At 69.4% G+C, this 56216-nt stretch carries 57 protein-coding genes, 1 pseudogene and 1 riboswitch (2 of these 59 only partly in view); of the genes and pseudogenes, 33 read left to right on the forward strand and 25 right to left on the reverse strand.

The window, feature by feature from the left end; all coding sequences use genetic code 11:
* Together QE388_RS13600 and QE388_RS13605 are read right to left on the reverse strand one after the other, a co-directional pair.
* Positions 1 to 672, reverse strand: the 5' end (the start) of a protein-coding gene (locus tag QE388_RS13600; RefSeq protein WP_307387147.1) for a DNA recombination protein RmuC. The gene continues 675 nt to the left of window position 1, outside the view; the window shows 672 of its 1347 coding nt (coding positions 1-672); it begins with the start codon at positions 670 to 672; the stop codon falls past the left edge of the window.
* Between the two features lie 53 nt (positions 673 to 725).
* Positions 726 to 1322 (reverse strand): 3'-5' exonuclease, encoded by a 597-nt coding sequence (locus tag QE388_RS13605; RefSeq protein WP_307387149.1) that lies wholly within the window; start codon positions 1320 to 1322, stop codon positions 726 to 728.
* A 213-nt stretch (positions 1323 to 1535) separates the two neighbouring features.
* Between QE388_RS13605 and QE388_RS13610 the strand changes: the two genes are divergently transcribed.
* From QE388_RS13610 to QE388_RS13640, 7 genes are all read left to right on the forward strand, one after another.
* Positions 1536 to 2285 carry a class I SAM-dependent methyltransferase gene (locus QE388_RS13610; RefSeq protein WP_307385782.1) on the forward strand — a complete coding sequence of 250 codons (750 nt, stop codon included), beginning with the start codon at positions 1536 to 1538 and terminating at the stop codon, positions 2283 to 2285.
* 40 nt (positions 2286 to 2325) lie between these two features.
* The gene (gene ychF / locus QE388_RS13615; protein WP_307385783.1) at positions 2326 to 3399 is read left to right on the forward strand and encodes a redox-regulated ATPase YchF; all 1074 of its coding nucleotides are present in this window, start codon (positions 2326 to 2328) and stop codon (positions 3397 to 3399) included.
* 162 nt (positions 3400 to 3561) lie between these two features.
* Positions 3562 to 3954, forward strand: coding sequence for a hypothetical protein (locus QE388_RS13620; protein WP_307385785.1), 393 nt, complete (start codon positions 3562 to 3564; stop codon positions 3952 to 3954).
* A gap of 49 nt (positions 3955 to 4003) precedes the next feature.
* Positions 4004 to 4285, forward strand: a complete 282-nt coding sequence (locus QE388_RS13625; RefSeq protein ID WP_275797085.1) for a type II toxin-antitoxin system RelE/ParE family toxin — start codon at positions 4004 to 4006, stop codon at positions 4283 to 4285.
* Positions 4272 to 4574, forward strand: coding sequence for a HigA family addiction module antitoxin (locus QE388_RS13630; RefSeq protein WP_275797087.1), 303 nt, complete (start codon positions 4272 to 4274; stop codon positions 4572 to 4574). Before QE388_RS13625 ends, QE388_RS13630 begins: the two co-directional genes overlap by 14 nt.
* Positions 4575 to 4669: 95 nt before the next feature.
* Complete coding sequence (locus tag QE388_RS13635) at positions 4670 to 5536, forward strand: hypothetical protein (protein ID WP_307385787.1); 867 nt, start codon at positions 4670 to 4672, stop codon at positions 5534 to 5536.
* A gap of 156 nt (positions 5537 to 5692) precedes the next feature.
* Positions 5693 to 6052 (forward strand): hypothetical protein, encoded by a 360-nt coding sequence (locus QE388_RS13640; protein WP_307385789.1) that lies wholly within the window; start codon positions 5693 to 5695, stop codon positions 6050 to 6052.
* A gap of 84 nt (positions 6053 to 6136) precedes the next feature.
* Here the strand turns inward: QE388_RS13640 and QE388_RS13645 are convergent, their stop codons facing one another.
* From QE388_RS13645 to QE388_RS13655, 3 genes are all read right to left on the reverse strand, one after another.
* Positions 6137 to 6403 carry a Txe/YoeB family addiction module toxin gene (locus QE388_RS13645; RefSeq protein WP_307385791.1) on the reverse strand — a complete coding sequence of 89 codons (267 nt, stop codon included), beginning with the start codon at positions 6401 to 6403 and terminating at the stop codon, positions 6137 to 6139.
* A complete protein-coding gene (locus QE388_RS13650; protein WP_058597805.1) occupies positions 6400 to 6648 on the reverse strand; it encodes a type II toxin-antitoxin system Phd/YefM family antitoxin in 249 nt (82 codons plus the stop codon). Before QE388_RS13650 ends, QE388_RS13645 begins: the two co-directional genes overlap by 4 nt.
* A gap of 85 nt (positions 6649 to 6733) precedes the next feature.
* The gene (locus QE388_RS13655) at positions 6734 to 7693 is read right to left on the reverse strand and encodes an ADP-ribosylglycohydrolase family protein (RefSeq protein WP_275797093.1); all 960 of its coding nucleotides are present in this window, start codon (positions 7691 to 7693) and stop codon (positions 6734 to 6736) included.
* A 100-nt stretch (positions 7694 to 7793) separates the two neighbouring features.
* On the opposite strand from QE388_RS13655, the gene QE388_RS13660 reads away from it, so the two are divergent.
* Positions 7794 to 8534 carry a hypothetical protein gene (locus QE388_RS13660; RefSeq protein ID WP_307385793.1) on the forward strand — a complete coding sequence of 247 codons (741 nt, stop codon included), beginning with the start codon at positions 7794 to 7796 and terminating at the stop codon, positions 8532 to 8534.
* 9 nt (positions 8535 to 8543) lie between these two features.
* On the opposite strand, the gene QE388_RS13665 is transcribed toward QE388_RS13660, so the two are convergent.
* The 3 genes from QE388_RS13665 to QE388_RS13675 are packed head-to-tail and all read right to left on the reverse strand — an operon-like array spanning position 8544 to position 10490.
* Positions 8544 to 8849 carry a hypothetical protein gene (locus QE388_RS13665; RefSeq protein WP_307385794.1) on the reverse strand — a complete coding sequence of 102 codons (306 nt, stop codon included), beginning with the start codon at positions 8847 to 8849 and terminating at the stop codon, positions 8544 to 8546.
* Positions 8800 to 9858, reverse strand: coding sequence for a D-alanyl-D-alanine carboxypeptidase family protein (locus QE388_RS13670; protein WP_307385796.1), 1059 nt, complete (start codon positions 9856 to 9858; stop codon positions 8800 to 8802). The genes QE388_RS13665 and QE388_RS13670 overlap by 50 nt, the downstream gene beginning before the upstream one ends.
* Positions 9855 to 10490, reverse strand: a complete 636-nt coding sequence (locus QE388_RS13675; RefSeq protein WP_307385797.1) for a hypothetical protein — start codon at positions 10488 to 10490, stop codon at positions 9855 to 9857. The genes QE388_RS13670 and QE388_RS13675 overlap by 4 nt, the downstream gene beginning before the upstream one ends.
* Before the next feature lie 134 nt (positions 10491 to 10624).
* Here QE388_RS13675 and QE388_RS13680 point away from each other — a divergent pair, with 134 nt between their 5' ends.
* Both QE388_RS13680 and QE388_RS13685 read left to right on the forward strand, forming a co-directional pair.
* Positions 10625 to 10795 (forward strand): CsbD family protein, encoded by a 171-nt coding sequence (locus tag QE388_RS13680; RefSeq protein ID WP_013586135.1) that lies wholly within the window; start codon positions 10625 to 10627, stop codon positions 10793 to 10795.
* 85 nt (positions 10796 to 10880) lie between these two features.
* A complete protein-coding gene (locus QE388_RS13685; protein WP_307385800.1) occupies positions 10881 to 11849 on the forward strand; it encodes an aldose 1-epimerase family protein in 969 nt (322 codons plus the stop codon).
* 60 nt (positions 11850 to 11909) lie between these two features.
* Here QE388_RS13685 and QE388_RS13690 read toward each other — a convergent pair whose 3' ends face one another.
* Positions 11910 to 12317 carry a glucose-6-phosphate dehydrogenase gene (locus QE388_RS13690; RefSeq protein ID WP_275796941.1) on the reverse strand — a complete coding sequence of 136 codons (408 nt, stop codon included), beginning with the start codon at positions 12315 to 12317 and terminating at the stop codon, positions 11910 to 11912.
* Positions 12318 to 12491: 174 nt separating this feature from the next.
* Here QE388_RS13690 and QE388_RS13695 point away from each other — a divergent pair, with 174 nt between their 5' ends.
* The gene (locus QE388_RS13695) at positions 12492 to 13922 is read left to right on the forward strand and encodes a flotillin family protein (protein ID WP_307385802.1); all 1431 of its coding nucleotides are present in this window, start codon (positions 12492 to 12494) and stop codon (positions 13920 to 13922) included.
* 11 nt (positions 13923 to 13933) lie between these two features.
* Positions 13934 to 14758 (forward strand): DNA-formamidopyrimidine glycosylase family protein, encoded by an 825-nt coding sequence (locus QE388_RS13700; protein WP_307385804.1) that lies wholly within the window; start codon positions 13934 to 13936, stop codon positions 14756 to 14758.
* A gap of 73 nt (positions 14759 to 14831) precedes the next feature.
* Here the strand turns inward: QE388_RS13700 and QE388_RS13705 are convergent, their stop codons facing one another.
* Complete coding sequence (locus QE388_RS13705; protein WP_058628171.1) at positions 14832 to 15380, reverse strand: type 1 glutamine amidotransferase domain-containing protein; 549 nt, start codon at positions 15378 to 15380, stop codon at positions 14832 to 14834.
* Between the two features lie 188 nt (positions 15381 to 15568).
* Between QE388_RS13705 and QE388_RS13710 the strand changes: the two genes are divergently transcribed.
* Positions 15569 to 15706 carry a hypothetical protein gene (locus QE388_RS13710; protein WP_193752701.1) on the forward strand — a complete coding sequence of 46 codons (138 nt, stop codon included), beginning with the start codon at positions 15569 to 15571 and terminating at the stop codon, positions 15704 to 15706.
* 21 nt (positions 15707 to 15727) lie between these two features.
* Here the strand turns inward: QE388_RS13710 and QE388_RS13715 are convergent, their stop codons facing one another.
* Positions 15728 to 17206: an MDR family MFS transporter gene (locus QE388_RS13715; protein WP_307385807.1), complete on the reverse strand. Its 1479-nt coding sequence runs from the start codon at positions 17204 to 17206 to the stop codon at positions 15728 to 15730.
* A 197-nt stretch (positions 17207 to 17403) separates the two neighbouring features.
* Between QE388_RS13715 and QE388_RS13720 the strand changes: the two genes are divergently transcribed.
* A complete protein-coding gene (locus QE388_RS13720; protein WP_307385808.1) occupies positions 17404 to 19521 on the forward strand; it encodes an ABC transporter ATP-binding protein in 2118 nt (705 codons plus the stop codon).
* Between the two features lie 62 nt (positions 19522 to 19583).
* Here the strand turns inward: QE388_RS13720 and QE388_RS13725 are convergent, their stop codons facing one another.
* From QE388_RS13725 to QE388_RS13750, 6 genes are read right to left on the reverse strand one after another with little or no spacing between them, the layout of a single operon-like run.
* Complete coding sequence (locus QE388_RS13725; protein WP_307385810.1) at positions 19584 to 20480, reverse strand: glycosyltransferase family 2 protein; 897 nt, start codon at positions 20478 to 20480, stop codon at positions 19584 to 19586.
* Positions 20477 to 21607, reverse strand: coding sequence for a cysteine desulfurase family protein (locus QE388_RS13730; protein WP_307385811.1), 1131 nt, complete (start codon positions 21605 to 21607; stop codon positions 20477 to 20479). Before QE388_RS13730 ends, QE388_RS13725 begins: the two co-directional genes overlap by 4 nt.
* Entirely contained in the window at positions 21604 to 22461 is an 858-nt protein-coding gene (gene nadC, locus QE388_RS13735) for a carboxylating nicotinate-nucleotide diphosphorylase (protein ID WP_307385812.1), read from the reverse strand. The genes QE388_RS13730 and nadC overlap by 4 nt, the downstream gene beginning before the upstream one ends.
* Positions 22455 to 23945, reverse strand: a complete 1491-nt coding sequence (nadB, locus tag QE388_RS13740; RefSeq protein ID WP_307385814.1) for an L-aspartate oxidase — start codon at positions 23943 to 23945, stop codon at positions 22455 to 22457. The genes nadC and nadB overlap by 7 nt, the downstream gene beginning before the upstream one ends.
* Entirely contained in the window at positions 23942 to 25273 is a 1332-nt protein-coding gene (gene nadA, locus QE388_RS13745) for a quinolinate synthase NadA (RefSeq protein WP_307385816.1), read from the reverse strand. The genes nadB and nadA overlap by 4 nt, the downstream gene beginning before the upstream one ends.
* Before the next feature lie 11 nt (positions 25274 to 25284).
* On the reverse strand, positions 25285 to 26010 hold the full coding sequence (locus tag QE388_RS13750) for an NUDIX domain-containing protein (RefSeq protein ID WP_307385818.1): 726 nt from the start codon (positions 26008 to 26010) through the stop codon (positions 25285 to 25287).
* Positions 26011 to 26127: 117 nt separating this feature from the next.
* Between QE388_RS13750 and QE388_RS13755 the strand changes: the two genes are divergently transcribed.
* The 8 genes and pseudogenes from QE388_RS13755 (at position 26128) to gcvP (ending at position 35007) form a co-directional block, all read left to right on the forward strand.
* Entirely contained in the window at positions 26128 to 27303 is a 1176-nt protein-coding gene (locus tag QE388_RS13755; RefSeq protein ID WP_307385820.1) for a MarP family serine protease, read from the forward strand.
* Between the two features lie 86 nt (positions 27304 to 27389).
* Positions 27390 to 27728: a hypothetical protein gene (locus QE388_RS13760; protein WP_307385822.1), complete on the forward strand. Its 339-nt coding sequence runs from the start codon at positions 27390 to 27392 to the stop codon at positions 27726 to 27728.
* On the forward strand, positions 27725 to 29449 hold the full coding sequence (locus tag QE388_RS13765) for a hypothetical protein (RefSeq protein WP_307385824.1): 1725 nt from the start codon (positions 27725 to 27727) through the stop codon (positions 29447 to 29449). The genes QE388_RS13760 and QE388_RS13765 overlap by 4 nt, the downstream gene beginning before the upstream one ends.
* The gene (locus QE388_RS13770; protein ID WP_307385826.1) at positions 29446 to 29946 is read left to right on the forward strand and encodes a hypothetical protein; all 501 of its coding nucleotides are present in this window, start codon (positions 29446 to 29448) and stop codon (positions 29944 to 29946) included. The genes QE388_RS13765 and QE388_RS13770 overlap by 4 nt, the downstream gene beginning before the upstream one ends.
* Positions 29947 to 30017: 71 nt before the next feature.
* Positions 30018 to 30112, forward strand: a riboswitch (glycine riboswitch).
* 160 nt (positions 30113 to 30272) lie between these two features.
* A pseudogene (locus QE388_RS18585) lies at positions 30273 to 30662 on the forward strand (glycine cleavage system protein T); the annotation flags it as partial.
* Complete coding sequence (locus QE388_RS13775; protein WP_373426648.1) at positions 30648 to 31760, forward strand: aminomethyltransferase family protein; 1113 nt, start codon at positions 30648 to 30650, stop codon at positions 31758 to 31760. The pseudogene QE388_RS18585 and the gene QE388_RS13775, both read left to right, overlap by 15 nt.
* The gene (gcvH, locus tag QE388_RS13780) at positions 31757 to 32131 is read left to right on the forward strand and encodes a glycine cleavage system protein GcvH (RefSeq protein WP_275797839.1); all 375 of its coding nucleotides are present in this window, start codon (positions 31757 to 31759) and stop codon (positions 32129 to 32131) included. The genes QE388_RS13775 and gcvH overlap by 4 nt, the downstream gene beginning before the upstream one ends.
* Positions 32128 to 35007 (forward strand): aminomethyl-transferring glycine dehydrogenase, encoded by a 2880-nt coding sequence (gene gcvP, locus QE388_RS13785; RefSeq protein ID WP_307385828.1) that lies wholly within the window; start codon positions 32128 to 32130, stop codon positions 35005 to 35007. The genes gcvH and gcvP overlap by 4 nt, the downstream gene beginning before the upstream one ends.
* A 146-nt stretch (positions 35008 to 35153) precedes the next feature.
* Here the strand turns inward: gcvP and QE388_RS13790 are convergent, their stop codons facing one another.
* Positions 35154 to 36191, reverse strand: coding sequence for a hypothetical protein (locus QE388_RS13790; RefSeq protein WP_307385830.1), 1038 nt, complete (start codon positions 36189 to 36191; stop codon positions 35154 to 35156).
* Positions 36192 to 36424: 233 nt separating this feature from the next.
* Between QE388_RS13790 and QE388_RS13795 the strand changes: the two genes are divergently transcribed.
* Entirely contained in the window at positions 36425 to 38137 is a 1713-nt protein-coding gene (locus tag QE388_RS13795; protein ID WP_307385832.1) for an ABC transporter substrate-binding protein, read from the forward strand.
* Positions 38138 to 38176: 39 nt separating this feature from the next.
* On the opposite strand, the gene QE388_RS13800 is transcribed toward QE388_RS13795, so the two are convergent.
* Entirely contained in the window at positions 38177 to 39010 is an 834-nt protein-coding gene (locus QE388_RS13800) for a CPBP family intramembrane glutamic endopeptidase (RefSeq protein WP_307385833.1), read from the reverse strand.
* A 163-nt stretch (positions 39011 to 39173) separates the two neighbouring features.
* Between QE388_RS13800 and QE388_RS13805 the strand changes: the two genes are divergently transcribed.
* The 3 genes from QE388_RS13805 to QE388_RS13815 all read left to right on the forward strand — a co-directional run bounded on the left by QE388_RS13805 (position 39174) and on the right by QE388_RS13815 (position 43745).
* A complete protein-coding gene (locus tag QE388_RS13805) occupies positions 39174 to 40967 on the forward strand; it encodes an ABC transporter family substrate-binding protein (protein ID WP_307385835.1) in 1794 nt (597 codons plus the stop codon).
* Between the two features lie 152 nt (positions 40968 to 41119).
* Positions 41120 to 42664 carry an ABC transporter permease gene (locus tag QE388_RS13810; protein WP_058597989.1) on the forward strand — a complete coding sequence of 515 codons (1545 nt, stop codon included), beginning with the start codon at positions 41120 to 41122 and terminating at the stop codon, positions 42662 to 42664.
* Positions 42665 to 42695: 31 nt separating this feature from the next.
* Positions 42696 to 43745, forward strand: a complete 1050-nt coding sequence (locus QE388_RS13815) for an ABC transporter permease (protein ID WP_307385837.1) — start codon at positions 42696 to 42698, stop codon at positions 43743 to 43745.
* A 20-nt stretch (positions 43746 to 43765) separates the two neighbouring features.
* Here QE388_RS13815 and QE388_RS13820 read toward each other — a convergent pair whose 3' ends face one another.
* Entirely contained in the window at positions 43766 to 44368 is a 603-nt protein-coding gene (locus QE388_RS13820) for a PH domain-containing protein (RefSeq protein ID WP_307385839.1), read from the reverse strand.
* A gap of 62 nt (positions 44369 to 44430) precedes the next feature.
* Between QE388_RS13820 and QE388_RS13825 the strand changes: the two genes are divergently transcribed.
* On the forward strand, positions 44431 to 46185 hold the full coding sequence (locus QE388_RS13825; protein ID WP_275799411.1) for an ABC transporter ATP-binding protein: 1755 nt from the start codon (positions 44431 to 44433) through the stop codon (positions 46183 to 46185).
* Between the two features lie 135 nt (positions 46186 to 46320).
* Positions 46321 to 48234, forward strand: a complete 1914-nt coding sequence (gene typA / locus QE388_RS13830; protein WP_058597994.1) for a translational GTPase TypA — start codon at positions 46321 to 46323, stop codon at positions 48232 to 48234.
* A 246-nt stretch (positions 48235 to 48480) separates the two neighbouring features.
* On the opposite strand, the gene QE388_RS13835 is transcribed toward typA, so the two are convergent.
* Both QE388_RS13835 and QE388_RS13840 read right to left on the reverse strand, forming a co-directional pair.
* Positions 48481 to 48843, reverse strand: coding sequence for a DUF2200 domain-containing protein (locus QE388_RS13835; RefSeq protein ID WP_307385841.1), 363 nt, complete (start codon positions 48841 to 48843; stop codon positions 48481 to 48483).
* 126 nt (positions 48844 to 48969) lie between these two features.
* Positions 48970 to 49521: a helix-turn-helix domain-containing protein gene (locus tag QE388_RS13840; RefSeq protein ID WP_275797662.1), complete on the reverse strand. Its 552-nt coding sequence runs from the start codon at positions 49519 to 49521 to the stop codon at positions 48970 to 48972.
* 65 nt (positions 49522 to 49586) lie between these two features.
* On the opposite strand from QE388_RS13840, the gene QE388_RS13845 reads away from it, so the two are divergent.
* The 5 genes from QE388_RS13845 to dapC all read left to right on the forward strand — a co-directional run bounded on the left by QE388_RS13845 (position 49587) and on the right by dapC (position 52591).
* The gene (locus tag QE388_RS13845; protein ID WP_307385843.1) at positions 49587 to 50315 is read left to right on the forward strand and encodes an AzlC family ABC transporter permease; all 729 of its coding nucleotides are present in this window, start codon (positions 49587 to 49589) and stop codon (positions 50313 to 50315) included.
* Positions 50312 to 50626 (forward strand): AzlD domain-containing protein, encoded by a 315-nt coding sequence (locus QE388_RS13850; protein ID WP_275797658.1) that lies wholly within the window; start codon positions 50312 to 50314, stop codon positions 50624 to 50626. Before QE388_RS13845 ends, QE388_RS13850 begins: the two co-directional genes overlap by 4 nt.
* A gap of 47 nt (positions 50627 to 50673) precedes the next feature.
* Positions 50674 to 51096 carry a DUF6113 family protein gene (locus QE388_RS13855; protein WP_307385846.1) on the forward strand — a complete coding sequence of 141 codons (423 nt, stop codon included), beginning with the start codon at positions 50674 to 50676 and terminating at the stop codon, positions 51094 to 51096.
* Positions 51097 to 51163: 67 nt separating this feature from the next.
* Positions 51164 to 51484: a ferredoxin gene (gene fdxA, locus QE388_RS13860; protein ID WP_013586172.1), complete on the forward strand. Its 321-nt coding sequence runs from the start codon at positions 51164 to 51166 to the stop codon at positions 51482 to 51484.
* Positions 51485 to 51487: 3 nt separating this feature from the next.
* A complete protein-coding gene (dapC, locus tag QE388_RS13865) occupies positions 51488 to 52591 on the forward strand; it encodes a succinyldiaminopimelate transaminase (protein WP_307385850.1) in 1104 nt (367 codons plus the stop codon).
* 1 nt (position 52592) lies between these two features.
* On the opposite strand, the gene QE388_RS13870 is transcribed toward dapC, so the two are convergent.
* The 3 genes in view from QE388_RS13870 to QE388_RS13880 are tightly spaced (at most 2 nt apart) and all read right to left on the reverse strand, a layout consistent with a single transcriptional unit that may run on beyond the window.
* Entirely contained in the window at positions 52593 to 54347 is a 1755-nt protein-coding gene (locus QE388_RS13870; protein WP_307385851.1) for an ABC transporter ATP-binding protein, read from the reverse strand.
* Entirely contained in the window at positions 54344 to 55903 is a 1560-nt protein-coding gene (locus QE388_RS13875; protein ID WP_307387150.1) for an ABC transporter ATP-binding protein, read from the reverse strand. Before QE388_RS13875 ends, QE388_RS13870 begins: the two co-directional genes overlap by 4 nt.
* Positions 55904 to 55905: 2 nt before the next feature.
* On the reverse strand, positions 55906 to 56216 hold the end of the coding sequence (locus QE388_RS13880) for an ABC transporter ATP-binding protein (protein ID WP_307385853.1). The gene runs 493 nt beyond the window's last position; the window shows 311 of its 804 coding nt (coding positions 494-804); its start codon lies off the right edge, out of view; it ends in the stop codon at positions 55906 to 55908.

The raw sequence follows: 56216 nt of genomic DNA on the forward strand, positions 1-56216 counted from the left end.
GCCCTGCGCGGTCACCGGGATCGCGCTGGCCTGAAGATACGCGTCGAGGGGGACCTTGGCATCCACCGCCAAAGCCTTGCCACCCGGGAGCCGGACGACCATGTCGGGTCGACCCGCACCCGCGTCGGAGGTGATGGAGGCCTGCAGATCGAAATCGACGTATCGCGTGAGTCCGGCGGCCTCGACGACCCGACGCAGCTGCGTCTCTCCCCAGACGCCGCGCGTGCTCCCGGACCGCATCGCCGAAGCGAGGGCTTCTGTGGTGGCCCGCAGTGCCTCGTCGGCCTCGCGCGACATCCGCAGCTGCTCGCCGAGCGCGGAGTACTGCTCGACGCGGTCGCGCTCGAGTCCGTCGACCTTGCGCTGCATCGCCTCGAGGGTCTCGCGCACGGGGTCGAGGGCGCGCAGCACCGTCTGATCGCGACGTTCGCGTTCTTCTCGCGCGGCCTGGTCGGTGCGGGATTGCCCGACGGCCTCCCTGTAAAGGGCCATCTGATGGTCGAGTTGCGTCTGAAGTCCTGCGCGCGCGGCGTCGGCGGCGGCGACGCGGGCGAGGAGGTCGGCTCGTTCGGCGGCGGCGGTCGCGGAGGCCCGCGCGGATCCGAGGAACCACCCACCGGCGACGCCGAGCGCGAGGGCGAGGATCACGAGAACGAGGGCGATGGCATCCATGAGGTCAGCATGCACCAGACCTCCGACATCGCCGGAAAGACGGGCCGCGAGCGTCAGGCGACCGCGCGCTCCGTCACGGGTTCGGCGGCGATCTGCGACACACGGACGCCCAGGTGCGCGGCGAGGGCGTGGACATCGCCAACCCCGGCGCGGCGCGCGCAGTCGATCGTGATCTCGGCGCACGCGACCGCATCGGCCAGCGCGTCGTGGTGGGCGAAGGGCGAGCATCCGGCTTCTTCGGCCACCAGGGGGAGGCGGTACGAGGGGAGCGTGTAGGTCTTCCGCGACATCTGCACGCTGCAGAGGTATCGATAGGGCGGACACTCGTCACCCGTCGCCGCGCACGCGCGACGCAGAACCGACATGTCGAAGCCGGCGTTGTGGGCCACCAGCACGTCGGCGCCGGCGAACGCGGTGAGGCGCGCGAGCTGGGCACTCCAGTCGGGCGCGTTCACGACATCGGCCGCCTGGATGCCGTGGATCCCCACGTTGATCGGAGCGAAGTGGTCGTGTCCGGGCGGCGGTTTGATGAGCCACGCGGCGGTGGCGACGACGCGACCGTCGCGAACGCGGGCCAGACCGACCGCGCAGGCCGACGCGCCACTGGAATTCGCCGTCTCGAAGTCGATCGCCGTGAAGTCCAGTCCCACGTGTCCACTCTCACCCGCCGCGGCGACGACCTGAAGAGGCGCGCCGAGGGGCTCGGCATCCGGTGTCGGAGCCGTGCGCGACATGTGGTGCCGTCACGCGGAGTTCGTGTGCAACACGCCGGCGGCACGTGTGCGACACGCCGAGGTAGTGCCACGAACTCCGCAGGACGGCACAGGGCTGCTCGTGTCGGAGGCGCGGCGTAGGGTCGGAACATGAGCGCCCAGCACAAGTCGAGGTCGTTCGGACAGGCAGCAGCCGCTTACGAGTCGGGGCGGCCGGGTTACCCGCCCGAGGCGGTGGCCTGGCTGCTGGATCCCGTGCGGGAGCCGGGTCGCGCGCTCCGCGTCGCCGATGTCGGCGCCGGAACCGGCAAGCTGACTCGCACCGTGGTCGAGCTCGGCGCCGATGTGGTGGCGGTGGATCCGGATGCCGACATGCTCGCGACCCTTCGAGAGAACGCGCGCGGCGTACCCACTTTCGTCGGCACGGCCGAGCAGCTGCCACTGCCCGACTCGGGTCTCGATGCCGTCGTGATGGGCCAGGCCTGGCACTGGGTCGACGTCGAGGCGGCCTCGCGCGAGACGGCACGGGTCTTGCGCAGCGGGGGAGTGCTCGGGCTGATCTGGAACATCCGCGACGACGCTGTGGACTGGGTGCGGAGGCTCACCGAGGCCATGGGTGGCTCGAATGCCGAGGTGCTTCTCGCCACGACCGGTCCGCGCGTCGCCGAGCCGTACGAGAGCCTGGAACACCGCGAGTGGCGCTGGGAGCGACGGATCACTCTGCCCCAACTGCGCGACCTCGTCGTCTCGCGGAGCGACATCATCACGGCCAGCGCCGAGAGGCGCGTAGCCATCGATGCGGCGGTCGACGGGGTGCTGGCATCCGTTCCCGGACTCGCCGACGGAGGTTCGGTCGCGCTCCCGTACGTGACCCACGCGTTCCGGGCACGACGACCGTGACGCGGGTGAGCGGGCTCCGGGCCGGGTAACCTGGACTCCCGTGGCTCTTACCATCGGAATCGTCGGCCTTCCCAACGTCGGAAAGTCGACCCTCTTCAACGCCCTGACCAAGAACTCGGTACTCGCGGCGAACTACCCGTTCGCGACCATCGAGCCGAACGTCGGGGTCGTGAACCTTCCCGATGTGCGCCTTCAGCAGCTCGCCGATGTCTTCGGCAGCGAGCGGCTCGTTCCCGCCGCGGTGTCGTTCGTCGACATCGCCGGGATCGTGCGGGGCGCGAGCGAGGGTGAGGGCCTCGGCAACCAGTTCCTCGCGAACATCCGGGAAGCGGATGCCATCGCCCAGGTCGTACGCGGATTCGCCGACGACGACGTGGTCCACGTCGACGGAGCGGTGAATCCCGCGAGCGACATGGAGACGATCAACGCCGAGCTGCAGCTCGCCGACCTCCAGACGCTCGAGAAGGCGATCACCCGGTACGAGAAAGAGGTCAAGGGCAAGAAGCTCGATCCCTCGGTTCTCGAAGCCGCCAAGGCCGCGCAGGACGCGCTTCAGCGCGGCGTGCTGCTCTCGGCATCCGGTCTCGATCTCTCGCCGATCCGCGAGCTGGGTCTGTTGACCGCGAAGCCCTTCATCTTCGTCTTCAACGTCGACGAGGCCGTGCTCACCGACCAAGCGAAGAAGGATGAGCTGGCGGCGCTGGTCGCGCCCGCGAAGGCCGTCTTCCTGGATGCCAAGATCGAGTCGGAGCTCATCGACCTCGATCCCGAGGATGCCGCCGAGCTGCTGGCATCCACCGGTCAGGACGAGTCGGGCCTCGACCAGCTCGCGCGCATCGGCTTCGACACTCTGGGGCTGCAGACCTACCTCACCGCGGGCCCGAAGGAAGCACGGGCGTGGACGATCCCGCAGGGCGCGAAAGCGCCGCAGGCGGCCGGCGTCATCCACACCGACTTCGAGAAGGGCTTCATCAAGGCCGAGGTCATCTCGTTCGCCGACCTGATCGAACTCGGCTCGGTCGCCGAGGCCCGGGCGAAGGGCAAGGCTCGCCTCGAGGGCAAGGACTACGTCATGCAGGACGGCGACGTGGTGGAGTTCCGCTTCAACAACTGAGTGGACCCGCGCCACGCGGGCGGAGTCGACGAGAATGGCCCAGTGAGCGACGACACTTCGCCACCGACACGTCGGCGTTGGCGTGCGGAGCACCAGCCGGCCGTCCGGCACTGGCGGCACGGATTCTTCACGAGCTTCCGGCGGAACGATCCCGTCTTCGTCGTGGCCTCGTACCTTCTCGTGACAGCGGGCGCGGGAATCGGCTCAGGCGCGTTCGGCGGCAAAGGAGCGACCCGGATCACTCCTGACGAATCGGCGATCGTCATCGCCGTGAGCGCGGTTCTGATGTCGGTGGCGTTGCTGGCCGTGGCCGTCCGCCTCCCGTTCACTTCGGATCGGTCGCCGCTTTCGCTTGGCGGTACGGTCTTCGTGGGCTGCATGAGTGCGATGTCCGTGACCGTCGTCGTCGCGCGCGCCGAAGGCGTCCTGTCTTCGGCGATGTGGGCGATGTTCGGTGCCATGCTCTTGTGTGCGGTCGTCGCGGCCGTGACCCTGCCCTTTTGCCTTCGTCGCCCGCTGAGCACGCGGCCGGTAGCGCACCCAGGCAGTGAATGATCAGGTTAACGCCTCGCGTTATTAACGCTGTGCGTTATATCATGACGGCGTGATCAGGTCGTTCGGGAGCAAGGAGACCGAGCGGCTGTGGCGTCGTGAACGCGTGCCCTCGATCGATCCTCGGATCCATTCGACGGCATTGCGAAAGCTGCGTCAGGTGGGATCTGCCGAGTCGCTGGACGATCTTCGGGTTCCACCAGGAAACCGGCTCGAGGCTCTCAAGGGTGCTCGAGCGGGGCAACACAGCATCAGGATCAACGACCAGTGGCGGGTCTGCTTCGTGTGGACCGACGCTGGGCCAGAGGAGGTGGAGATCGTTGACTATCACTGACAAGATTCCTCCGGTCCACCCCGGTGAAGTTCTTCTGGAGGACTTCATCAACGGGCTGGGGATCACGCAGCACAAGCTCGCTGTCGCCATCGGGGTTCCGCCACGGCGGATCAACGAGATCGTGCACGGCGCTCGCGGGATCAGCGCGGACACCGCGCTTCGATTGTCGAGGTACTTCGGTACCTCGGCGGAGTTCTGGATCAATCTCCAGAGCTACTACGAACTCGATCGCGCCGAAGATCTCGCGGGGGAACAGATCGCCGCGATCACACCCCTCCAAGTGGCGTGACGCCGGCCGAGGGATCCGGGCGCTCGGCCCGCGTCATCGAGTGAGCGCACGCGCCTCGACGCGGAAGCCTTTTCCTCTTCAACGTCGGTGAGGCCGTGCTCGCCGATCAGGGCGGCAACCGTGTCGGTGTCGTCGCCGCCGCAGACGGCTCGTTCGATGGAATCCAGGGGTCCCGTCAGCGCGCCCTCACGAGCCCCACGGAGTACGCGGGACAGGCCTGTGTGGCGGTCCAAGCCTCAGCCGTGCCGGGCTTGAAGCCCACACAGAATGCGCGCCTCGTGGACGAATGGTGTGACTTCTTCTCGGCGGGGCGGACTGGCATCCGGGATCTTTCCTTCCCCATGCGCATGCCTAAGCGCTTGTTCGCCGCTCTTGCCAGTCAAACGCAGTTGCGACGTCTGGCGGTGCTCACCGGCATCTACGACGATCTCTGCCCCCTTGCCGCGATGACTGAACTGCGGGAACTGGAGCTCGAGTCGGCGACCTCCGTGACGTCCCTGGAGCCGGTTCGACACCTCGCGAGGCTCGAATCGCTCCGTATCGGCGGTTTGCATAGGTTGCGGGACTACTCGCCTGTGGCGGACATCACAGGGTTGCGTCAATTGGAGCTGGGCTTCGCCTACGGGCAAACGTACGCCGACTCGTACGAATTCGTCCGAGATCTCGGCTCTCTACGGATGGCGCGGTTCTGTTTGATTCCCGCCGGTCTGAGATACGAACCACTGCTTGCGCTGACTCACGTCGAGGATCTCGCCGTTTACGTGGGTGCGCGGAACCAGCGGAAGATGACTCCGACGCTCATCGACCTGGAGTGGGCGCTCCCCGGGATTCAGCGATGCAAGGCAGACATCGTCGCACGGCGGACCTATGAGTGGCGGCGCGGAGAGCGTATCGGACATTGGATCTCGGACGATGAGGGGACAGCGACTCTGTTCCGCTACGACCCGCCGAGCCTCGACTGAAGGGTGACGACGTGGTCGAAGGTGTCAGACGGCGGAGTCCGGCATAGGAGCAGATCCGGCGGAGCTGACGAGATCAACGGGGCCGATTCACACGAAGACCACATCGTGGAGTTCCGCTTCAACAATTGAGCAAGGGCTCGACGTAGGATCGCCGGCATGAGCGGGACCCCTCCGACCAGGCGTGTCATTCGGCTCTTCCCGGATTACGGGCGGGACTGGCCGTTGTGGGAGAACTCCACACCGACGTGGGACGTCGGATACACGACGACGCCCGCCGAGTACGGGCTTTCGAGTGCGCTGACGAGGGACCTCGCGGAGTGGAACACTCTGTGGGAGGCGAACTTCGATCCCTTCGAAGGGTGGAAGAACGAACCCGCTCGGGAGTCCTGGCGAGAATCCGGTGACCGGATCGCGACACGTCTGCAGGAGGAAGTCCGCGACTTCGCAGACGTCCAGTACGAGCCGTGGCCGCTCGGCGGCGAGCACGGTCCGTGGGGCTCGACGATCGATGGATGACGCGCAGCGTTAGTCCGTGCGCGTTGGAGGTCGACGCGAGCGTCGGCGCAAACCGCCCAGGGCAGTGAGGAGGCCGGGAAGAGGTCAGTAGTGGTAGCGCGCCTGCAAGATCGTGATGTGGGTCTCATTCGCGACGTAGACGAGGCGGTTCGCCTCGTCGATGCGGCGTGACCAGGCGCCGGCGAGGGCGTGTTTGAGGGCTTCGGGCTTGCCTATTCCCTCGAACGGGTCGTCGCGGAGGATGTCGGCGATGAGCTGATTGATGCGGCGGAGGGTCTTGCGATCCTGCGTCTGCCAGTCCAGGTAGTCGTCCCACCCCTCAGCTGTCCAGGCCAGCTTGCGGCCGCTCACGGCTCGACGAGGTCGTGTTCTTCGATCGCGTTGTCGCGAGCGCTTGCCAGGGCACTCAGCAGACGACGGGCGTTCTCGGGGGAGCGGAGCAGATAGCTGGTCTCGACGAGGGAGTCGTACTCGTCCTTCGACATGAGAACGGCGGAACCGCGCTTCGAGGTGATCTCGACCTCCGTGTGGTCGAGGTTGACGCGCTCGATGAGGCCGAAAAGGTCGCGGCGTGCTTCGCTCGTCGTGATGGCCATGAGTCCTCCGAAGTCGTACCAGAAATGGTACCACTCAGAGGTTTGGCGGAGGCCGCCGGGGTGAGCCGCGGAGCGCGACGACCCGCTAGCCCCACGCCGAGACGGCCGACGCCCCCACCGCGAGCCGCGCGCGCCGGGCGAGCTCTGCCGCGTCGATACCCGGCCACCCGTGCAGAACGGCCGTGTGCGAGTCGGGGAGTGCTTCCGCGCCCCAGACGGCGCCGGCGAGAGAACCGGCGATCGCCGCGACCGTGTCGGTGTCGTTTCCGCCGCGGACCGCGCGCTCGATGGCATCCAGGGGTCCGTCGGCACCGGAGACCGCGGCCAGCGCACCCTGGAACGCGCGCACGACCCAGCCGTTCGCATCCCGGAAGTCGCGCGGGTGACGGCCGGAAACCAGGGCTTCGTCGATCAGCGCCGCCCACCGGTCGCGACGGTCCTGCGGCACGACGTCGAGCTGTCCGCGCATGTCGAGTTCGCCGGTCAGGATGCCATGACGGATGGCCGCGCCCCACAGGGCGCACGCATCGACGTTGTCGTCTTCCCAGTGCGTGAGTTGCGCGACCGCCGCCGCCGCGGCGGTCAGATCGGGACGGTCGAGGTAGCCGAGGGCGACGGGACCGGTTCGCATCAGCGAACCGTTGCCGCCGCTTCGTCCTGTCTCGTCATGCACGGCGCGAGCGGCTGTGCGGATGGCATCCATCGTCGGGGGCGACGGGATACGGCCGAGGACGTGCCGGGTCTGCGCACCCACGTCGAGGGCGCTCTCAGCCCAGCCCTGCCACGCTGCGACGATGCGCTCGAGTGCGGCAGGGTCGGTGAGTCGGCGCCCCGCGGCCAGCTCGTCGAGCACCGGGATCGCCATGCTCGTGTCGTCGGTCCACTCTCCGGCTCCGTGGCCGAAGTGCCCGACGCCGAACTCGGGGGTGACCTCGTCGGGGAGTGCCGGGCCGAACTCGTACGCCGAGCCGAGAGCATCGCCGGCGGCCGACACGATGATGGTTCCGACGGCGCGATCCATCTGGGCGGGGGAGAGGTGTGCCATCGTCCCAGCGTACGAGCACCTCTGCGCGCGGGCGCTGCGTCCGAACGGACACCTTGTCCAGCCCCGCCGAGGACCCGCGCGCTTTCGTAAACCGGCGGCCGTGAACGCGCCGAACCCCCGCACCGCCTTCATCCCGCCCGGGTGGGCGACGCCCTTCGCCTCGCGGAAGCGCCTGCAGTTGCTTCCCGCGGAGATGTTCAACCGCACCTTCGAGCGCGCGCCGGACGACTGGCTGCACGTCGCACCCTTGCGGCGGCCACCGCTGATCCTCACGATCGCGTTCGGCCTCATCACCCTCATGTGCGGGTGGATCGTATGGGGCGTGCTCGCGCAGGCGGGGACGACCCCGTCGATGCAGGGGCCCATGCCCTACGTGATCGCCGTGATGTTCGGCATCCTGGGTCTGTTCGCCGTGATCGTGTTCCTCAATCTGATCGCTGCCTCGCGCAGCCGCGCCTCGTGGGGCAACCGCCAGTGCATCGCGGTCGGACGCAGCGGAATCGCGGTGCGCTACCAGGGGGTGGCGGTGAACATCCCGTGGGACGAGGTGACGGGCATCTGGGCCACGACGACCAACTCGACCGGTGTGTCGCAGGCCCGCCTGATCAAGACGCCGGTCCTGCGCATCGAGCGGGACACGGGCGACGGCACGGAGGGCGTGCTCGGTTCTTGGAACATCGCGCCTTTCGTTCTGGATGCCGCGCCCCAGGCGACCTACGCGGCCGTGCACTTCTCCCGGCTCACGCCCGCCGCGCGTCACGAGCTCGGGACGACCCTCGGTCAGCAGAGGATCGACGGCTTCGCGGGCTACGCACCCACCACGGTCGCGCCACGGGGATAGTCTCGAGCGTCAGCCGCCGAGCTCGGAGGGATGAGTCAGCCGCCACCACAGCGTCGGCTCCTCGATCGCCCCCGAGATCTTCACGTCGGCCGAGGCGGTGTTCGGCCCCGCCGTCCAGGTGATCGTGCCGACCTTCTCTCCGTCGGCGTACTTCTCCGGCGTCGTCGTGTCGAGCGAGGTGGCCACGGGCGTGTCCGACCACGTCATGATCGAGGCGTTCTGCGCCATGACGACCTTCGCCGACGATCCCCAGGGGGTCGTGATCTCACCCACCTCGGCGCCGGCCGTCCACCACCTGCAGCGTGTGGAATCCATCCCGAATGCTCTCGAGAAGAACGACGACATCCTGGTTCGCGCTCGCTCGGGTCTCGCCGCCCAGGCGGACACCGAGGACGTGCAGCGGCGCGCCGATGCCGACGTCGAGAACGGACGTGAAGAGCAGGTTGAAGATGCCGTCACCGAGGTTGCCCGTCTTCAACCCCGTGATCCCGGAGGTGCCGAGGAGGGCGTTGGTGTTCTCGATGTTCCCGGGGCCCGCGGGGAGGTCGGCCCACTGCGTCGCGGCGATCGCGGCGATCGTGGGATTGGCCGCGGCGATCCGGCCGAGCGAGAGGAGGTCGCTTGGCGTGCTCGTATTGCGGTCGTCGATGCCCGTGGCATCCACGATCCGGGTCGAGTTCAGCCCGTTCCTGCTCAGCCAGGAGCGCGCGGCGTCGACATAGGCGCCATCCGAGCCGTAGGCCCAGCGGGCGATCGCTGTGGCGTAGTTGCTCGCCGACGGCAGGAGCATGGTCTCGAGCGAGTCGTGCAACGACAGCTTGAGCCCGTCGGGCATCCGCGCGATCGTCGCGCCGCGGACGTAGTACTGGTCGTAGAGGTCGGTATCGGCTTCGGTGTAGGCGATCGTCGGCCCGGGATCGTTCGCGTCTGCCAGCGGGTGAGCGTCGAGCACGACGAGCGCGGTGACGAGTTTCGCGATGCTCGCGATGGGTCGCGCATCGTCGCCCCCCGACGACAACCATGCGCCGGCGGCATCCGGTCCGAGGTAGGACTCACCACCCGCGACACTGACGAGCATCGAGCCGGAGGCGGGGAGCCTCACCTCGGTCTTCGCGCCGGGGGCGACGCTGGGCGCGGAAGACGTGACCGTCGGGGCAGCCAACGGCGCCGCCGAAGCCCACCAGACGTAGCCGCCGCTTCCGCCGAAGACCACCAGCACGAGGACGAGGAAGACGATCAGGGCGATGCGTCCACCGCGTCCGCTCGGGCGTTCGACCTCATTCGCGCCGTCGAGCAGATCGCCGAAAGGACTGTCCTCGCTCATTGCCCACCGAAATCGTTCGCCGGGACGCGAATGGATGCCACGGTGTCGCCGTCCATCTCGAGGGCGATGAACTTCGTCCCCACGCTGTCCGGTCGCTCCGAAGAGGACGTGCCCGGGACCTCGCGAACGTCGATGCGCAGCTCGTGCCCGGAACCCGGGAGGGCCCCAGCGGCCATCGCCTCCGCGCGCGTCGACCCGACGGCCAGGCCGTGGGCGGTGCGAACGGGGTGCCCGTTCACCTCGGCTGCGGTGATCGAGACCGAGCCTTCGTCGTCGCCCAGGAGCAGCCGCAGTCCGGGCCAGTCATGGGCGACGACCCCGTCGGCCGAGGGCGAACCCGAACTCGCCGAGTCGGACCCGAGTGCCGACCGCCAACCGTCCACGGCGTCAGCTCGATAGCCCAGAGGTTCCTGCACGGTGCCGCCCTCCACGGTGGCGTGTTCGAGGCCGACGACGATCGCAGATGCCACCGAGACGACCTCTACGGCGGGGAGCGCCTCCGATTGAGCGGTGGGGAGGGTGGCGACATCCATCAAGCCGGAGGAGGTCGGTGCCGAGGTGCACGAGACGAGCGTGAACGTCAAACCGAGGAGCGCGGTGGCGCCGGCGAGAGCGGTTCGAAGGGGACGCACAATGTCGAACCTAGTCGTGCACCGCCGTCTGTTCCCCACTCGATCCCGAAATTCAACCCCCCTGAAACATGACATTCAGCGACATAGCGTGGCCTCATCGGGAAAGACCCGAGCATGACGCGGGAGGAGCCGACATGGGACTCGACGACAAGATCAAGAACGCCGCTGAAGACCTCACCGGCAAGGCGAAGGAAGCCTGGGGCAAGGCCACCGACAACGAGCGACTCGAAGCCGAGGGCCAGGCTGAGCAGAGCAAGGCCAACGTCAAGAAGGCCGGCGAGAACGTCAAGGACGCCTTCAAGTAAGTCGCCCTCCCCGAATGCCCCGACCCCGGCGGTCGGGGCATTCGTCGTTTCGGCCTCGCGTCGTTTCCCCCGCGATAATGGCGGAATGACCGATGCTGTTCCCACCGAGACCCCCACTCCGGTCTCGGGTACCCCCGTCGTCCTGCGTGCCCACGGCTACGAGGCCGCGATCGCGAGCGTCGGGGCCTCGTTGCGCTCCCTCACGTTCGACGGTCGCGACCTCGTCGTCCCCTTCGCTGAGGACGAGGTCCGCCCTGCGTACCGGGGAACGACTCTCGCGCCGTGGCCGAATCGCGTGGTCGACGGCATCCACCGTTTCGGCGGCGACGAGCACCAGCTCGCCCTGACCGAACCGAACCGGGCACACGCCCTGCACGGGCTTCTGTCGTGGGTGAGCTGGAACGTCCTCGACGCCTCTGACGACGCGGTGACGCTCACCGCGACCGTTCCGGCCCAGGCTGGATACCCCTGGTGGCTCGTCGTGTCGACGACGTACCGCCTGGATGCCGACGGTCTGACACAGACGGTCCGGGCGACGAACCTCGCGGACACGCCTGCCCCGTGGGGCACGGGTCCGCATCCCTACCTCGTCGCGGGGCCCGCGACGCTGGACGAGTGGACGCTGGAGCTTCCCGCCGACACCGTCCTGGAGGTGACGCCGGACCGCCTCGCGCCGGTGGGACTGGCATCCGTCACCGTCGACGCGGAGCGCTTCGACTTCCGCGAACCCCGCGTGCTCGGCGCGGTCGAGATCGACCACGCGTACACGGGGTTGATCCGGGATGCCGGCGCTCGCGCGACCGTCACGCTCACCGACCCCTCGGGAACCGGCGTGGCGATGTCGTGGGACGAGTCCTGCCCGTGGGTGCAGATCCACACCGCCGATCTTCCCGCGGGACCCGGAACCCCGGGGCACCGCGCGGGACTCGCCGTCGAGCCGATGACGTGCGCGCCGGACGCCTTCAACGACGACTCCTACGAGTACGACACCGGGCTGATCGCCCTGGCCCCGGGCGCTTCGTCCGAGGCCGGGTGGACGATCTTGGCGCGCTGAGGCGCTCTCACGAAGAACCGCCCCGACGCTCTCTCGACGGGGCGGTTCTTCGTGAGCGGGTCAGACGACCTGTGCGCCGCACATGCCGCAGTCGCCGCCCGCCGAGACCTCGACGAAGCAGTCGGGACACATGGTCCGCATCGGGCGGTCGGTGACCGCGACGGCCTTCGGGCTGCTCGGGCGCCGCTCCGCGCGGGGTGCCGCGGTGCGTGCGCGCTTGACGTCGACGGGTGCCGGCGGCGGGGGAGCGGCGGCGGGCTTGTGCGTCTCGCAGTAGAAGCGTACGAAGCCGCCGTGGTGCTTCGGATGGCGGTGCTTGACCGCCCAGAGCTCGGTGCGTTCGATCAGTTCGCCGGCCGTGCCGCACGCCACGCAGCGCGTGGGTTCGCCGGGAACCACGTCGGCAACGAGGACCGGAACGTCGAAGGCGATGGCATCCCTCCAGTCGGAGGAGGACACGATCTTCATGGGGGGCCCTTCCGGAGGCGGTTCGGGCCGCCTTCCTCTTAACGGTACGCCCCCGCCCGGGCCCGGTGCGACGGTCTCTCCTCCCTGAGGGGGTGGACATCGCCTCGGAGGCGGCCGATAGGTTGGAAAGAATTCCCCCGTACCGCTTCGTGCGGTGCCTGTCGAAGGAGAACCATGGAAATTGCTGCTCTGGGGGCGATCGGCATCGTCGTGGTCATCGCACTCGTCGTCGTCATCGTCGTCTTCCTCATCATCGCGGGGCTGATCCGCGGCTGGTACCGCGTCGCCAAGGCCGATGAAGCCCTGGTCATCGTGGGTAAGCGCCAGAGAGGCGCGGACGGCGAGTCGTCCCGCATCACCGTCATCACCGGTGGCGGCGCGATCGTCAACCCGCTCACGCAGCGCGGCGAGATGATCTCGCTGCGGGCTCGCCAGATCAAGATGGAGCCGACCGCTCAGTCGTCCAACGGCGTCACCGTCAACGTCAGCGGCGTCGCCCTCGTGAAGATCGGCTCGGACCCCGAATCGGTGCGTCGTGCGGCCGAGCGTTTCGCTTCGCAGGACAAGGCCATCGAGCAGTTCACCACCGAGCAGCTCGAGGGTGCGCTCCGTGGCGTCGTCGCCACGCTGACGGTCGAGGAGCTCATGCGCGACCGTCAGCGTCTGTCGGATCAGATTGCCGAGGGCATCAAGGGCGACCTCTCGTCGCAGGGCCTGATCCTCGACTCGTTCCAGATCCAGGGCGTCACCGACGGCAACGGCTACATCGCCGCGCTCGGCGCGACGGAGGTCGAGCGCGTGAAGCGTGAGGCCGAGGTCGCCCGCATCAACGCCGTGCGTGAGATCCGCGCGCGCCAGATCGCGACCGACGAGGCGAACCTCATCGAGCAGACGAAGCTCGACAAGAACAGCGCCGCGGCCAAGGCCGAGGTCGGTCGCGCCAACGCGGAGGCCGAGCAGGCCGAGGCGCTCACGCGCGCGGAGCGGCGCCAGGCCGTTCTGCAGCAGGAAGCGCAGAACACGCAGGCGCGTCTGGAGTCCGAGGTCGCCCGCGTCGCCGACGCCGACCTGTACCAGCGCCAGAAGGATGCCGACGCCGAGGCGTACGCGCAGATCAAGGCGGCCGAGGCCCGCGCCCAGATCGCCGAGCAGGAAGCGGCCGCCGTCCGCGTGCGTGCCGAGGCCGACGCCCAGGCCGTCCGTTTGGCCGGTGAGGCCCGCGCCGAGGCGATCCGCGCCGAAGCCGAGGCGCTCTCGCACAACCAGGAGGCCCTGCTCGCGCAGCGCGCCCTGGAGTCGCTGGTGCCGATGATGGCGGAGTTCGCCAAGGGCTACGACCGCGTCGGCAACATCACGGTGCTGGGCGGAGAGGGAGCGAGCGGCCACCTGGCGACGGAGTCGGCAACGGGTCTGCGGTCGTCGTTCGAGGCGGTTCGGGCAGCGACCGGCATCGACCTGACGCAGATCATCCAGGGCCGCGCCGTCGCGGATGCGTTCGCGACGGCCCAGCGATCGGGGGAGAAGGCGCCGGCCGCTGCGCCGTCGTTCCCGGCCCCGACCACGGACCCCACGGCGGCGGCGACCGCGCCCGAGACCGAGGGCTGAGAGGCCGGATCGTGCCCGAGGCACCCGAAGTCGAGGCGCTCACGCTGTTCCTGCGTGAGCGCCTCGGCGGTCACATCGTCCGCGAGGTCGACCTCGTGGAGGGCCGCGCGTTGAAGACCCGCGGTCGGCCGCTCACCGAACTGATCGGACGCCCCGTCACGGGAGCGACCCGCCACGGGAAGCACCTCGACCTCGATCTCGACGGCGTGCACCTCGGGATCGGTTTCGGTCGCGCCGGATGGGCGACGTGGCGCGAGCTGTCGGACGCGGATGCCGAGTCGCCGGCGCCCGAGATCGCCCGATTCGTGTTCGATCACGGCATCCTGGGCATCACCGATGCGGGCGAGTGGCTCTCTGTGCAGCTCCACGTCGTGGATGCGCCCGACGACGTGCCGGCGGTGGCGAAGCTGGGACCGGATGCCATCGACCCGGGCTACTCGCGGGGAATGCTCGCGGAGGCCCTCGGGGGCCGCCGCAAACAGCTCAAGGCGCTGCTTCAGGAGCAGGAGACGCTGGCGGGGATCGGCAACGCGTACTCGGACGAGATCCTGTATGCGGCGCGGCTCTCGCCGACGGCGCACGCCTCGGCCCTGAGCGAGGACGACATCACGAGGCTGCATCTGGCGCTGCACGACACGCTCACGGCCGCGGTGATCGCGCGTCGCGGAGTGCCCATCGCCGAGCAGAAGGCGGCGAAGGTCGCGTCGATGCGGGTCCACGGTCGGACCGGTGAGCCGTGCCCCGAGGGCGACGGCGTGATCGAGGACATCCCCGGCACAAAGGGCGCCGGCCAGTGGTGCCCGTCGTGCCAGGTCCTGCCCGACGGCTCGGCGTGACGGCTCGCCGTGACGGCTCGGCGTGACGACAACGGCCCCGCACCGAGGTGCGGGGCCGTTCTGCTCGGGAGGGTCAGGCCGTCTGGCCCGCGTGGCGGCCCTCAGCGACCTCTTCCACGAGCTTGGCGTTGAACGCGGGCAGGTCGTCGGGGTTGCGGCTCGAGACCAGACCCTGGTCGACGTGGACCTCCTCGTCGACCCACGTCGCTCCCGCGTTGCGCAGATCGGTCTGCAGCGTCGGGTAGCTGGTCAGCGTCCGACCCTTGAGGACGTCGGCCTCCGTGAGGATCCACCCGCCGTGGCAGATGACGGCAACGGGCTTGTGCTGCTCGAAGAAGTCGCGAGTGAACGACACGGCATCCGTCACGATGCGGATGTCGTCCGCGTTCTGGACGCCACCGGGAAGCACGAGGGCATCGAAGTCGCCGGCCGACGCCGAGGAGACGTCGAGGTCGACCTTCTGCTCGTGGCCCTTCTCACCCGTGATGCTGCCCTCGCTCGGCGAGACGAGCACGGCCTCCGCGCCCGCCGAGGTCACGGCCTCCCAGGGGCTGGTGAGCTCGCTGTCTTCGAAACCGTCGGTGAGCAGGAATGCGATGCGCTTGCCGCTGAGATCGGTCATGGTTCGACTCTCTCTTTCTCGATCGGGGTCTCTCCGCGCGGTGGACCGCGGGACCGTCCCGACCGGGTTCTCGATCGGGGTGTTCCCACGTTATGAACGGCGGCACCGCCTCGAAGGGGGTTGCGGATGCCGAGGCCCGGCGTTACGGCGCGGCCCCGCCTCGCGCGCACGGGCGTAGCATGGAGCGCATGTCCGGTGACACCACGTCTGACACGACCTCCGCTTCCAAGCCCGTTCTCACTCTCCTGAACGGCCCGGGCGACGAGGCGCAGAAGTCGTCCCGTCCCGCGTCGCAGTGCTGCGGCGGGGGTTCCTGCTCGCTCTGAGCAGACGGCTTTCGCCTCGCGTCAGTGGCCGACGGGAGCGGATCCCTCGACCTGATCCGCGGGCTTGCGGATGACGAAGGCACCCGCGATGAGCGGGAGCGAGATGATCGCGGCGATCATGAACGCGGTGCGCGTGCCCGTGGCATCCGCCTCGATCCCCTCGCCGGTCGCGGCCGCCACGGACGACATCACCGTGATCAGGAGCGCGATGCCCGCCGCTCCCGCCACCTGCTGCACCGTTCCGACGACGGCTGAGCCGTAGGAGTAGAACCGGGGCTCGAGCGAGCCGAGCGAGGCCGTGAACAGCGGCGTGAACGACAGGGCGAGACCGATCATCATCACGGTCTGCACCACGATGAGCAGAGCGAACGACGTCTCGGTTCCGACCGTCGTGTAGAACCACAGCGTGGCGCTGACGATGACGGCACCGGGGACGAGGAGCACCTGCGTGCCGAACCGGTCGTAGATGCGTCCGATCACCGGGCCGGCGAGACCCATGACGAGCGAACCGGGCAGGACCGCGAGGCCCGTTTCGAGCGGGGTCTTACCCAGCACCGTCTGCAGGTACAGCGGGAGAAGCGTGATCGCGCCGAAGAATGCCAGCGACATCACACCCAGCTGGGCGACGGTCAGCGTGAACGCACCCGAGCGGAACACCCGAAGATCCAGAAGGGCGGAATCGGTACGCTGCAGGCGGATCTGACGCCAGATGAACGCGCCCAGGCCGAGCGCTCCGATCGTCAGGGCGGCGATCAGGGAAACGAGCGAGGTCGAGGCGGCATCCGGGCCGCCGCCGTGACCGCCGCCGATCTGGCTGAGACCGAAGACGAGGCCGCCGAAGCCGAGAGCCGACAGGATCACGGATGCCACATCGATCGGTGCCGTGCGGGTCTCGCCGAGGTTGTGGATCCAGCGCGCGCCGACGAAGAGTGAGACGAGGGCGATCGGCAAGACGATCCCGAAGATCCAGTGCCAGCCGAGGGATTGCAGGATCAGGCCCGACATCGTCGGACCGATGGCCGGCGCGAGCGCCATGACGATGCTGACGCGACCCATCATGCGGCCGCGGTGCTGCGGCGGCACGATCGTCATGATCGTCGTCATCAACAGCGGCATCATGATCGCGGTACCGGATGCCTGGATCACCCGCGCGACCACGAGGAGCCCGAAGCCCGGCGAGAGGAATGCCACGAGGGTTCCGGTCGAGAACAGCGTCATCGCGGTGATGAACACCTGTCGCGTGGTGAAGCGCTGCAGCAGGAATCCCGTGATCGGGATCACGACGGCCATCGTCAGCATGAACGCGGTGGTGAGCCACTGCGCGGAGACCGCGGTGATGCCGAGATCGCGGATGAGGAACGGGATTGCGACGTTCATCGTCGTCTCGTTCAGCATCGCCACGAAAGCGGCGGTGAGCAGCAGCCAGATCACGCGGCTCTGCGCGGTCGTGACGCCCGAGGCGGTGGGCGGGGGTGCGGTGGTGGTGCCGGTGGCGGCCATGACGAGGTCCTTTGCGTGCGGGGGGCTTCGTGGCGCCAGAACGGCGACGTGCTCCGGTGGCAACGGTGCCCACCGGCGAGATATTCCACCGTCGAAGAAATTCGAGGAAAGGGATGGCGGGTCACCGAGCCTAGCCGCCGGGGCCACGGGCCGAGCGGCGAGAGCCGATGTCGGTGAGCGGACGTAGGCTGGCCCGCATGGGCCCAGGTGGAGTCGGCGGAAGCATGTTCCGCGGTGTCGATGCGGCCGAGCAGCGTCGACGCAACGCTCAGGCGCCCCGTGTCGCGAATCTCGGTAAGCGCGTCATCGACCTCTTCCGGCCGTACCGGGGGCGAATCGCGATCACGGTGCTGCTCGTGATCGTGGCGTCGGCGGTCGGCGTCATCCCGCCCTTGCTCGTGCAGCGCATCTTCGATGACGCGCTCTTCCCGATCGACGGCACGCCGCCGGATCTGGGTCTGCTCAGCCTTCTCGTGAGCGTGATGATCGCGTTGTTCCTGCTCTCGGCGGGATTGAACGTGGCGCAGACGTGGTTCACCGCCACGGTCGGGAACCGTGTCACGGGCGATCTGCGCACCCGGCTGTTCGATCACCTGCAGGCGATGGAGCTCGGTTTCTTCACCCGCACGAAGACCGGTGTGATCCAGTCGCGGCTGCAGAACGACGTCGGGGGTGTGTCCGGCGTGCTCACCAACACCGTCACGAGCATCCTGGGCAACGCAGTCACCGTCATCGCCTCGCTCGTGGCCATGATCCTCATCGATTGGCGGCTCACGCTGATCGCCGTCGCCCTCATGCCGTTCCTCATCTTCGTGCAGCGGCGCGTGGGACAGGTGCGCGCGCGGATCGCGGGAGAGACCCAGGAGTCGCTGTCCGAGCTGTCCGCGATCACGCAAGAGACGTTGAGCGTGTCCGGCATCCTGCTGTCGAAGTCGTTCAACCGGCAGCGAACGGAGTCGGCCCGTTTCGACGCCGAGAACGACAACCAGGTCCATCTCCAGGTGCGGCGGGCGATGAGCGGCCAGGGCTTCTTCGCGGTGGTGCAGGTCATCATGTCGAGCGTTCCCGCCGTGATCTACCTCGTCGCCGGCTTCCTGATCGCCGGGGGGACCGGGGCGATCACCGCGGGCACCATCGTGGCGTTCACGACGGTCCAGGCTCGGCTGCTCATGCCGCTCATGGGGCTCATGCGCGTGGCGCTCGACGTGCAGACGTCGTCCGCGTTGTTCGCGCGCATCTTCGAGTACCTCGACCTGCGCCCCGCGATCGTCGACGCGCCCGACGCGCTGCCCGTGTCCGCCGCCCCCGGGCCGGTGGGGCGGATCGAGTTCCGCGATGTCGAGTTCCGCTACCCCGATGCGCCCGTGCATGCGCGTCCCACTCTCGACGGTGTGTCGTTCACGGTCGAACCCGGCCAGCACGTCGCCTTCGTCGGACCATCGGGTGCGGGCAAGACGACGATCCTCTATCTGACCCCCCGGATGTACGAGGCGAGCGCGGGATCGGTGATGTTCTCGGGAGCGGATGTGCGAACGCTCGACCGGGCGTCGATCATCGACGAGATAGGAATCGTGTCGCAGGAGACCTACCTCTTCCACGCGACCGTGCGCGAGAACCTCCGCTACGCGCGCCCCGACGCGACCGACGAGGAGATCGAGGCCGCGTGTCGCGCGGCGAACATCCATCACGTGATCGCCGGGTTCGAGGCGGGATACGACACCGTCGTCGGAGAGCGCGGATACCGTCTCTCCGGCGGAGAGAAGCAGCGCATCGCCATCGCGCGTGTGCTGCTGAAAGACCCCCCGGTGCTTCTCCTCGACGAGGCGACGAGCGCTCTCGACACGGTGTCGGAGCGGATCGTGCAGGAGGCGCTCGAGACCGCCTCCCACGGCCGGACGACCCTGTCGATCGCCCATCGGTTGTCCACGGTGATTGGTGCGGATCGAATCCACGTCGTGGACGCGGGGCGCATCGTCGAGTCGGGCACGCACGCCGAGCTCCTCGCCGCGGGCGGTCTGTACGCGAGCCTCGCGGCCGAGCAGCTCGCGGCGACGTTCGTGCTCGCGGAGGAGGAGCGGGATGCCGCGGGCCTCGCCCGCGCGGCGCTGCCCGCGCGGCGCTCGTGCCGACGAGGCGCCCGCCTGAGCTGTGGCGCGCGGGTGACTTCGAGCCGGCGAAAGGCCCGGAGCGCGGTGTGGACCGGTGGCTTCGACAGGCTCAGCCACCTGTGTGGGCTCAGCCACCTGTGTGGGCTCAGCCACCTGTGTGGGCTCAGCCACCTGTGTGGGCTCGGCCACTTGTGCGCGAGTCCCTGACAGCGGGCGTTCTGGGCCTCCTGCGAGGTCCCTGAGCCTGTCGAAGGGACCGCCCCGCGGCGTCAGCCGGGCAGCGTCTCCAGGAACGCCTCGAGAGCGATGCGATACGCGGGATCCGGGTGCGTCTCGGCGATGCGGAGCAGCGGAGGGAGGTCGAGCGTACGGATCAGCGCTCCCCGCTGCGCGATCGCCGCGTCCGCCCCGGCCGCTCGCAGCACCGCGATACCTTCGCCGAGGGCTTCGAGGTAGTCGCGCAGCACGTCGAGCTCGCCGAGGCGCTGCGTGATCGAGCCTCCGTCGCGGCGCTGCCGCCACTCGACGACGACGTCGGGGATCACGTCGAAGGCCTCGGCGCGCGTGTACATCCGCTGCGCCAGCACCTGATCCTCGTAGTACCGCCCCTCGGGGAAGCGGAGATCGTGCTCGCGCCAGAAGGCCGTGCGGCTCAGCTTCGACCACGCGACGATGTTCCCGGATGCTGCGGGGTGCGCCGCGAGTGTGGTCCGCTCGCGCGCCGGGTCGGTGGCGGCCGCGACCCAGGGCTGAACCTCGCCCGGGGTGTAACCCGGGCCCTCGGCATCCGGTCGAAGGCGTACGTACGCTCCCACCACGAAATCGCTGCTCGTGCGATCGAGCGTGTCCGCCAGCCGGGTCAGGGCGTCGGGTCGCAGGAGATCGTCTGCATCGAGGAAGGACGTGTACGGCGTCTCGACCCGCGCGAGCCCGGTGTTCCGCGCCGCGCCGAGTCCGCGTTGCGTCTCGTGGCGGACGACTCGGAAGCGCGGGTCGGCGGCTGCCGCGTCCGCGAACAGATGCCGGGTGTCGTCGGTGGACGCGTCGTCGACGAGCACCGCGGTCCAGTGTCGGTGCGTCTGCGCGCGGAGGGAGTCGAGGGCCTCTTCGGCGTAGTCGGCGACGTTGAAGCCGGGAATGATGACGGTGACGCCGGTGGTGCTCACTCGGGCGATCCTACGGCGGTCACGGCAGCCTGGACCGCTCGGGCGACCGGTTCCAAGGAAGCCGTTAGGCCGTGCGGGAACGTGAACCGGACCGCGGTGCGCGCGTCGTCGTGGGAGAGGCCGAGCGCCAGGAGGACGTGCGAGGCTTCGTCGCTGCCCGCGGCGCATGCCGACCCGCTGGATGACACGATGCCGCGACGTTCCAGCTCGAGCAGGACGGTTTCGCCGTTCGTGCCCGGGAAGACGAAACTCGCGGTGGCCGGAAGGCGCCGAGACGGGTGTCCGGTGAGCCGCGCACCCGGGACCAGGTCGAGCACCCGCGCGGTGAACTCGTCGCGCAGACCCGAGACGCGCTCGGCCTCGTCGGCGCGTTCGGCCTCGGCGAGTTCCAGCGCGCGGGCGATCGCGACCGCGCCCGCGACGTCGGGGGTGCCGGATCGGCGTCCGCGTTCCTGCCCCCCGCCGTGCAGCAGCGGTTCGAAAGGGAGACGCCCCCGCACGGCGAGGATCCCCGTGCCCTTCGGGGCGCCGATCTTGTGCCCGGCGACCGTGAGCGCGTCGGCCCCGAGTCCCGCGAGGGGAAGCCACCCCGCGGCCTGGACGGCGTCGAGGTGCACGGGGACGCGGCGGTCGTGGGCGACGGCGACGAGGGCGGCGGCATCCTGCACCGTGCCGATCTCGTTGTTCGCGTATCCGACGCTCACCAGTGCGGTGTCATCGCGGAGCGCGCCGGCGAGCGTATCCGGAGTCAGGGTGCCGGTCGAGTCGACCCGGGCGTGCGTGACGTCGACTCCGTGCAGACGAGCGAGGTAGTCCGCTGACGCGAGGACGGACTCGTGCTCGATCGCGGTCGTGACGAGGTGCTTCTTGCCGGAGCCGAGGACGAGTCCCTTGATCGCGGCGTTGTTGGACTCGGTGCCGCCGGAGGTGAAGAGAATGTCGCTCGTCCGCATCCCGAGCACTCCGGCGACGCGTGATCGCGCGTCGTCCAGGGCGGATGCCGCTGCCTCGCCGACCTCGTGATGGCTCGACGGATTACCGAAGAACCGCGTGAGGTAGGGCGCCATGGCCTCGAGCACTTCGGGGCGCACGGGGGTTGTGGCGGCGTTGTCGAGGTAGAGGCTCACGCCGTCTCGATCTGGATGTCCAGGCCCAGGTCGAGCGCGGGAGCGGAGTGGGTGAGAGCGCCGACCGAGATGACGTCGACGCCCGTTTCGGCGATGGCGCGGACGGTGTCGAGCGTCACGCCGCCCGAGGCTTCGACCTGAGCGGCGCCGGCGATGCGGGCGACGCCGAGACGCAGGTCGTCGAGGGAGAAGTTGTCGAGCATGATCGTGCCGACGCCGGCGGCCAGCACCGCGTCGATCTGGTCGAGCCGGTCGACCTCGACCTCGACGTGCGTGGTGTGGGGGAGGCGGGCGATCGCCCCTTCGAGCGCCTGCGTGACGGACAGCCCTCCGGAGGTGAGCACGGCGAGGTGGTTGTCCTTGGCCATGACCGCGTCGGAGAGCGAGAAGCGGTGGTTGTGTCCTCCGCCGTCACGCACTGCCTGGCGCTCGATCGCGCGAAGGCCCGGTGTGGTCTTGCGCGTGTCGACGATGCGTGCACCGGTGTGCGCGACTTCGGCGACGTACCGGCTGGTGAGGGTCGCGATGCCGGACATCCGCTGCACGAAGTTCAGCCCGATGCGCTCGGCGGTGAGCACGGCGCGCGCGGGACCCGAGACCGTCGCCAGCGTGTCGCCCGGGGCGAACCGCTCGCCGTCGGCCACGTGCTGCTCGACGACGATCGAAGGATCGGTGAGGGTGAAAGCGGCCGCGAACACCGCCGCGCCGCTGAAGACACCGTCGACGCGGGCGACGAGGGCGGCGCGGGCGACGGCATCCGCGGGGATGAGCGTCTCGCTCGTCAGGTCGCCCCAGGGGGCGTCCTCGGTCAACGCGGCTGAGACGACGCGTTCGATCGCGGCACGGGTCAGCATGCGAAGGCCTCCTGAACGGGCGGGACGGATGCCGTGGCGGGAGCGTCGGCGCGGAAGTGCGCGCCGACCGAGGCGGTGCGAGAGCGCGCCGCGGCGACGACGTGACGGGCGACGAGCAGAAGGTTGGCGTCCTCGATCGAGCGAGGGGACGGGGAAGCGGCCCAGGCGGCGAGGAGCCCGGACGCGTGGTCGAGGCCGGCAGTATCGCGCACGAGCCCTGCGTGCGCCCACATCACCTGCTGGAGGGCTTCGCGCGAGAACGGGGGAGCGTCCGCGGCGGCTTCGACGTGCTCGAGAGCGGCCGATGCCGGCGCGACCGGCCACGTGCCTTCCTCCGTCACGGCCTCCCCGGCCCGCGCGCCGAACACCGCCCCTTCGAGCAGGGAATTGGATGCCAAGCGGTTCGCGCCGTGGACGCCCGTGCGCGCCGTCTCGCCGACCGCGTACAGACCGGGGACGCTCGTGCGCCCGTCGAGGTCGGTGACGATCCCGCCCATGAGGTAGTGCGCGGCGGGCGTCACGGGGATGGGCTCCCGCGCCCAATCGAGCCCACGTGCGCGGACGGCGGCATCGATCGTGGGGAAGCGCTGCGCGAGCCGCTCGGCGCCGAGCGCGGTGGCATCCAGGCGAACCGGCCGGTCGCCCTGCGCGGCCATCGCCCGGGCATTGGCGCGGGCGACGACGTCGCGGGGCGCCAGCTCGCCGTCGGGGTGCGCGTCGAAGCAGAATCGCCGCCCGGCGTCGTCGATGAGGACGGCACCTTCGCCGCGGACGGCCTCGGAGACGAGGAACGGAGCCCCAACAGCGAGGGCGGTGGGGTGGAACTGGATGAACTCGAGATCCGCGACGGCGGCACCGGCGCGCAGGGCTGCCGCGATCCCGTCCCCGGTCGCACCAAGCGGGTTCGTGGTGTGCGCGTACAGCTGTCCGGCGCCACCGGTCGCGAGGATCACCGCGTCGGCGTCGAGACGCTCGCCGCCGTCGAGCTCGATCCCCGTGACGCGACCGCCTTCGACCACGAGGTCACGCAGAAGGGCATGTTCCCGCACGGGTAGATCGGCGGCGCGCACCGCGGCGCCCAGAGCCGCCTGGATCTCGGCGCCGGTCGCGTCCCCGCCCGCGTGCAGCACGCGCGGAACGCTGTGCGCGGCTTCCAAGCCGCGGGCGAAGTCGCCCTCCGGCGTCCGGTCGAACGTCACCCCGCGCGAAACGAGTTCGAGGATCCGTGCCGGCCCCTCGCCGACGAGGACGTCGACGGCAGCGGCGTCCGTGAGCCCGGCGCCCGCGGTGTGCGTGTCGGCGGCGTGCGAGACCACGCTGTCGGCGGGGTGGGTGACCGCCGCGATCCCGCCCTGGGCCCACCGCGTGTTCGTGTCGGGAAGAGCGCCCTTCGTCACGATCGTGACGTGGCATCCGTTCTCCGCCGCGTGCAGTGCCGCCGTGAGACCGGCGATACCGCTGCCCACCACGACGACCGTGGTCATTTCACGGCACCGTTCGGCTTGGCCGCGAGCATGCGCTCGAGGGCGACGGTGGCGGGCTCGGCGACATCGGCCGGGACCGTGATGCGGTTGACGACCTGGCCCGCCACGAGCGACTCGAGCACCCACGCGAGGTAGCCGGGGTGAATGCGGTACATCGTCGAGCACGGGCACACGACCGGGTCGAGGCAGAAGATCTCGTGCTGCGGGTACTGCGCGGCCAAGCGCTGCACGAGGTTGATCTCGGTGCCGATCGCGAAGGTCGTGGGCTCGGTGGCGGCGGCGATGGCCTTGCGGATGATGTCGGTCGATCCCGCCTCGTCGGCGGCATCCACCACGTCCATCGGGCACTCGGGGTGCACGATCACGCGAACACCGGGGTGCTCGGCGCGCGCCTTCTCGATTTGGTCGACGGTGAATCGGCGGTGCACCGAGCAGAACCCGTGCCACAGGATGACGCGGCTGTCCTCGATGACCTCGGCCGTCGATCCGCCGAGCGGCTTCCGCGGGTTCCACATCGGCATCTGCTCGAGCGGAACGCCCATGGCCTTCGCCGTGTTGCGGCCCAGGTGCTGATCGGGGAAAAAGAGCACGCGGCGACCGCGGGCGAAAGCCCACTCGAGCACGGTGCGCGCATTCGAGGAGGTGCAGACGATGCCGCCGTGACGGCCGACGAATCCCTTGATGGCGGCGCTGGAGTTCATGTACGTCACCGGGATCACCGGCACCAGGCCGTCGGCATCCGGGGTCTCCAGATCGCCGAGGACGTCTTCGAGCTGCTCCCAGCACTCCTCGACCTGGTCGATGTCGGCCATGTCGGCCATCGAGCATCCGGCGGCGAGGTTCGGCAGGATGACGGCCTGGTCGGGGCGTGAGAGCAGGTCGGCGGTCTCGGCCATGAAGTGCACGCCGCAGAACACGATCGCCTCGGCCTCGGGACGCTCCTTCGCCGCGTTGGCGAGCTGGAACGAATCGCCCACGTAGTCGGCGTGCCGCACGACCTCCTCGCGCTGATAGAAGTGGCCGAGCACGACGACGCGATCGCCGAGGGTCGCCTTGGCAGCGCGGATGCGCTCATCGAGTTCGTCGTCCGACGCCTCCCGGTACTCCGCGGGCAGTTCGCCCTGTCGCGGGGAGCCCGTGGGGATCACGTCGCCCATCGACGAGCCGGGACCGTAGCCGGGGCGCGTGTCGAAGTCCCAGGGGCCGACGGCGAGGTCGGTCGTGCAGGTGGCGTCGGTCGACGCGCCCGAGACGATCGCCTGGATCGCGTGATCGACGCTCGGGTCGATCGCGGGGCGGGGCTGCAGGGTGATGAGGGTGGCGGCCATGGGCGTTCCGATCAGTGACGGGAGGGGAGCGGGCCGCGGTCGGCGAGCTCCACATCGCGGTTGTAGCGGTACAGACGGGCGGGGCGGTGGCTTCCGGTGCGGAAGCGCTCGGTCGGGATGAGGGTGTTCGAGGTGTCGACCTGACGGCGGAAGTTCGCGGGGTCCAGGCGCTTGCCGAGGATCGTCTCGTTCACCTCGCGGAGGTCGGCGAGCGTGAACTCGTCGGGGAGGAGGCCGTGCGCGATCCGGCTGTAGCCGACCTTGTTGCGCAGACGCCAGAGGGCGTACTCGACGATGTCGTTGTGGTCGAACGCCAGCGGCGGGAGGTCGGTTGCGTCGAACCACTCGACGTTCTCGGGCGCGTCGCCCTCGCGTTCGTGCGCGGCGACCTGGGCGTCGACCTCGTCGGAGCGCAGCAGCGCCCAGTACACGATCGACACGACGCGGGTGGGGGAGCGGTCCACGGCTCCGAACGCGTAGAGCTGCTCGAGGTAGCTGGGGGTGAGGCCCGTCGTCTCGGCCAGGGTTCGGGATGCTGCGGTGTCGAGCTCTTCGGCGGCGTCGAGCCAGCCCCCGGGCAACGCCCACCGACCGTCGAAGGGGTCGCGCGTGCGGCGGACGAGGGGCAGGGACAGGACCGGCTCGTCGTGCGCGTCGCGGCGGACGCTGAAGATGACCGTCGAGACGGCGACGCGCACGCCGCTGTCGAGGCCCTGGGTGTCCGAGGTTCGTGTCATGGTGACCATATCTCCGTCGACGATCTTAATGTCAGTGTGACCCGAAGCGCAAAACGCGCGTCGAGGGGTTCTCCCAGGACCGGCGACGTACCCTGATCGCAGACCTCGGAGGTGCGGGTGGCTGTTGTCGACATCGTGTTGATCGTCGTGCTGGCGATCGCACTCCTCGTGGGGCTGTCGCGGGGATTCCTCGCAACGATCGGCTTCTTCGCGGGATTGGCACTGGGCGCGCTCGCCGCGTTCTGGGTGACGCCGTTCGTCGGCCAGTGGGTCGCCGAACCCGCGTGGCGTGGACCCGCCATGGTCGGCGCGGGTGTGCTCCTCCTCCTGCTCGGGGCCGGTCTCGGCAGCGCCGTGGGGCAGATGTTCCGACGTGGTGCCGACCGCATCAAGCTGCGCATCCCCGAGCGACTCCTGGGCGGGGTCGTTAACGTCGCTGCAGCGGCCCTCGCCATCTCGTTCGTGTCCGGCTCGTTGATCCCCGCCGGGATGCCGGTGGTCTCCGCCGCGCTGGGGTCGTCGGCCGTCGTCCGCACGATCGACGACATCACCCCCGCCCCCGTCCGCGCGGCGATCGCGGAACTGCGCGGTAACGTCCTCGCCGACGGCCTTCCGCGGCTGGGTCAGCTGATCCAGATCGGTCCGGTGCCGACGGCTCCCGACATCGCGCTCGACGACCCCGCTCTGACGGAAGCGGCGCAGTCGGTCGCCCGCATCTCCGGCACGGCCTACGCGTGCGGTGTCACCTCGAGCGGATCCGGCTTCGTGGCGGGCGACGGCCGACTGATCACGAACGCCCACGTGGTCGCGGGTGTCGACACTCCGCTCGTCGAACTTCCCGGTCAGCCCGCGCGCGAGGGCCGCGTGGTCTACTTCGACCCGGCCGACGACCTGGCCGTGGTGGCGGTCGACGGCCTGGATGCCAAGCCCCTCCCGGTCGTCTCCACTCTCGACGTGGGAGCTGCCGCCGTCGTCCAGGGGTACCCGTACGGCGGGCCTTTCACCTCCGGCAGCGCGCAGGTGCTGTCGGTGGGGACCGTGCCCGTTCCGGACATCTACGACGGGCAGTCGACCCCGCGTGAGATCTACGCGCTCGGCGCGGTGATCCGTCCCGGCAACTCGGGTGGTCCTCTTCTCACACCGTCCGGCGATGTCGCCGGCGTCGTCTTCGCGCGGTCCGACTCCGACGAGAACGTCGGATACGCGATGACGCCCGCCGAGCTCGAGCCCGTGATGGCCCAACTCGACTCGCTGTCGACGCCCGTGGCATCCGGAGCCTGCATCCCGCGCTGACGTTCGCTCGCCGACTTCTCCTCACCAGGGCGGCGTCTGTGGAGAGGTTTTCGGGGTCTCTCGGCGATCCAGCTAACGTCTCGCGGATGACCGACCGCTACGCCATCGACGTCCCCGGCTTTCTCGGGCTTACCGGCGACACGGCACGGCGTCTCGATGACCTGACGGACGCGGTCGGAGCGACCGTCCAGGCGCTGTGGGGGATTCGGGATGCCATGGCCCCGGTGCCCGAGCTGTTCCAGGCGTTCTGCCGTGTCATGGACCCGTGGGAGGAGAAGGCGGGCGGATCGATCGCTCACGCCGGTTCGGTCCTGACGGTCGCGGAGCAGGCCGTGGCGGAGTACTGCCGAGCAGATGTCGTGATGGCCGTCACGGCGGCGCAGCTCGAGACGCGTCGGGGCACCGGACGGTGGCGGGTCGCGTGAGTGCGGATTTCGGCGTGATCCCCGAGATTCCCGTGGACGCCGCCGCGCTGGGGCGCGTCGCTGAAGAGCTGCGAGCCAAGGCGGCCCTCCTCCCCGAGGCGGGAAGCGCGGTCGTCTCCCGGTGGGACGGCCTCGAAGCGGTGTACGAGGCGCCGGAAGCGGCCGCCGTCGCCGCGAAGATGCGGCCTCTCGCCGTGGTCGCCGCCGACGTCGGCGAGGCTCTGCTCCGCGCAGCCGACATCGTCGATCGTCTGTCCGACGACCTCCTGTGGTTGGCGCTGCGCCGCCGGGGTCTCGTCGAGCACGTCGCGGAGTTCGCGCGCGCAGCCCGGGGGATCGATGACCGCGACCGTTCCGTCGAACTCACGCGCGAGATCGACGGGTTCGCCGCGGACGTCGATGAGCGGATCGACCAGGCGCGCGGCGATCTCGCCGCGATCCCGCTCCCTCCGACATGGGAGGTCGCGATCCCGGATGCCGCCGTACCACCCCTCGGCCCCCGGCTCACGTGGGCCGTGCGCAGCGAAGAGATCGCGACCGAGCTCGTCACGGCGCCTCTGCTCGCTCTCGCGCGCTCGGGGACGTCCCGGGTCGCCCGTCTCGTCGCCGCTCATCCCGAGTGGGCGGATCTGCTGCGCGAGCATCCGCCCGCTCCCGACGCCGTGCGCACCTGGTGGGACTCCCTCTCACCGGCAGCCGCTGCCGCCCTCATCGACGGCGCTCCGGCTCTCGTCGGGGCCCTGGGCGGCGTGCCGCCTCTCGCGCGGGTCGCGGCGAACCGGGTGACGGCGCGCTCGCGCCTGGGTGAGGTAGAGGCTGAGCTGGCGGCGTGGGAGCGACTTCGCGGTGAGGGGGCGAGCGCGGACCTGCAGGCGGATCGGCGTGCTGCGTGGGAGGACCTTCTCGCTGAACGGGACTACCTCGCTCAGGTGGTTCGTGGCGACGTGTCTCTCGTGTTGTACCAGCCTGATGCGAATCGACTCGTCGAGATGATCGGGACACCGGGCACCGGAACGCAGCGCGTCTTGACCTATGTGCCGGGAACCTTCACGTCGGTCGACAGCTTCTACCGCGGCGAACCGCAGAAGATCGCGCGGTGGCTGGTGGGGCAGGATGACGGGATGTTGGCGTTCGTGTGGAAGGGCACTGAGTTCCCGGGCGACGACGAATCGCAGGTCGCCAGCGAACAACTGCGTGGCATCGGCGAGGCCAACGACCAGGTTCGAGCTCATCCCGCGGGAGTCGACCTCGCCCGATTCGTCGCCGACGTCCGGAGCGATTCCGAGATTGCACAGGCTCGTCAGATCGCATGTGGATACAGCTGGGGGCTGGTGCCCGTGACAAGCTCCGAGGTTGTCGGAGTCCGCTATGACGCTGTCCATTCGCTCGCGGGAGCCTGGATGGCGGACGGGTGGAGCCCGCGTCTAGCAACGGATTACACCCATTGGAGCTACACCGACTTTCTGTCGATGGCGCAGGACGCTGGGTGGGTCGGGGAAGGCCGAAATCCCGACGCAACTCCAGCGTTCGAGAGTCACCTCTATGAGCGCCCGAGCGACATGGTCGTTCCGCTAGGCGGAGACCTTGCTCCCTTCCTGGACCCTGAAGGCCCATCCGTCCGTATCTCGCTGAGTCCGTTTCAGAACCACCAGTTGATCGTCGACACCTCGCAGGAGAATGCTCCAGTGCTCAACAGTCTGCTGAGGGAGATGCTCAGGTGAGCGCACATCATCTTGCACGCACCGGATTCGTCGTCTTCCTTGCTCTCCTGTGCGTGGGTTGCGTCCCGTACTCGGACGGCATCGACGACACGATGTCTCTAGAGGACGCGAAGGAACACGCGCAACAAGTGGAGCGTGAAATCGCCTCAGCCGTCCCCGTGGAGTTGCTGTCAGATGTTGATCAGCGCGACAAGGGCTCGTTCCTCGCGTGTTCTCGAGACGGGGGGCATCAGTGGGCGGGAGGACTCACCGCGACCGTTGTCAGCGACCCCGCCCCCGAAGAGGTATTGAACCCTATCGCCCTTCACTTCGCTGATCGCGACGACCTTGCGGTGGGACGTCGCGAGGACCACGGCGACTCCCTCCTCGACCTCATGGGGCCACACGGGGCCATGTGGATTGTGCGTTACGTTCGCGACCGCGGTGAGCTCGACGTCGACTCATTCGCCACGTGCATCCGCCTCCCCGAGGGCGTCTGGCCCGGCGGCTCCTACTGATTCCCAGGCGATGCAGGCTGTACCCAGCGCCCCCACCCGCTAGGCTGACCCCACAAGTCCACACCGGCCCCATGATCGATGCGGGAGAGCTCCGGCGAACGCAGCCGGGCACCGAAGGAGCAAGCCTCCCCGCCAATCTCTCAGGTACGCGTACCGCGTCGATCGGGCCACTCTGGAAAGTGATCCGGGTGCACCGCGCCGGATCCGCCGACGGTGAAAGCTCGACCTCCCTCACGAGGGCGCGAGCGAAACTCTCAGGCCCATGACAGAGGGGGAGTTCTCAGGCGCCGGCCGGCGTCTGACCGTCATCGCGAACGGCAGAACTCATGACCGAAACCCCCGCTCCACCGCGCACGTCGCCGCTGCACGATCGGCACGAGGCCCTCGGTGCCTCGTTCACCGACTTCGGCGGCTGGAACATGCCCGTGCGCTACACCTCCGATCTCGCCGAGCATCACGCGGTGCGCACGGCCGCAGGGCTGTTCGACATCTCCCACATGGCCGAATTCGTTGTCGAGGGCCCGCGAGCCGCGGTCTTCCTCGACTACGTGCTCGCCGGCCGCCTGTCGACCATGAAGATCGGCAAAGCGAAGTACTCCCTCGTGCTCGCCGAGTCGGGCGGCATCGTCGACGACGTCATCGTCTACCGCACGGGAGAGCAGCGCTTCCTCGTCATCTCGAACGCCGCGAACCGGGATGCCGTGGCGGCGGCGTTCGAAATCGCCCAGGCGACGTGGCGCTCCGCGTCGGACGCTTCGACGGGCTCAGCGGCCGACGCTTCCGCTGCAACCGAGGTCCCTGAGATTGTCGAAGGGACCGGAACCCTCGCGTCGGACGCTTTGGCGGGCTCAGCGGCCGACGCTTCCGCTGCAACCGAGGTCGCTGAGATTGTCGAAGGGACCGGAACCCTCGCGTCGGACGCTTTGGCGGGCTCAGCGGCCGACGCTTCCGCTGCAACCGAGGTCCCTGAGCTTGTCGAAGGGACCGGAACCCCCGCGTCGGACGCTTTGGCAGGCTCAGCGGCCGACGCTTCCGCTGCAACCGAGGTCCCTGAGCCTGTCGAAGGGACCGGACCCCGCTCCTTCGCCTTCGTCGCCGGCTCTACCGGCTTCCGCGTCGAAGACGTCACCGACCACTACGCCCTCATCGCCCTGCAGGGCCCTGAGGCCCGTGGCATCCTGAGCTCCACCCCGGGGGTCGAGATCACCGGCACCGCTCTCGACGAGCTCGGCTACTACGCCTGGACCGAGGGCACCTTCGACGAGGCGCCGCTCTTCGTCGCCCGCACCGGCTACACCGGCGAGGACGGCTACGAACTGATGATCCCCACCGCGCGGGCCGCGGCCCTGTGGGATGCCGCGCTCGCCGCGGGTGCCGACCGCGGGCTCGTCCCGTGCGGACTCGCCGCGCGCGACACTCTTCGCCTCGAGGCCGGCATGCCGCTGTACGGCCATGAGCTGTCGCGCGACATCGTGCCCGCCCAGGCCGGTCTCGGCCGCGTCGTCGCCGTCGACAAGGAGTCGTTCGTCGGCAAGGACGGCCTGTCGTCCGGACCCGCGGACGCCCCCGTGCTCGTCGGCCTCGTCTCGGAGGGGCGTCGCGCCGGCCGCGCGGGCTACGCGGTGCTGCACGGCGACGACACCGTCGGCGAGATCACCAGCGGCGCCCTCAGCCCCACCCTCGGCCACCCCGTCGCGATGGCGTTCGTCGCGCCCGCGGCATCCGAACTCGGAACCGAACTGACCATCGACGTCCGCGGAACCCGCATCCCCGCGACCGTCACCGCCCTTCCCTTCTACCGGAGAAACGCATGACCGACCTCACCGCCCTCAGCTACACGTCCGAGCACGAGTGGATCTCGATCGACGGTGACGTCGCCACCGTCGGCATCACCGACTTCGCCGCCGACAAGCTCGGCGACGTCGTCTTCGTCGAGTTGCCCGGCGCCGACTCCGCGGTCTCCGCGGGCGACGTCTGCGGCGAGATCGAGTCGACCAAGTCGGTCGGAGAGCTCTACGCGCCGATCACGGGCACCGTCGTCGAGATCAATGAGGCCGTGGTCGACGACCCCTCCCTGGTCAACGCCGAGCCCTTCGCCGGCGGCTGGCTCATCAAGATCCGCGTCGAGGGCGAGCTTCCCGGCGACCTCCTCGACCGCGCCGCTTACGAGGACCTCACCGCATGACCTCCGTCCTTCCTCCTCGCACGGATGCGGGGACCCCGGCCGCCTTCACCGACCGCCACATCGGCATCGGTCCCGACGCCCAGGCGCACATGCTCGAGGTCGTCGGGTACGACAGCGTCGAGGCGCTGGTCGAGACCGCCGTCCCGGCATCCATCCACGTCCGTCCCCGTGAGACGAGCGACATCCCCGTCGCCGCGACCGAGGCCGAAGCGCTCGCCGAGCTGCGTGAGTTGGCGACGGCGAACCGTTCCGCGCGGCCGCTGATCGGCCTCGGCTACTACGACACCTTCACTCCGTCGGTGATCGCCCGGAACGTCCTCGAGAACCCGTCCTGGTACACGGCGTACACGCCATACCAGCCCGAGATCTCGCAGGGCCGCCTCGAGGCGCTCATCAACTTCCAGACGATGGTCACCGACCTCACGGGTCTCGCGACGGCGAACGCGTCGATGCTCGACGAATCCACCGCGGTCGTCGAGGGGATGCTGGTCGCGCGCCGTGCGTCGAAGGCGAAGACCGACGTCTTCCTCGTCGACGTCGACGCCCTGCCGCAGACCAAGGCGCTGCTCCACCACCGTGCCGCGGCCGTCGGCATCCGCATCGTCGAGACGACGTACGACGGAGACCTGCCCGAGGCGTTCGGCGCGTTCGTGCAGTACCCCGGTGCGACCGGTCGCATCTGGGATTTCTCCGCCGTGGCCGAGACGGTGCACGCGAACGGCGGCCTGGTCGTGGCCGCCGCCGACCTGCTCGCGCTGACGCTGCTGCGCTCGCCCGGGTCGCTCGGTGCCGACGTCGCGGTCGGAACGACCCAGCGCTTCGGTGTGCCGCTCGGCTTCGGCGGACCGCACGCGGGCTACATGGCCGTGCGCGCGGGCCTGGAGCGTCAGCTGCCCGGCCGTCTCGTCGGGGTGTCCCAGGATGCCGTCGGCGCCCCCGCCTACCGCCTGTCGCTGCAGACGCGCGAACAGCACATCCGCCGCGAGAAAGCGACGTCGAACATCTGCACCGCCCAGGTGCTGCTCGCGGTCATGGCCGCGATGTACGCGGTCTACCACGGGCCCGACGGGCTCCGAGCGATCGCGACGCGGGTCGCGCGCAAGGCCGATGCCCTGGCATCCGCTCTGCGTTCGTACGACCTGACCCTCGTGAGCGACGCGTTCTTCGACACCGTGCGCGTGCACGTACCCGGTCGTGCGCAGGACGTGGTCGATCGCGCGCGCGAGCGCGGCTATCAGCTGCTGTGGGTGGACGATGCGACCGTGGGCGTGTCGGTGGACGAGACGACGACGGATGCCGATCTCTCGGCGATCCTCGACGCCTTCGGTCTCGCGAGCGAGGAACTGACCGCGGGTGAGGCCCTGCGCGGAGTCGACGGCGCCCTGCACCGCGACGACGAGTACCTCACGCACCCGGTGTTCCACAGCCACCGCAGCGAGACCGCCATGATGCGGTACCTCAAGACGCTCGCCGACCGCGACTACGCGCTCGACCGAGGCATGATCCCGCTCGGATCGTGCACGATGAAGCTCAACGCTGCGACCGAGATGGCGGCGGTGTCGTGGCCCGAGTTCTCGCGCGTGCACCCGTTCGCGCCCGAGGCCGACGTGCGCGGCTACCTCGAGATGATCGAGCAGCTCGAGCGTTGGCTCGCCGAGGTCACCGGCTACGACGCGGTGTCGCTGCAGCCGAACGCCGGCTCGCAGGGCGAGCTCGCGGGCCTGCTCGCGATCCGCGGCTACCACCTCGCGAACGGCGACACCGAGCGCACGGTGTGCCTGATCCCGTCGTCGGCGCACGGCACCAATGCGGCGTCGGCGATCCTCGCGGGCATGAAGGTCGTCGTCGTCGCGTGCGACGAGGCGGGCAACGTCGACCTCGGCGACCTGCGCGCGAAGATCGCGCAGCATGCGGCGGAGCTCTCGGCCCTGATGATCACCTACCCCTCGACCCACGGGGTGTACGAGCACGACGTGCTCGAGATCACCCAGGCCGTGCACGACGCCGGTGGCCAGGTGTACGTCGACGGCGCGAACCTCAACGCCCTGCTCGGCTTCGCGCGCTTCGGCGACCTGGGCGGCGACGTCTCGCACCTGAACCTCCACAAGACGTTTGCGATCCCTCACGGCGGTGGCGGACCGGGCGTGGGTCCGGTGGCGGCGAAGGCGCACCTGGCGCCGTACCTGCCGTCGCACCCGTTCTCGCAGCGTGCCGAGCACGCCGGCGGCGTGTTCGACGGAGGACCGGTGTCGGCGGCCCCCCACGGCTCCGCCGGCATCCTGCCCATCTCATGGGCGTACGTGCGCATGATGGGAGCCGAAGGACTGCGTCAGGCGACCGCCGCGGCGGTGCTCTCGGCCAACTACATCGCCGCGCGCCTGCGCGAGCACTACCCGGTGCTCTACGCGGGTGAGGGAGGTCTCGTCGCGCACGAGTGCATCCTCGACCTGCGCCCCCTCAAGGAGCAGACCGGTGTCACCGTCGACGACGTGGCGAAGCGCCTCATCGACTACGGCTTCCACGCGCCGACGATGTCGTTCCCGGTCGCCGGCACGCTGATGGTCGAGCCGACCGAGAGCGAGGACCTCGCCGAGCTCGACCGATTCGTGGATGCCATGATCGCGATCAAGCAGGAGGCCCTCGCGGTCGCCGCGGGGGAGTGGCCCGCCGACGACAACCCTCTGGTCAACGCCCCGCACACCGCCGAGACGGTGGTCGTGGGGGAGTGGGCGCACCCGTACTCGCGCGAGACCGCGGTGTACCCCGTGCGATCGCTCATCCGCGGCAAGTACTGGCCCCCGGTGCGCCGCATCGACCAGGCCTACGGCGACCGCAACCTCGTGTGCTCGTGCCCGCCGCCGGAGGCGTTCGCCTGATCTCCGGCCCGGCCTCACTCGCTGTGAAGGAGGCCGGGCCGTTCGTGCGCCATAAGAGGCCCCGAGACTGCACACAGCTGACAAACCCACTGCTCGCTGCAATGGGTTTGTCTGCTGTGTGCAGTCTCGGTCTCAGATTGCTCAGTTCACGGAGGCTCGGAGCCTTTGGGTCGAGCGCGGAGCGTGGTGCGGAGCGTGGCCAGACGCGCAAGGTCGGGTGGGTGATCCGGAGAAAGACCGACGGACATCAACAGGGCTCGCAACGCATCGCCGTCGGTGAGGTCATCCCAGCCCCAGTGGACGACAGCCCGGGCTCCGCGACGCAGAAGACGGCGATCGCGGTCCTCTCTTGCCCTGAGCGCGGCGGCCGGGTCCCCGAATCGACCGTCGTACTTGATTCGACCGTCTGCCTCCCCCGCGACTCGTCGCACCGACCACCACATGTCCGCGCGATCACCGCCGGCGCCGTCGGTGCCGATCCACTGTTGAAGTTCGGGCGGCGGAAATCCCCACCATTCGATCGCCGCGCGGCTCAGAGACTCGAAGGCTGATTCGGCTCGCCCGTCCGCTCGGCTCAGCGCCCATCGCGCCGCCCGTCGACCTCGCGCGGACATCCTCTCCTCATTCAGCGTCACCAGGGAGAGCGACTCGATCGTCCGATCCGCACCGACTGCTGCATCCGCCGCGACGAGGCCGATGCCGGGATGCCGGTGGCGTGCGATGTCGACGCATGTGTCCGCGCGCGAGGTCAGGCGTATGCCGTGAATCTCTTCGATGATGCGATCGGCATGCGCGCTCGTATGCACCTGCACCCCACCCGAGTGTCGCGAAGTCGCTGTATCCGGAGCAAGGACGTGGACAGGATGACCAGCCCCCACCGTCGGCAGTCCCCACAGCAGCGCAGCTGACTCCAGACACAGGACATCGTCCGGTGCTACCAGGAGGTGCGCGTGGACTCGCGCCAGATCTCGTTCCCACCCTGCGAGCGACTCCCACTCGAGGCGTGGCGCGTAAACGCCTCGCCCGACCGGCACGATCTCTCCGCGCCGCACGCTGCGCGTCGAGTGGGTCAGGGCGGACGGCCGGAGGAGGGGGAGAGGGGAGATCGTTGGCATCCGCGTCATTCGCCCACCTTCACCGACAGCACCCGAGCGCGCGTCGTGGCTGAGCTCGTCGGTGGTCAAACCCCGAACTCGCCCTGCTGTGCAGGACGGGCGGGCCTTCGCGAGATTGCATTCAGCTGACATCTCCACTGCAGCCTGCAATGGGGATGTCAGCTGAATGCAGTCTCGGAGCACGGGGCGCCGAAAGCGACGCGCAAGGGCGAGCGGAACCGCGGGCGGCGCGCACAGGCAATCGCACAGCACGGGTTGGGTAAGGTTCCCCTGTGCACCCTGGCCAGTCTCACGCTCCTCGATTGACCACACGTTCCCGGAGTCTGCTGCGCGCCGCCGCGCTCCTGGTGACCGCGACGATCGGACTCTCCGCGTGCTCCGCGCCGGAGCCCGCGCCCGCACCCGAAGAGCCGGTGCGCACGAGTCTCACGGTCGGTGTCGTCGGTGCGCTCACGAGTTTCAACGCTGCCACCGCGCAGGGGGCGACGCCCGCCAACCGAGCGGTCTCGTCGCTGCTGGACGAGCGACTCGGCTCTCTCGACGGAGACCTGCAGGTCGTCCCGAACAACGGGATGGGCCGCATCACGCGCGTCGAGGGCGATCCGCTCACGGTCAGCTACGAACTCTTCCCCGACCGCACCTGGTCGGACGGCACCGCGGTCAGCCTCGACGACCTTCTCTTCGGCTGGGCGGTCTCGTCGCACTTCTTCGACGACGCGACCTACGACGCTCAGGGGCAGGTGGTCTCGGGCACGCGTTACTTCCAGACCGCCACTGCTGCCGATCCGAATGCTCGGACCGAGCGGCCGACGCTCAACCGGGCGAAGGACACCCTGACGCTCGTCTACGACGAGCCCTTCGCCGACTGGAACCGTCAGTGGATGCTGGATCGGCCCGTTCACGTAATCGCCGAGAAGGCCGGGGTCACCGTCCAGCAGCTGATCACGGCCATCTTGACGACGCCCGAGGGCGACCCTTCCGCGCCCGTGGCGCCCAACCCCGTCCTCGCCGCCGCAGCCGCCGCCTGGAACACGGGCTTCGACGCCCCAGCAGGAGGGGTGCCCGACGCCGCCTCGGCGGTCGCCGCGGGGCCGTGGAAGGTCTCCGGCGTGACGGCGGACGCCCTCACCCTGGAGCGACGCGATGACTACCAGGGCGCCCACTACCCGGGTCTGACCGGGCTCGCGGTCCGGTTCTTCCCCGACCGCGCAACGCAGCTGGCGGCGATGACGGCGGGCGAGATCGACATCGCCAACGTCGGCGACCTCGACGCGGAGCAGCTCAAGGCCCTGACCGACGCGGGGGTGCAGGTCACCACCGGTCCCACCACTCAGACGCTTCAGCTGCGCTTCGCCGACGGCACGCCCGCGGATCTGCGGCAGGCCGTCTCTCTCTCGCTCGACCGCGACGCGCTCGTCAAGGAGCTCCTCCAGGAGGTCCGCCCCGAGGCCCGGCCCCTGCAGTCGTTCCTCTCTTCTCCGGCGACGGGGCAGCTTTACACCGACCTCACCTCGGGCAACAACGCTCCGGGAACATCGGCGGATCCGGATGCCGCGCGCTCCGCGCTCGAGGATCGCGCCGCCGTGCTCCGCGTCGCGTACGACTCCGCCGACGATCTGTCGAGCGCGGTCTTCACGAAGCTGGTGACGATGGGCGCGAAGGCGGGGATCGCCGTCCGCGCGGCCACGGCCGAGGAAGAACCCGACGCCACGCTGTCGTGGGTGGGGGAGGACGAGAGCCTCTATCGCTCCGCGCGCGACCGTCTGGCCGAGGGCGTGGACGGTCCGGATGCCCAGCGCACCTTCCGCAAACTCACCACCGACACGGACCCCGTCGACGTGCTCGCCGGTGCGAAGGAGATCGATCGCGCCCTGTTCTCGGCCTATGCGGGCGTTCCGCTTTTCGAGCGCACCGGCGCTGTCGCCGTGGGCAAGGGAGTACAAGGAGTCGAGTACACCTCGGAGCCCGAGGGCGTGCCCCCGTCCTTCTGGACGTGGTCCGTCACGACTCCCTGATTCGGCGTCCCGGATGCCGTGCCCCGAGCGCTGCTCGGGTCAGGGCGTGCCGCTGGGCGTCGGTGTCGGACTCGACGTCGGGGTGAAGATGCCGGGCCACCAGGCGGCCGCCAGGGGATAGCCGACGAAGGCGACGATGTCGATGACCGTGTGGGCGATCACCAAGGGCATGACACGGCCCCAACGGCGGTAGCACCAGCCGAACACCAGGCCCATCACGACGTTTCCGAGCGCCGAGGGCCATCCCTGATACAGGTGGTAGCTGCCGCGCAGGAGAGCGGTCGATACGATGACCCACGTCCACGACCACCCGAGTCGGCGGAGGCGATCGAACAGGTAGCCGAGGAAGATCACCTCCTCCGTCAGCCCGGCTCGCAGCGCGGCGAGGATCAGCAGACCGATCACCCACCACGATGAATCGAGGGGCGCCGGAATGACGGCGATGCTCTGCCCGAGCGCCCGCCCCGCCGCGTAGACGCCGATGCCGGGTGCTCCGATGACCACGACGAGAAGCAGTCCCCGGGCCGCGTCGCCGCCGAAGCGCCGGAAGTCGAGACCGATGCGGCGCAGAGCGCTCAGGCCCGGCTCCCAGAGGAGGTACACGACCAGCGCGACGAGAGCGAGCGAGAAGAAGATGTCGAGGAACTGGTAGATCGCGTCCCACAGCGGCTCGGCGCTGCGGGAGGGGTTCAGCTGCGTCTGCTGCTGCGAGATCGGTGCGCGCGTCGCTGCTCGGATGAAGGACACGACGGAGTAGATCGCCGACTGTCCGACCGACACCAGGAGCACGAGCGCGATCTCCCACGGCAATCTTCGGCGGCGGAAAGTGTCTTGTTCGATCCCGGGTTCGTAAAAGGCCGAGGCGCGGATCATGTTGTCAGATTGCCACATTCAACCGCTTCCGAATTAAAGGTATGTAACGGTTTCCCCAGGAGTTTTGACCAACGCAGAGCGTTTACTTATCGTTTCCGTATCCACGGCTCCCCCTGCTGACGTCTGTTGCGCGGGGAATCGCCAACCTTGCACTGGAGGCAAAGTGTCTGAAAAGACTCGGCGCGCACGCGCCCTGACGGTGGGAGCTGGTGTCGCCGTTGCGGCGCTCGCCCTCGCCGGCTGCACCACGACGGCAGCACCCGAAGGCGGATCCTCCGCCTCCGGCGGCACCATCACGATCGCCACGACGAACGCGTTCACCTCGTTCAACGGCGACACCCCCGAGGCCAACCTCGACACCAACGGCATGGTGGGCTACCTCACCGGTGTCAGCGGCGGTCTGGGCCTCGGCGGCTTCCAGCGCCTGGACAAGGACTTCAGCGTCCTCAACAACACCGACTTCGGCACCTACGAGAAGGTGTCGGACGACCCGCTGACGGTGAAGTACACCATCAACGAGGGCCTGACCTGGTCGGACGGCCAGCCCATCAACGCCGATGACATGCTCGTCAACTGGGCCATCAACTCGGGCTACTACGACGACGCGAAGCTCGACGAGAGCGGCGCCGTCACCAACGGCGGCACGCAGTACTTCACCCTCGCCGGCAGCACCGCGGGCCTCGACACCACCGCGTTCCCCGAGATCAGCGACGACAACATGTCGATGACGCTGACCTACTCGGAGCCCTTCGTGGACTGGGAGCTCGTCAACCCGATCGGCAAGCCGGCCCACGTGCTCGCCGAAAAGGCCGGTGTCTCCGAGGAAGACTTCATCAAGCTCCTCAAGGACACCCCCAAGGGCAACCCGGAGGCGCCCGTCGCCCCGAATGCGACGCTCAAGGCCGCGGCCGACTTCTGGAACACGGGTTACGACGTCACGGCCATGCCGACCGACGCCAGCCTCCTGGTCGCGAGCGGTCCGTTCATCGTGACCGACTTCACCCCTGAGCAGAGCATCACGCTGGGCAAGAACCCCAACTACAAGGGCAAGATGTCGCCCTCGTACGACCAGCTGATCATCCGCTTCATCGGTGACGCCAACGCGCAGGTCACCGCCCTTCAGAACGGTGAGGTCCAGGCCATCCAGCCGCAGCCCTCCGCCGACACGCTCACCGCGCTCGAGAACGCCAACGCGAAGGTCCACGCCGGCAGCCAGCTGTCGTACGACCACGTCGACCTGAGCTTCGGCGGCGTGTTCGCCGACGCCAACGTCCGCGAGGCGTTCCTGAAGACCATCCCGCGTCAGCAGATCCTCGACTCGATCATCAAGCCGATCAACCCGGATGCCGAGGTCCTGAACTCGCAGATCTTCCTGCCCACGGACGGCGACAAGTACACCACCGCGGTCGCCGCGAGCGGGTACGACACCTTCACCGAGCCCGACATCGAGGGCGCCAAGGCGCTGCTGAACGGTGCGACCCCGACGGTCCGCATCCTCTACAACACCAACAACCCCAACCGTGTCGACAGCTTCCGCGCCATTCAGCAGTCGGCGCAGCAGGCGGGCTTCAACATCGTCGACGCCGGTTCGCCCGACTGGAGCAAGCTCCTCGGCAGCGGCAGCTACGACGTGTCGATCTTCGGCTGGATCTCGCCCGGTGCCGGTAACGCGGCTCTCCCGCAGATCTTCAAGACCGGCGGCGGCGGAAACTACAACAACTACAGCAACGCCACCGTCGACACCCTCGTCGACGAGAGCCAGGTGACCACCGACACCACCAAGCTCGACGACATCAAGGTGAAGATCGACGCCGAAACGGCCAAGGACTACTACGGTCTGCCGCTGTTCCAGCTCCCCGGTCTCTTCGCCGACAACGGTTCCATCCAGGGCGTCGACTACTTCGGCGGCCAGACGGGCATCGTGTGGAACGCGCAGGAGTGGACGCTGGCGGGTTGATAACCCGTTGATCCCTCGCGAGGCGCCGGAGTCGCCCGACTCCGGCGCCTCGTTTCGCGTGTGCGCGTGCGCCGAACCCGGACCGCTCGCGACTATCCTTTCCTGGGCACCTACAGGTGCCTTTCCACCCGATCGAAAGAAGTCCTCCCGCGATGGTCGGATTCATCCTCAGGCGCATCGCCGTCTCGATCCTGGTTCTGCTCGCAGCATCGTTCATCATGTACGTGCTGGCCGCCAACTCCGGCGACCCCCTGCAGGACCTGCGCGACAGCTCCGCCGCCAACCGTGACCAGCTCATCGCCGCCCGTGTCGCGGCGCTCGACCTGAACGTCCCGGTGCCCCTGCGTTACTTCCTCTGGCTCGGCGGTGCCGCCGGCTGCCTCGTTCCGTTCACCGGTGCCTGCAACCTCGGCCTCACCGTCTCGAACGCGGCCGTCCTCGACATCCTCCCGACCGCCATCGGCTCGACTCTCCAGCTCGTGACGGCGTCGTTCGTGCTGGCCATCGTGCTCGGCATCGTGGTCGGCGTGGTCTCGGCCCTGCGCCAGTACAGCGGATTCGACTTCGGCATCACGCTGCTCAGCTTCTTCCTCTTCTCGCTGCCGTCGTTCCTCGTCGCCGTCCTCCTCAAGGAGTTCATGGCGCTCGGGTTCAACAGCTTCCTCGAGTCGGCCACGTCCATCCCGATCTGGCTGATCGTCCTGCTGGCCGTGATCACCGCCATCATCTGGCAGGCCATGATCGGCGGCGACGTCCGTCGTCGCGTGATCGTCGCTGCGGTCTCGGGTCTCGCGACCATCGCCCTGCTGGTGTACTTCAACGTCACCGACTGGTTCCGCAACCCGGGTCTCGGGCCCGTCGGTCTCCTCCTGCTGATCGCCGGGATCGTGGTGATCACGACCGCTCTGATCGCGGGTCTGCAGAACCGCCGCGCTCTCATCGTCGCCGCGCTGAACGGCGCGATCGCGTACGCGTGCTATTACGCGCTGCAGGGACTCTTCGACATCTCGACGTTCAACACGATCATCATCCTGGGCGTCGTCGCGGTCGCCGTCGGTGTGATCTCGGGCTACGTCCTGGGTGCGCCCGATCGGGGTATGGCCGCGCGCATCGGCGCCCTGGTGGCCTTCCTCTCCGGCGCCCTCGTCGTCCTCGACCGCTACATGCAGTCGTGGCCGCAGTACGTCAACAACCCCCGCATCAACGGGCGTCCGATCGCGACGGTCGGTGCGAGCACACCGGGGTTCACCGGTGACATGTGGATCACCGGCATCGACACGTTCACCCACCTCCTGCTGCCGACGGTGTCGTTGCTGCTCATCTCCTTCGCGGGATACACGCGGTACGCGCGCGCCGGCATGCTCGAAGTGATGAACCAGGACTACATCCGCACGGCGCGCGCGAAGGGCCTCCCCGAGCGCACCGTCATCCTGCGCCACGGACTGCGCAACATGCTGATCCCGATCGTGACCCTCGTCGCGACCGACATCGGCGCGCTCCTGGGTGGTGCCGTCATCACGGAGCGGGTCTTCGCGATCTCGGGAATGGGGGCGCTGTTCGTCACGTCCATCCAGCGCGTCGACGTCAACCCGGTGATGGGCTACTTCATCGTCATCGCGATCACCGCGATCGTCTTCAACTTCCTGGCTGATCTCGCCTACGCCACGCTCGACCCGCGCGTGCGAGTGGTCGCATGATCGCCGTCATCCGAATCCCGGAGGTCCTCCGATGACCCAGATGCTTCCCGAGCCGGCCAACGTCGACGCTCCGCCGCCCGCGGACGAGCGCAACACGGTCGGGGTGAGCCAGGGACGGCTCATCCTCCGGCGCTTCCTCTCCAACAAGGTCGCCGTCGTGTCCGGCATCCTGTTCATCCTCGTCGCCGTCTTCTCGGTCTCGGCGATCGGTGTCGGCCCGATCCCCGGGTGGTGGAAGTACGACTACACCACCCTCAACCCGCAGAACGACGGCGGGGCACCGACGCTGTCGATCTGGCCCTTCGCGGTCGGCGAGCACCCGTTCGGTCAGGACCGCATCGGCATCGACTACTTCGCGATGACGATGCGCGGCATCCAGAACTCGATCCTCGTGATGATCGTGATCAGCTTCGTGGGCACGGCCGTCGGTACCGTCATCGGTGCTCTCGCCGGGTACTACCGCGGATGGGTGGACTCGGTCCTCATGCGCATCACCGACGTGTTCATCGTCATCCCGATCATCGTGATCGGTGCCGTTGTCGGTCGCGCGACCGGTGGTCTCGGCGTGATCCCGCTGGCCTTCTTCCTCGCGATGATCTCGTGGACCACGATCGCGCGCCTCGTCCGCGCCGAGTTCCTGACGCTGCGCGAGCGTGAGTTCGTCGAGGCGGCTCGTGTTGCGGGGGCGAGTGATGCGCGCATCATCTTCAAGCACATCCTGCCCAACGCCATCGGCGTGGTCATCGTCGCGGCGACGCTGCTGGCGGCATCCGCGATCCTCCTCGAGACGGCCCTGAGCTACCTGCAGCTCGGTGTGCGTCCGCCGGACGTCTCGCTCGGTCTGATCATCTCCGACAACCAGTCGGCGTTCCAGACCCGCCCGTGGCTCTTCTGGTGGCCCGCTGTCTTCATCGTGCTGCTCGCGGTCCTCGTGAACTTCGTCGGTGATGGTCTGCGCGACGCCTTCGACCCGCGTCAGAAGCGCTTCTCGCTGCGCCGCACGAAGGAGCAGCCGGCGTCGTCGACGACGGCCCCGGCGAGCACGCAGGCGCGGGTGCACCCGGAGACGCCGTCGTCATGACGACCGTCTCTCGGCGGGTGTCAGGCCAGTGCGACGGCCAGCACCATTCCGGCGACACCCGCGATCAGCAGCAGCAGGTTGTCGACGCGCGGGCTGACCGCCACGCGAACCGACTCGGCGATGCCGGCCTCCACACGGCCGGCATCGCGGAGGGCATGCCAGCGCGAGCGAACGAGTTCGGCCGCGTTGCCGGAGTCCGTCCCGGGCAGCTCGCCCGGCCGGGTGTTCGGTGCCGTCACACCCTCGCTACGCCGGTGGGCGCGCATCGCGCGCAGCGATCCGGTCGCGCCCGGGGCCGGTGCGGCGGTGACGCCGATGCGTCGTCCCGGAGTGTGCAACTGCAGGGCGTAGCGGGTGTCGACGTGGATGAGCGCAGCCCACGGCACGCGGTATCGCAGGGCGATGTTGTCGACCTGCACGGCCTCGTCGTCGACGGAGATCGAGGGCGACCAGAGCACGGCGGTCACGACGGCCGCCGCGCCGAGGCCTCCGACGATCACGAGCGCGGGCGCGTCCGAGGCGCCGGGCACCACCAGCAGGCCGATCGCGACCACGGCGATGATCGCCCACGCGATGACGCACAGGATGCGGGTGAACGTCGAACGGAACGTCTGGCGTGGCATCCTCCGATTCTTTCATTTTCCGATCACTCACTCCCGCTGAGCGGGACCGAGAGGACAGTCTCATGAGCACGACCGAGACGGCGGGCGTCCCCGCCCTCCAGATGACCGACCTCAGCGTCGACTTCGCCGTCGACGACGTCTGGGTTCCGGCCGCGAAGAACCTGAACTACTCGATCGCGCGCGGTCAAGTGGTCGCCGTCGTCGGCGAGTCGGGTTCGGGAAAGAGCGTGAGCTCGATGGCCGTGCTCGACCTGCTTCCCAAGAACAGCCGGGTCACCGGAAGCATCAAGGTGAACGGTCGCGAGATCACCGACCTGTCGGGTCGACAGATGCGTGAGCTGCGCGGTCCCGAGGTCGCCGCCATCTTCCAGGAGCCGATGACGGCGCTCAACCCGGTGCTGACGGTGGGGTCGCAGATCATCGAGGCTCTGCGCGCGCACACCCCCATCGCTCCGTCCGCGGCCAAGGCTCGTGCTCTCGAGCTGCTGGGCATGGTCGGCCTGCCCGACCCGGCCAAGGCGTTCGCGTCGTACCCGCACCAGCTCTCGGGCGGTCAGCGCCAGCGCGCGATGATCGCGCAGTCGATCAGCCTCGAGCCCGCCCTGCTCATCGCCGACGAGCCGACGACCGCGCTCGACGTCACGGTCCAGGCCGAGATCCTCGACCTCATCCGCGACCTGCGTGACCGCCTCGACTCGGCCGTGCTGCTCATCACCCACGACATGGGTGTCGTCGCCGACCTCGCCGACTGGATCGTCGTGATGAAGTCGGGCGAGATCGTCGAGCAGGGTCCTGCCGCGGTCGTGCTCGGCGACCCGCAGGACGACTACACGAAGGAACTGCTCGCGTCGGTCCCGCGCCTCGGCGAGACGCTCGAGGGTGAGGCGACGGTCGACATCGTCGAGGCCCTCGCCGCCGCGGTGGCCGAAGGTCCCGCGCACACCGAGGAGATCTCGCTCGCCGCCGAAGCGCCTGTCATCGCCCACCCGGTGCTCGAGCTCGAGCACGTGTCGATCGAGTACGGCAAGAAGGGCCGTGTCGCCGCGTTCCGCGCGGTCGACGATGTGACCCTCGGGATCGCCGAGGGCGAGATCGTCGGTCTGGTCGGCGAGTCGGGCTCGGGGAAGTCGACGATCGGTCGTGCCGCGATCGGGCTGCAGCCGATCGCCGACGGCCGTCTCGTGGTCGACGGCGTCGACATCTCGAGCGGCTCGCGCAAGCTCATCAAGTCGCTGCGTCGTCGCGTCGGCATCGTGTTCCAGGACCCGTCGTCGTCGCTGAACCCCCGCCTCCCGATCGGCGAGTCGATCGGCGAACCGCTCTTCCTCGCCGGTGAGGCGAAGGGCGCCGAGCTCGACGCCCGCGTCGAGAAGCTCCTCGACGAGGTGCGCCTCCCGCGCAGCTACCGCAACCGCTACCCGCACGAACTGTCCGGTGGTCAGAAGCAGCGCGTCGGCATCGCTCGCGCCCTGTCGCTTCAGCCGCGCCTTCTCGTGGCCGATGAGCCCACGAGCGCCCTCGACGTGTCGGTGCAGGCGCGCGTGCTCGAGCTGCTCAGCGAGCTGCAGAAGGAGCACCGTTTCGCGTGTCTCTTCATCAGCCACGACCTCGCCGTGGTCGACGCGATGGCTGACCGGATCGTCGTGCTCAACCGCGGAAAGATCGCCGAGCAGGGCACGCGTGACGAGATCCTGCGCGCGCCGAAGGAGCCGTACACGCAGCGTCTCATCGCCGCGATCCCGGTGCCCGACGTCGAGGTCCAGGCCGCTCGTCGCGAACTGCGTCACGAGCTGCTGAAGGACACGCCGGCATCCTGATCACGAACGGGAAAGGGCGGGGATCCCTCGGGACTCCCGCCCTTTCCTGGTGTCTGCCAGGGAAAGTTGCGGGCGCCCGGTAGAGTGGGAGGGCCCGATTCCGGGCGACACCCCAATTTTTCCTGGAGACCCTCCATGGCGCACGCCCTTCGTCCTGACCTCCGAAACGTCGCGATCGTCGCGCACGTCGACCACGGCAAGACGACTCTCGTCGACGCCATGCTTCGCCAGACCGGCTCGTTCGGCGAGCACGCGCACGTCGAAGAGCGCGCGATGGACTCGAACGACCTCGAGCGCGAGAAGGGCATCACGATCCTCGCCAAGAACACGGCGATCGAGTACAACGGCATCCACACCGACGTGCCCGTCACGATCAACGTGATCGACACCCCGGGTCACGCCGACTTCGGTGGCGAGGTCGAGCGTGGCCTCTCGATGGTCGACGGCGTCGTGCTGCTCGTCGATGCGTCCGAGGGCCCGCTGCCCCAGACCCGCTTCGTGCTGCGCAAGGCGCTCGAGGCCAAGCTCCCCGTCATCCTGCTGGTCAACAAGACCGACCGCCCCGACGCGCGCATCGCCGAGGTCGAAGAGGAGGCGCACGACCTGCTGCTGGGTCTCGCGTCCGACCTCGTCGACGACGTGCCCGACCTCGACGTCGACGCGCTGCTCGACGTGCCGGTGGTCTACGCCTCGGGCCGCGCTGGTGCCGCGTCGCTCAACCGCCCCGACAACGGTGCGCTGCCCGACAACGACGACCTCGAGCCGCTGTTCGCCGCGATCCTCGAGCACGTGCCGGCTCCGGCCTACGACGACGAGGCGCCGCTGCAGGCGTGGGTGACGAACCTGGACTCCAGCCCGTTCCTCGGTCGCCTCGCGCTGCTGCGCGTCTTCAACGGCACGCTCAAGAAGGGCCAGACGGTCGCCTGGGTGCGCTCCGACGGCACCACGAGCAACGCCCGCGTGACGGAGTTGCTGAAGACCCGCGCGCTCGAGCGCTTCCCCGCTGAGTCCGCCGGCCCCGGCGACATCGTCGCCATCGCCGGTTTCCCCGACATCACCATCGGCGAGACCATCGCCGACCCCGAGGACGTGCGTCCGCTGCCGGCCATCACGGTCGACGATCCCGCCATCTCGATGACGATCGGCACGAACACCTCGCCCCTGATGGGCAAGGTCAAGGGGCACAAGCTCACCGCCCGCATGGTCAAGGACCGTCTCGACCGCGAGCTCATCGGTAACGTCTCGCTCAAGGTCGTCGACATCGGACGCCCGGATGCCTGGGAGGTCCAGGGCCGCGGCGAGCTCGCCCTGGCGATCCTCGTCGAGAACATGCGCCGCGAGGGCTTCGAGCTCACCGTCGGAAAGCCCCAGGTGGTCACCAAGCGCGGCGAAGACGGGAAGCTCAAGGAGCCCTTCGAGCACCTCACGATCGACGCCCCCGAAGAGCACCTCGGCGCGATCACGCAGCTCATGGCCGCCCGCAAGGGCCGCATGGACAACATGACCAACCACGGCACCGGCTGGGTGCGTATGGAGTTCGTCGTACCCTCGCGCGGTCTCATCGGCTTCCGTAGCGAGTTCCTGACGATCACGCGCGGCACCGGCATCGCCAACGCGATCTCGCACGGCTACGACGACTGGGCCGGTTCGATCACGACCCGTCAGAACGGCTCGATCGTGGCCGACCGCATGGGTGTCGTCACCCCGTTCGCCATGATCGCCCTGCAGGAGCGCATGAGCTTCTTCGTGCAGCCCACCGAAGAGGTCTACGAGGGCATGGTCATCGGCGAGAACTCGCGCGCTGACGACATGGACGTCAACATCACCAAGGAGAAGAAGCTCACGAACATGCGTTCGTCGACCTCCGACTCCTTCGAGTCAATGACGCCCCCGCGCGTGCTCACGCTGGAGGAGTCGCTCGAGTTCGCGCGCGACGACGAATGCGTCGAGGTCACGCCCGAGAAGGTGCGCATCCGCAAGGTCGTGCTCGACGCGACCGAGCGTGGTCGCGCCGCCTCGCGTCTGAAGCGTCAGGATGCCAACGCCTGAGCGTTGACTCCGAGAACGGCCCCATCGAGTTCAGGCTCGGTGGGGCCGTTCTGTTTCGCCGCGCAGGTGGCTGAGCCTGTCGAAGCCACCGGACCCTTCGACGGGCTCAGGGTCCTCCCGCGCGCGGCGATGAGGGCGGCCGGGTCCTTCGACGGGCTCAGGGTCCTCCCGCGCGCGGCGATGAGGGCGGCCGGGTCCTTCGACGGGCTCAGGGTCCTCCGTCGTGAGCGGTGGGGCGAGACGCCCTCAGGCGGCGGGAGTGGGTGCCTGTTCCCGGAGCACCTTCGCGAGGGGGCGCCCCTTCGCCAACTCGTCGACGAGCTTGTCGAGGAGGCGGATGCGGTACATCAACGGGTCGTCGATCTGCTCGACGCGGATGCCGCAGACGACCCCCGTGACCTGACTCGCGTGCGGGTTGAGCGTCGCCTCGTCGAAGAATTCGCGGAGAGTCGTGGTGCCTTCGGCGTGCCGAGTGAGCGCGGCCTCGTCGAATCCGGTGAGCCAGCGGATCACGGCATCCAGTTCGTCCCTCGTCCGCCCCTTGCGCTCGACCTTCGTCACGTACAGCGGGTAGACGGAGGAGAAGGTCAGGTCGAAGACGCGGGACATGCCCCGCACACTACGCCGCACGGCGCGGCGGCGCGATGGGCACCCGATGACGTCGGTCGAATGCTCACCGTGAGGCCGTTCGGGCGTGCATTCGGCGCAAGTCAGCGGTGTGTTGCGGGCACCGCGTCAGTGCGACTCGACCACGCAGACCGCGCTCATCCCGGGGGTCAGTGCCTCGAACACGTGCGGGGCGTCGCCGGGATACGAGAGGTAGTCGCCGGGGGACAGCTCGTACGGGTCGTCGGCGGGACCGACGCGCCCGCGGCCGGTGACCATCACGAGATGCTCGACCGTGCCCCGCGGGTGCGGCTCTGAGACACGCGGGGTCCCGGGTTCGGCGCTCAACAGGTAGATGTCGCGGCGCGCGTGCGGCGGACTCGCCGACAGGAGAACGGCGAGATACTCGGATGCCGCCGAGGGCACCGCCGTGGCCGCTTCTCCGGCGCGGATCAGCGTGGGGGAGCGGACGCCCTCGTCGACGAGGACCGCGAAGGGGACCTCGAGCGCCGAAGCCAGGGCCCATAGCGTCTCGACGCTGGGATTGCCGCCGCCGTTCTCGAGCTGGGAGACGGTGGCTTTCGCGACGCCGGCGCGTCGCGCGAGCTCCGAGACGCTGAGGTCGCGACGCTCGCGTTCGCGCCGCAGGCTCGCCGCGATGCGGTCGCCGAGATCACTCATGTGTTCATTATGCTCGCCGATCGTTCGACTTGACGAACGAACGAGCATCGTTCAGCATGATGTCCATGCGTTCGTTATCGCGAACACCCGAGGGTGTCGCCGCCCGACAGGGCCTCGCCGTCGCTCTCGCGACCAGCGCATACGGCATCTCTTTCGGGGCGCTGGCCGTGGCATCCGGGCTCGATGTCTGGAAGACGTGCGTGCTGAGCCTCCTGATGTTCACCGGCGGCTCCCAGTTCGCTTTCGTCGGCGTGATCGCGGCCGGGGGACTCGCCGCCGCCCCCGCCGCGATCGCTTCGGCGGCCCTCCTCGGCGTGCGCAACGCGGCCTACGCGATGCGCATGGCCCCGATCGTCGCCGGCGGGTTCTGGCGCAAGGCCGCCGCGACGCCCTTCACGATCGACGAGTCGGTCGCGGTCGGGCTCGCGCAGGACGAGCCTCGGGCGCGGCAGGCGGGCTTCTGGGTGACCGGCGTGGCGATCTGGGTCGGCTGGAACCTGTCGACGCTTCTGGGGGCGCTGCTCGGCGACGTGCTGGGCGACCCTCGCGCGTACGGGCTCGATGCGGCTGCTGCCGCCGCCTTCCTCGCCCTCCTGTGGCCCCGACTTCGCGGTCGTCAGCCGCTCGCGGTCGCGGCGGGGGCCGCCGTCGTCGCGGCGCTGCTGACCCCGGCGCTGATGCCGGGCATCCCGGTGATCGCCGCCGCCGGGGTCGCCGTGGTCGTGGGGCTCTTCGATCCGCGCCCGCCCGCACCCGAACCCGTCGACGTCGCCGAGCAGAAGGGCATGCCATGACCCTGTGGACCGCCGTGCTTCTGGCATCCGTCCTCTGCCTCGCGCTGAAGGCGGTGGGCTATCTCCTTCCCGCCCGGTGGCTCGAGGCCCCGCGGCCGGCGCGGATCGCCGACCTGCTCACGGTGGCGTTGCTCTCGGCGCTCGTGATGGTCCAGACGCTCGGTGCGGGTGCCGCGATCGTCGTCGACGCGCGGGTGCCCGCGGTCGGGGTGGCGGCGCTGTTGCTGTGGGCGCGCGCACCGTTCCTGGTCGTGGTGGCAGCCGCCGCGCTCACCGCTGCCCTCCTGCGCCTGTGGGGGTGGGCGGCCTGATGCCGGTTCTCCGCTGCCGCATAGCGACCCGCGCCTAGACTGACGCGATGAGCTCTGGCATCCTGCGCATCGTCGGCTGGGTCGTGGCGCTGCTCATCGGCGCCTTCTACGGCGCGGCGGGCACGATCGGCCAGGCCTTCCGTCTCGGGCCGGTGCCGCTCGGACTGCTTCTCGCGACGATCGGCAGCGCCGCGCTACTGGTCGCGCTGCGCACGCTGACGGGCGACCGCGTCAACGCCCTCGCGGGCGGGCTCGGCATCTCGCTCGCGACCTACGTCTTCTCTCAGCCCGGCCCCGGTGGATCGGCGATCGTGGCCGCCCCCAGCCCCGGGATGGAGTGGATCCCGGTGGTGTGGACGATCGTCGGCCCCGCGCTGATGGTCTTCGTGGCGTTCTGGCCGTCGTTCTCGCATCTGCCGCAAGGGACGAGCGCGAACGCCGAGGCGGACGCCCCCGCACACGTCCGCTGACGCCGGGGATCATACGCCCGACGGCGCGCGGCGAAGCCCTTCCGGTGAGCGCGATTAGACTGGTCCCGTGACTTACGTGATCGCCCTCCCGTGTGTCGATGTCAAAGACCGCGCCTGCATCGACGAGTGTCCGGTCGACTGCATCTACGAAGGCGAGCGGTCGCTCTACATCCACCCCGACGAATGCGTCGACTGCGGTGCGTGCGAACCGGTGTGCCCGGTCGAGGCGATCTACTACGAAGACGACCTGCCCGAAGAGTGGTCCGACTACTACAAGGCGAACGTCGAGTTCTTCGACGACATCGGCTCGCCCGGCGGTGCCGCCAAGGTCGGCGTGATCGCCAAGGACCACCCCGTCATCACCGCTCTTCCCCCGCAGAGCCACTGACCCGTGGGCGTCGCCGACCTCGCCGACTACCCCTGGGACGCCGTCGCCCCCTACGCGGAGCGCGCGAGGCGTCACCCCGCCGGCATCGTCGACCTGTCGATCGGCTCGCCCGTCGACCCGACGCCCGCCGTGGTCGCCGAGGCTCTCGCCGACGCGACCGACGCGCACGCGTATCCCCAGACCGCAGGAACGCCCGCTTTGCGTGAGGCGATCGCCGACTGGTACTCCCGTCGACGCGGCGTTCCGGGCCTGACAGCCGCGAACGTCCTGCCCACCGTCGGCTCGAAAGAGCTCGTCGCGTTGCTCCCTCTGCTCCTGGGCCTCGGCCCCGGCGATGCCGTGGTGCATCCGCGCGCGGCGTACCCGACCTACGAGGTGGGCGCCCGTCTCGTGGGCGCCGAGGCGGTGGCATCCGATGATCCGGCCGACTGGCCCGCGAACACGAGGCTCGTCTGGGTCAACTCGCCGGGAAACCCCGACGGCCGCGTCCTGTCGGTGGCCGAGATGACGGATGCCGTGTCCCGGGCGCGAGAGCTCGGAGCCATTCTGGCGTCGGACGAGTGCTACGCCGAACTCGGGTGGGACGTTCCCTGGGACGTCGAGCGCGTGCCGAGCGTGCTGGATCCCGCCGTGGTCGGCGACGACCTCACGGACGTGCTGTCGGTGTACTCGCTGAGCAAGCAGTCGAACCTCGCCGGGTATCGCGCGGCGTTCCTGGCCGGTGACGCGGCCCTCGTCTCGCGGTTGCTCACCGGCCGCAAGCACCTCGGTCTCATGCCTCCCGCTCCCGTGCAGCGCGCGATGACCGTGGCTCTCGGCGACGACGCGCACGTCGCCGAGCAGCGTGAGCGCTACGCCCGTCGTCGGGCCGTGCTGAAGCCCGCGGTCGAGGCGGCCGGCTTCACCGTCGACCGCAGCGAGGCCGGTCTGTACCTGTGGGCCACCGAGGGGCGCGACGCGTGGGAGAGCGTGGGGCGGCTCGCCGACCTCGGCATCCTCGTCGGCCCGGGGCACTTCTACGGCACGCACTTCCCGAACCACGTCCGGTTCTCGCTGACCGCGACCGATGAGCGGATCGCCGCGGCGGCAGAGCGGCTCGCGCCCTGATTCAGCGCGAACGACTCCACGCGTCCCACAGGCGCGCGTAGGCCCCGCCCGCGGTCCGGAGGTCGTCGTGAGTGCCCTCCTCGCGCACACGACCCGCGTCGAGCAGGACGACACGGTTCGAGGCCGCGGCCTGGCTGAGCCGATGCGCGACGACCAGAGCGGTCCGCCCCTCGATCGCCGCCAGGGCAGCGTCCTCGAGCCGTCCGGCCTCGGCGGAGCCGGCCTCGGCCGTGGCCTCGTCGAGCACGACGAACGCGGGGTCGGCGAGCAGCACGCGCGCCAGCGCGAGATGCTGGGCCTCGGAGGGCGAGAGGGGAGTGCCCGCTGCCCCGACCGGTTCGTCGAGGCCACGGGTCAGGCGCGCGGCGATGCTCTCGCCGCCCACGCGCCGCAAGGCGGCACGTACCTCGTCGTCGGTCGCCTGCGGGGCCGCGAGGGTGAGATTGTCGCGAAGGTCGGCGTCGAAGACATGTACCTCCTGCGTGACGAGGGCGACGGATCGCGGTCGGTCGACCTGGCCGACGAGGGGATCGTGAACGCCGGCCGCGATCGCGGCGAGCGTGGATTTCCCCGCACCCGACGCTCCGACCACCGCCACGCTCTCGCCTGCCGCGATCCGCAGCGACACGTCGTGCAGCACGGGGTGGTCGGCCTCGTACGCGTGAGTGATGCCGCGCAGGTCGACGTCGCGCGGTTCGATGTCGCGCGGCTCGGTGCCGTGCGGTTCGACGCCGGTGGGACCGCGTGACGGTTCGCCCGCGGCATCCCGAGGCGCCGCCGTTCGGATGACCCCGACGATGCGCGAGAGCGACGCCAGGGCCGATTGCAGGTCGTCGACGACGAAGAGCAGCTCGTTGATCGGGCCGAACAGGCGGAGGAACAGCAGCATGGCGGCGGTGGTCCCACCCACGCTGCCGTGCCCGTTCGCGACGAGGACGAACCCCACGACGAGCAGACCCGCCATGCCGAGGAACTCCGCCGCGTTCAGCCGGGCGAAGAACAGGTTCTGGATGCCGCGTGCGCGCATGCTCCACCGCACGACGGCCCACGACGCGGTCGAGATGCGGTCCAGGTGCGAAGGAGCCGTGCGATAGGCGCGGACGGTCTCCAGCCCGCGCAGCATGTCGAGGAGATGCTGTGCGCGCTCGGCCATCGCGGCGCGCTCCGCCGCGTAGACGCCGGGGGCGTGACGCAGATAGCGACGCACCGCGAACACGTGCAGGGGCGTGATGGCCACCAACGCCACCGCGTACCAGGGATCGATGGCCGCCATGCCGACGACGGTGACGGCGATCGTGAACGCGGCACCGACGAGGGCCGGGACGACGCGGGGGATGGCATCCGACACCTGGGCGACATCGTCGCCGGCTCGAGCGATCAGATCGCCGGTGCCGGCGCGCTCGACGCGAGCCGGAGGCAGGTGCAGGGCGGTGTCGACCATCCGCTCACGGAGGTCGGCGAGAGCGGTCTCGAACAGCTGCGAGGCCGAGACCATGCCGACGGCGGTGAGCACGGCCCCGGTCACGACCGCGCCGGCCATCACGGCGGCGAGCGTCCACGCGAGCGGCGGTGCGTCCTCGCCCGCGCCGATCGCGTCCACGACGACCCCGAGGGCGAGCGGGCCGACCACTCCCGACGCCGCAGCCGCGAGCACGACCACGATGAGCGACGGCAGACGCCACCATCCGCGCGGAAGGGACCTCCGGAGTTCGTGCGCGACCTCCCGGGCCGACGCGAGCGGGAGGGCGACACTCATTCGTCCGCTCCTTCGGGCATACGGATCACGCGATCCGCGATGGCGGCGAAGGCCGGTGCGCGTGTGATGACGACGGTGCGCCGATGACGCCGCATCTCGCGGACCCGCTCGGCGATTCGCGCTTCGGTGACGGCGTCGACGGCGGTGGTCGGATCGTGCAGCACCAGCAGTTCGGGGTCGTGTGCGAGAGCGCGCGCGAGGGCGACCCGTTGACGCTGACCGCCCGAGAGGGCGTTGCCGTTCTCGCCGACGCGGCTGTCGAGTCCGGCGGGAAGCGCGGTGGCGAGTTCGTCGCACACGGCGGCGTGAAGGGCCGCTGACAGAGCTGTGGCATCATCCGGCGGGGTGACGTTGTCGGCGACCGTCCCGGTGAACAGGTGCGCAGCGTGCGGAGCATGGAGGGCTTCGGGATGCCGTGCCCGCAGGGCCGCGGTCACCTCGGCGGCCCGGTCGCCGCCGCACGCGACGACCACGAACTCTCCGGGCCGGATCTCCGGCGCCCGCTGTGCCGCCGGGCTCGGCGGCGCGACGACCGCGACAGGTTCGGCGTCGCGGAGGACATCGAGCACCCGTGCCGCAGAGGCGGTCGCCGACGCCCACCACGCTCCGGTGTACAGCGCGAGCGCGCGCAGCGGCTCGAGGAGGAACTGCGCGAGTCCCACGACAGCGATGAACTCGCCGAGACCGAGGCTTCCCGACAGCGTGAGCAGTGCCGCAGCGACCGCGACGGCGGTGAGGAACAGACCGGTGACGACGCTCATGGCCCCGCCGAAGACCCCCTCGGCACGTCGGGCGCGCACGGTGTCGGTGAGGGCGGCACGGCTGGCGCGACGGTATCGGCGGCTCGCCTCGGCTTCGGCGCCGATGCCGCGGATCACGCGATATCCGCTCATGAGGTCGGCGGCGCGCCCCGCGGCAGCGGCCGCGGCCTCCTGCTCCTCACCGCTGCGGTCGCGCAGTCGTCGGCCCGCGCGCTCCGTGACCCACAGCAGGATCGGCGCGCCGAGCAGGACGGCGAGGCCCAGCGGCCACGAGACGGTGACGAGCACGGCTCCGCCGAAGAGTACCGCGGCGAGCTGGCCCACGGGATAGACGCCGATCTCCACGGCCTCCGCGAGCCTGTTGGCATCGGACGTGGCGATCGAGAGGGCGACACCCGGCTGCTCCGACGGACGCCCCGGTCGCGGAGGTCGCCGAAGGAGGTGGGCCGCGACGGTGATGCGGAGACGGTGTTGGACGGCGAGCATGCCCAGTTCCGCGAGCCGCGATCCGAAACGCCAGGAAAAGGACAGCAGGACGAAGTCGGCGGCGAGCACCCCGAGCCACAGAAAGAGCTGCGCGGGATCGCCGGTCGTGACCGCGCGTTCGATCGCGATCCCCATGACGATCGGGACGAGCGCTTCACCCACCTGGTGGGTGATCGAGAGGGCGGCGGCGGGAACGGTGTAGCGCGGTGCCGCCCCCATCGCCCGCAGGGTCAGTGAGCGTGGGGTCGTTCGATCGGTGATCGACAGGTCTCGGGTACGGACGGGGTCGGCGGGAGCCTGGAGCAGCATCTTCACGGACGGGCCGCCCGGTCGCGACCGAGGGCCGAGACCGCGGGCGTCCCCGAGACGGGGTCGGGGGTCACCACGCAACGCAGGCCGAAGACGTCCTCGACCATCTCAGCCGTCACGATGTCGGCCGGGGCCCCTTCGGCGACGATCCGCCCGTCTTTCACGGCGATGAGGTGGCTCCCATATCGCGCCGCCTGGTTCAGGTCATGGAGCACCGCCACGAGCGTGCGCCCCTGCTCGTTCAGGTCGGTCAGCAGCTCCATGAGCTCGATCTGGTGGGCGATGTCGAGGAAGGTCGTGGGTTCGTCGAGCA

This window comes from Microbacterium sp. SORGH_AS_0969 (assembly GCF_030818255.1).
Taxonomy (GTDB): domain Bacteria; phylum Actinomycetota; class Actinomycetes; order Actinomycetales; family Microbacteriaceae; genus Microbacterium.

What these genes read in the sequence shown, in the direction of transcription:
- QE388_RS13610 (WP_307385782.1), top strand. Translation starts at nt 1,536, where the DNA reads ATGAGCGCCCAGCACAAGTCGAGGTCGTTCGGACAGGCAGCAGCCGCT.
- QE388_RS13640 (WP_307385789.1), top strand. Translation starts at nt 5,693, where the DNA reads ATGAGCGGGACCCCTCCGACCAGGCGTGTCATTCGGCTCTTCCCGGAT.
- QE388_RS13650 (WP_058597805.1), bottom strand. Translation starts at nt 6,648, where the DNA reads ATGGCCATCACGACGAGCGAAGCACGCCGCGACCTTTTCGGCCTCATC.
- QE388_RS13655 (WP_275797093.1), bottom strand. Translation starts at nt 7,693, where the DNA reads ATGGCACACCTCTCCCCCGCCCAGATGGATCGCGCCGTCGGAACCATC.
- QE388_RS13665 (WP_307385794.1), bottom strand. Translation starts at nt 8,849, where the DNA reads ATGGATTCCACACGCTGCAGGTGGTGGACGGCCGGCGCCGAGGTGGGT.
- QE388_RS13670 (WP_307385796.1), bottom strand. Translation starts at nt 9,858, where the DNA reads ATGAGCGAGGACAGTCCTTTCGGCGATCTGCTCGACGGCGCGAATGAG.
- QE388_RS13680 (WP_013586135.1), top strand. Translation starts at nt 10,625, where the DNA reads ATGGGACTCGACGACAAGATCAAGAACGCCGCTGAAGACCTCACCGGC.
- QE388_RS13685 (WP_307385800.1), top strand. Translation starts at nt 10,881, where the DNA reads ATGACCGATGCTGTTCCCACCGAGACCCCCACTCCGGTCTCGGGTACC.
- QE388_RS13690 (WP_275796941.1), bottom strand. Translation starts at nt 12,317, where the DNA reads ATGAAGATCGTGTCCTCCTCCGACTGGAGGGATGCCATCGCCTTCGAC.
- QE388_RS13695 (WP_307385802.1), top strand. Translation starts at nt 12,492, where the DNA reads ATGGAAATTGCTGCTCTGGGGGCGATCGGCATCGTCGTGGTCATCGCA.
- QE388_RS13705 (WP_058628171.1), bottom strand. Translation starts at nt 15,380, where the DNA reads ATGACCGATCTCAGCGGCAAGCGCATCGCATTCCTGCTCACCGACGGT.
- QE388_RS13710 (WP_193752701.1), top strand. Translation starts at nt 15,569, where the DNA reads ATGTCCGGTGACACCACGTCTGACACGACCTCCGCTTCCAAGCCCGTT.
- QE388_RS13715 (WP_307385807.1), bottom strand. Translation starts at nt 17,206, where the DNA reads ATGGCCGCCACCGGCACCACCACCGCACCCCCGCCCACCGCCTCGGGC.
- QE388_RS13720 (WP_307385808.1), top strand. Translation starts at nt 17,404, where the DNA reads ATGGGCCCAGGTGGAGTCGGCGGAAGCATGTTCCGCGGTGTCGATGCG.
- nadC (WP_307385812.1), bottom strand. Translation starts at nt 22,461, where the DNA reads ATGCTGACCCGTGCCGCGATCGAACGCGTCGTCTCAGCCGCGTTGACC.
- nadB (WP_307385814.1), bottom strand. Translation starts at nt 23,945, where the DNA reads ATGACCACGGTCGTCGTGGTGGGCAGCGGTATCGCCGGTCTCACGGCG.
- nadA (WP_307385816.1), bottom strand. Translation starts at nt 25,273, where the DNA reads ATGGCCGCCACCCTCATCACCCTGCAGCCCCGCCCCGCGATCGACCCG.
- QE388_RS13750 (WP_307385818.1), bottom strand. Translation starts at nt 26,010, where the DNA reads ATGACACGAACCTCGGACACCCAGGGCCTCGACAGCGGCGTGCGCGTC.
- QE388_RS13760 (WP_307385822.1), top strand. Translation starts at nt 27,390, where the DNA reads ATGACCGACCGCTACGCCATCGACGTCCCCGGCTTTCTCGGGCTTACC.
- gcvH (WP_275797839.1), top strand. Translation starts at nt 31,757, where the DNA reads ATGACCGACCTCACCGCCCTCAGCTACACGTCCGAGCACGAGTGGATC.
- gcvP (WP_307385828.1), top strand. Translation starts at nt 32,128, where the DNA reads ATGACCTCCGTCCTTCCTCCTCGCACGGATGCGGGGACCCCGGCCGCC.
- QE388_RS13800 (WP_307385833.1), bottom strand. Translation starts at nt 39,010, where the DNA reads ATGATCCGCGCCTCGGCCTTTTACGAACCCGGGATCGAACAAGACACT.
- QE388_RS13810 (WP_058597989.1), top strand. Translation starts at nt 41,120, where the DNA reads ATGGTCGGATTCATCCTCAGGCGCATCGCCGTCTCGATCCTGGTTCTG.
- QE388_RS13815 (WP_307385837.1), top strand. Translation starts at nt 42,696, where the DNA reads ATGACCCAGATGCTTCCCGAGCCGGCCAACGTCGACGCTCCGCCGCCC.
- QE388_RS13820 (WP_307385839.1), bottom strand. Translation starts at nt 44,368, where the DNA reads ATGCCACGCCAGACGTTCCGTTCGACGTTCACCCGCATCCTGTGCGTC.
- QE388_RS13825 (WP_275799411.1), top strand. Translation starts at nt 44,431, where the DNA reads ATGAGCACGACCGAGACGGCGGGCGTCCCCGCCCTCCAGATGACCGAC.
- typA (WP_058597994.1), top strand. Translation starts at nt 46,321, where the DNA reads ATGGCGCACGCCCTTCGTCCTGACCTCCGAAACGTCGCGATCGTCGCG.
- QE388_RS13835 (WP_307385841.1), bottom strand. Translation starts at nt 48,843, where the DNA reads ATGTCCCGCGTCTTCGACCTGACCTTCTCCTCCGTCTACCCGCTGTAC.
- QE388_RS13840 (WP_275797662.1), bottom strand. Translation starts at nt 49,521, where the DNA reads ATGAGTGATCTCGGCGACCGCATCGCGGCGAGCCTGCGGCGCGAACGC.
- QE388_RS13845 (WP_307385843.1), top strand. Translation starts at nt 49,587, where the DNA reads ATGCGTTCGTTATCGCGAACACCCGAGGGTGTCGCCGCCCGACAGGGC.
- QE388_RS13850 (WP_275797658.1), top strand. Translation starts at nt 50,312, where the DNA reads ATGACCCTGTGGACCGCCGTGCTTCTGGCATCCGTCCTCTGCCTCGCG.
- QE388_RS13855 (WP_307385846.1), top strand. Translation starts at nt 50,674, where the DNA reads ATGAGCTCTGGCATCCTGCGCATCGTCGGCTGGGTCGTGGCGCTGCTC.
- QE388_RS13870 (WP_307385851.1), bottom strand. Translation starts at nt 54,347, where the DNA reads ATGAGTGTCGCCCTCCCGCTCGCGTCGGCCCGGGAGGTCGCGCACGAA.
- QE388_RS13875 (WP_307387150.1), bottom strand. Translation starts at nt 55,903, where the DNA reads ATGCTGCTCCAGGCTCCCGCCGACCCCGTCCGTACCCGAGACCTGTCG.